We start from the raw sequence: 55,570 nt of genomic DNA, 5'->3' as shown, positions 1-55,570 counted from the left end.
GGGAGGCGGTACGGGAGGCGTCGGGCGCGGCGGGAACAGTGTGGGCCGTGTGGGTGACGGGAGCCGTGTGGGCCGTGTGGGTGGCGGGAGCGCCGGTGGGCGGTGCGGCGTGGCGGCGGTCGCGCACGACGGCGGTCCACGGCAGTACGGCCAGGACGGCGAGGGCCGCCCACACGCCGAGACCGGTGCGCCAGCTGCCGCCCAGCGCCTGGGTCAGCGGAACGGTGACGGCGGCGGCCAGGGACGTGCCGAGCGCCAGGGCCATGGAGTACAGGCCGGTCATCGTGCCGACGCGGTCGGGGAAGTACCGCTTGACGATGACGGGCATCAGGACGTTGCCGACCGCGATGCCCATGAGGGCGAGGGCGCTGGCGGCGAGGAAACCCGCGGTGCCGTCGGCGAAGGGGCGGACGACCATGCCCGCGGCGATGGCGGCCATCCCGGCGCAGACGACGGTGGCGGCGCCGAACCGGCGGGCGAGGCGGGGCGCGGCGAGGCCGAAGACCGCGAAGCACAGGGGCGGCACGGAGGTGAGGACGCCGGCGACACCGCCGCTCATATGGAGGCCGGTGCGGACCTCTTCGAGGAGCGCGCCGAGGCTGGTGATCGCGGGGCGGAGGTTGAGCGCGGCGAGGACGAGTCCGACGACCAGGAGACGGCTGAACCAGACCCCGGTGGGCGCGGCGGTCGTCGTCCGCGCGGGTGGCGCGGGTGGCGCGGCCGGGAACGGACGGGACGCGGGGCGTGCAGGGCTTCGGGTCGGGGTCTCCGGCTCGTCGGACATGGCCTCATCATAGAATCATGGGATGATTGGTTGTCCAATCCTGTACGAGACGATGTACAGCCCCGGACGAGACGGACGAGACGAGGGAGAACCATGGCGCTCAGCTCACCCCGCAGGTCGGCGCTCTCCGACCAGGTGATCGCGGAGCTGCGGAACCAGATCACGTCGGGTGAGTGGCCGGTCGGCTCGCGCATCCCCACCGAGCCGGAGCTGGTGGAGCAGCTGGGCGTGGCCCGCAATACGGTCCGCGAAGCGGTGCGGGCGCTCGCGCACAACGGCCTGCTGGACATCCGGCAGGGCTCCGGCACCTACGTCGTCGCGACCAGCGAGCTGGCCGGGGTGATGCACCGGCGGTTCGCGGACGCCGACCCGCGGCACGTCGCCGAACTGCGCTCGACGCTGGAGTCGTCGGCCGCCCGGCTGGCCGCCGAGCGCCGTACCGAGCGGGACCTGCGGCAGCTGGACGCGCTGCTCGCGCGGCGTGAGGAGGCATGGGAGACGGGCGACGCGGAGCGGTTCGTGGCGGCCGACTCGTCGTTCCACCTCGCCGTGGTCACCGCTTCGCACAACGACGTGCTGACGGAGCTCTACGCCGACCTGGGCCATCTGCTGCGCGCCTGGCTCCGCGACGACGTGGGCCAGGAGCTCCGGCCGGAGCACCATATGGACCACGGGCGGCTGGTGGAGGCGATCCGCGCGGGCGACGCGGGGACGGCGGCGACGGAGGCCGCGAGCTATCCGTTCATGTGCCTCCGGAGCCCGGAACGGTCTGGTGACTGACCCAGGCGGCCCGGACCTCCTTCCAACAGCGCTCGGTCAGCTCGACATGGGCTGCGGGCGCGACCGCGACGGGACTGCTGTCCGCGTCGACGTCCCACCAGCGGGCGCATTCGACGTGCAGCTGGACGCGATCGGTGCGGGGATAGGGGTTGTGGCAGTACGCGGTGACCCGGGAGCCGTCGACCTCGGTACGGCACGAGGCGCCCGCGTTCCCCCGGTCGTCGGCCGCGGCGGCGGACGCCAGCAGGACCGGGGCCAGGACCGACACCGCGGCCAGAGCCGCCGCCCGGTGGCGCCGGGGATACCGGTGGTGTCGATGGTGTCGGTGGTGTCTCGTTCGCACAGTCACACCTCCTTCACGCTGCTCGGCCAGTGTGACGCAGACGCGCCGAGGCCGCGCGCCGATCGGGTGACGGTCGCGCGGCCTCGTATGGAAAGTGCCTGGTCAGGCGCCCATGATGTGCACGCCGCCATCGACGTGGACGATCTCGCCGGTGGTCTTCGGGAAGAAGTCCGACAGCAGGGCGACGACACCGCGGCCGGCCGGCTCCGGGTCGGCCATGTCCCACTCCAGCGGGGACCGCTCGTCCCACACCTTCGCCAGCTCACCGAAGCCCGGGATGGACTTGGCGGCCATCGAGCCGATCGGGCCGGCGGAGATCAGGTTGCAGCGGATGTCCTGCTTGCCGAGATCCCGGGCCAGATAGCGGTTGGTGGCCTCCAGGGCGGCCTTGGCCGGGCCCATCCAGTCGTACTGCGGCCACGCGAACTGCGCGTCGAAGGTCAGACCGACCACCGAGCCGCCGTTCTCCATGACGGGCAGGCAGGCCATGGCCAGGGACTTCAGCGAGAACGCCGAGACGTGCATCGCCGTGGACACCGACTCGAACGGCGTGTTGAGGAAGTTGCCGCCGAGCGCGTCCTGCGGGGCGAACCCGATGGAGTGCACGACGCCGTCCAGGCCGCCGAGCTCCTTGCGTACGACCTCCTCGACACGGCCGAGGTGCTCGTCGTTGGTGACGTCGAGCTCGAACACCGTGGCCGGCTTCGGCAGCTTCTTGGCGATGCGCTCGGTCAGGGTGGGGCGGGGGAACGCGGTCAGGATGACCTCGGCGCCCTGCTCCTGGGCCACCTTGGCGGTGTGGAACGCGATGGACGACTCCATCAGCACACCGGTGACGAGGATGCGCTTGCCCTCGAGAATTCCGCTCATGTGACTCAGTGACCCATGCCCAATCCGCCGTCAACGGGGATGACGGCTCCAGTGATGTACGAGGCGTCGTCCGACGCGAGGAAGCGCACCGCGGCCGCGATCTCGTCCGGCCGCGCGTAGCGGCCCAGCGGCACCTGGGCGACGATGCCCGCGCGCTGCTCCTCGCTGAGCACCTTCGTCATGTCGGTGTCGACGAAGCCGGGTGCGACGACGTTGAAGGTGATGTTGCGGGAGCCGAGTTCCCGGGCGAGCGACCGGGCGAAGCCCACCAGGCCCGCCTTGGAGGCGGCGTAGTTGGCCTGACCGGCCGAGCCGAGCAGCCCGACGACGGACGAGATGAGCACGACGCGGCCCTTCTTGGCGCGCAGCATGCCGCGGTTGGCGCGCTTCACGACGCGGAAGGTGCCGGTGAGGTTGGTGTCAAGGACGGCGGTGAAGTCGTCCTCGGACATCCGCATCAGAAGCTGGTCCTTGGTGACGCCGGCGTTGGCGACCAGGACCTCGACGGGGCCGTGCTTCTCCTCGATCTCCTTGTAGGCGGTCTCCACCTGCTCGGAGTCGGTGATGTCGCAGCGCACGCCCAGGCAGCCCAGCTCCAGAAGCTCCGCGGGCGGCTCGCCGGACCGGTAAGTGAAGGCGACCTTGTCGCCTGCGTCGGCGAAAGCGCGGGCGATGGCGAGGCCGATGCCCCGGTTACCTCCGGTGACGAGAACCGAGCGGCTCATCGGATCACCCTTTCCCTAGCTGTGTCGTTCCTCGAAAACCTATCGGTCCGGCCGGTCGTACGGAGAATCGGCCCCTGACAGTCGCTCGGGGGAGTCCCTGTCGGGTCCCTACAGAAAAGGTGGGCATCGCGCGGCCCGGCACGACATGATGCGGGGCGACCGGTCGCACAGGACAGGAGACATTGGTGCCTCATTCCATCGACGAAGCCTTCACGGCGCTGCCGCTGCGGGCGCTCGCCGACGCGGCGCTCGCGCGGGCCAGGGCGCTCGGCGCGGAGCACGCCGACTTCCGGTTCGAGCGGGTGCGCAGCGCGGCCTGGCGGCTGCGGGACGCGAAGCCCGCCGGGTCGTCGGACACGACGGACCTCGGGTACGCGGTGCGGGTGGTGCACGGCGGGGCGTGGGGGTTCGCGTCCGGGGTCGATCTGTCCATGGACGCGGCGGCGAAGGTCGCGTCGCAGGCGGTGGCCATGGCGAAGCTGTCGGCGCGGGTGATCGCGGCGGCCGGTTCGGAGGAGAAGGTCGAGCTGGCGGACGAGCCGGTGCACTCCGAGCGGACGTGGGTGTCCTCGTACGAGATCGATCCGTTCAGCGTGCCGGACTCCGAGAAGAGCGGGCTGTTGGCGGAGTGGAGCGCGCGGCTGCTGCGCGCTGAGGGCGTGGCCCATGTGGACGCCTCGCTGCTCACCGTCCACGAGAACAAGTTCTACGCGGACACGGCGGGGACCGTGACCACGCAGCAGCGCGTGCGGCTGCACCCGCAGCTCACGGCCGTCGCGGTGGACGGCACGACGGGCGAGTTCGAGTCGATGCGGACGCTGGCGCCGCCGGTCGGGCGCGGCTGGGAGTATCTGACCGGCACCGGCTGGGACTGGGAGGCGGAGCTGGAGCGGATCCCGGGGCTGCTCGCCGAGAAGATGCGCGCGCCGAGCGTGGAGGCGGGGACGTACGACCTCGTCGTCGACCCGTCGAATCTGTGGCTGACCATCCACGAGTCGATCGGGCACGCGACCGAGCTGGACCGGGCGCTGGGGTACGAGGCGGCCTACGCGGGGACGTCGTTCGCGACCTTCGACCAGCTGGGGAAGCTGCGCTACGGCTCCCCCGTGATGAACGTGACCGGCGACCGGACCGCGGAGCACGGTCTGGCGACGGTCGGGTACGACGACGAGGGCGTCGAGGCGCAGTCGTGGGACCTGGTCAAGGACGGGGTGCTGGCCGGCTACCAGCTGGACCGGCGGATCGCTCGGCTGACGGGGCTCGGCCGGTCCAACGGCTGTGCGTTCGCGGACTCGCCGTCGCATGTGCCGGTGCAGCGGATGGCGAACGTGTCACTGCTGCCCGAGCCTGGCGGGCTCTCGACGGAGGACCTGATCGGGGGCGTGGAGCGCGGCATCTACGTGGTCGGTGACCGGTCGTGGTCGATCGACATGCAGCGGTACAACTTCCAGTTCACGGGGCAGCGGTTCTTCCGGATCGAGAACGGGCGGCTGGCCGGCCAGCTGCGGGACGTCGCGTACCAGGCGACGACGACGGACTTCTGGGGCTCGCTGGAGAAGGTCGGCGGGCCGCAGACGTACGTCCTGGGCGGCGCGTTCAACTGCGGCAAGGCCCAGCCGGGCCAGATCGCGGCGGTCTCGCACGGCTGCCCGTCGGCCCTTTTCCGGGGCGTCAACATCTTGAACACCACGCAGGAGGCCGGGCGATGAGCCGCGTCAGCAAGCCGTACGAGATCGTCGAGCGGGCCCTGGAGCTGTCCCGCGCGGACGGGTGCGTGGTCATCGCGGACGAGCACTCCTCCGCCAATCTGCGCTGGGCCGGGAACGCGCTCACCACCAACGGCGTCACCCGCGGCCGCACCCTCACCGTCGTCGCCACCGTCGCCGGCGCGGAGGGCACGGCGTCCGGTGTGGTGTCCCGGTCGGCGGTGACCGCCGAGGAGCTGGAGCCGCTGGTACGGGCGGCCGAGGCGGCGGCGCGGGCCGCGGGCCCGGCCGAGGACGCGCAGCCGCTGGTGGCGGGCGTTCCGGAGGCACCGGACTTCCGGGACGCGCCGGACGAGACCTCTTCGGCGGTGTTCGACGGCTTCGCGCCCGCGCTGGGCGAGGCGTTCGGGCGGGCCCGGGCCGGGGGCAGGGAGCTGTACGGGTTCGCCAGCCACGAGCTGACCTCCACGTATCTGGGTACGTCGACGGGGCTGCGGCTCCGGCACGATCAGCCGAACGGGACCCTGGAGCTCAACGCGAAGTCCCCGGACCGTACGCGTTCGGCGTGGGCGGGCCGGGTCACGCGGGACTTCGCGGACGTGGACCCGCTCGGGCTGGACGAGGAGCTGGCGCGCCGGCTGGGCTGGGCGGAGCGTCGGGTCGAGCTGCCGGCCGGGCGGTACGAGACACTGCTCCCGCCGACCGCGGTGGCCGACCTGCTGATCTACCAGCAGTGGTCGGCGGCCGCCCGGGACGCGGCGGAGGGCCGGACCGTGTTCTCGCGGCCGGGCGGCGGCACCCGGATCGGGGAGCAGCTGGCGGCGCTGCCGCTGACGCTGCGCAGCGACCCGGCCGAGCAGGGCCTGGAGTCGGCGCCGTTCGTGATCGCCCACTCGTCGGGCGACGACGCGTCGGTGTTCGACAACGGGCTGCCGCTGGAGCCGGTGGACTGGATCCGGGAGGGCCGGCTGGAGCACCTGGTCACGACGCGGCACAGCGCCGGGCTCACTCGGTTGCCGGTGGCTCCGGGCGCGGGCAATCTGATCCTGGACGGCGGCGGGGAGCGGTCGCTGGAGGAGATGGTGTCCTCGACCGGGCGCGGGCTGCTGCTGACCTGCCTCTGGTACATCCGGGAGGTCGACCCGGCGACGCTGCTGCTGACCGGGCTGACCAGGGACGGCGTGTATCTCGTCGAGGACGGCGAGGTGGTCGGCGAGGTGAACAACTTCCGGTTCAACGAGTCGCCGGTCGACCTGCTGGGGCGGGCCACGGAGGCGGGGCTCACCGAGCGGACGCTGCCGCGGGAGTGGGGCGACTGGTTCACGCGCGCCGCGATGCCGCCGCTGCGGGTGCCCGATTTCAACATGAGCTCGGTCAGCCAGGGCGTGTGACGCCCATAGACTGACGGGGCCGGCAGACAAGTATCGAGGAGGCACGAGACCCGTGACGGACATCGTCGACGAGCTGAAGTGGCGCGGGCTGTTCGCCCAGTCCACCGACGAGGACGCACTGCGCAAGGCTCTCGCGGACGGTCCCGTCACGTTCTATTGCGGCTTCGACCCGACCGCGCCCAGCCTGCACGTGGGGCATCTGGTGCAGGTGCTCACCGTCCGCCGGCTCCAGCAGGCCGGGCACCGGCCGCTGGCGCTGGTGGGCGGGGCGACGGGCCAGATCGGTGATCCGCGGCCGACGGCGGAGCGCACCCTGAACGATCCGGAGACGGTCGCCCAGTGGGTGGGGCGGCTGCGTTCCCAGATCGAGCCGTTCCTGTCCTTCGAGGGCGAGAACGCGGCGGTCATGGTGAACAACCTGGACTGGACCGCGAGCCTGACCGCGATCGAGTTCCTGCGGGACATCGGCAAGCACTTCCGCGTGAACAAGATGCTCACGAAGGACTCCGTGGCGCGGCGCCTGGAGTCCGAGCAGGGCATCAGCTACACCGAGTTCTCGTACCAGCTGCTGCAGGGCATGGACTTCCTGGAGCTGTACCGACGGTACGGCTGTGTCCTCCAGCAGGGCGGCAGCGACCAGTGGGGCAACCTCACGGCCGGCCTGGACCTGATCCACCGCCTGGAGCCGGACGCGGTCGTGCACGCCATCGCGACGCCGCTGATGACGAAGGCGGACGGCACCAAGTTCGGCAAGACCGAGGGCGGGGCCGTCTGGCTGGACCCGCAGATGACCACGCCGTACGCGTTCTACCAGTTCTGGCTGAACGTCGACGACCGGGATGTCTCGCGCTACCTGCGGATCCTCAGCTTCAAGAGCCGTGCGGAGCTGGAGGAGCTGGAGAAGGTCACCGAGGAGCGGCCGCAGGCCCGGACGGCGCAGCGCGCGCTGGCGGAGGAGCTGACGACGCTGGTGCACGGCGCCGACCAGTGCGCCGCCGTGATCGCCGCGTCGAAGGCGCTGTTCGGCCAGGGCGACCTGGCGGAGCTGGACGAGGCGACGCTCGCGGCGGCGCTCTCGGAGCTGCCGAGCGCGCGGGTCGCGGAGCCGGGCCTGGTCGTGGACCTGTTCACCGAGGTCGGACTGGCGCCGAGCAAGTCGGCGGCGCGGCGAACGGTGAAGGAGGGCGGCGCGTACGTGAACAACGCGAAGGTGACCGCCGAGGACGCCGAGGTGTCCGCCGGTGATCTGCTGCACGGGCGCTGGCTGGTGCTGCGCCGGGGCAAGAGGAACCTTGCGGCGATCGAGGTCAAGGCCGGCTGAGCCCCCGCTCGGATACGGAAACGGCCTGGTAGACGACGCGGCCCGGAAGCATCGTGCTTCCGGGCCGCGTCGTCTAGGTTCGCTGTCGCCTGCCCACCGACACGTACAGCATGTCGCCGAGCGCCACGAGGACGACCGCCGCGACGACCTGCAGGGCGTGCCGGCCCCAGTCGATGCCCGGGGTCGCCTCGATCCCGAACCCGCGGGCCATGGCGTTGCCTGCGATGCCACCGATGATGCCGAAGATGGTGATCAGCCACAGTGGGCTGTGCTGCTTTCCCGGCAGGATGGCCTTCGCCAGGAGACCCAGCACGAATCCCACGACAATCGCCCACAACCAGCCCATGGCTGCCTCCTCGGTCGGATCGACGTGAGCAGTCCCTGACAGTCTGGGCCCATCGGCCATACGGCGCATGTCGGAGTCGCCCGTACGGCATCCGTACTACCGGGCCCGGTGGCCCTGGTACCGGCGGCGGCGCCGCCCGGGCGTACCGTGGAAGAAGGGTCCGGTCCGGGGAGAGGCCGGTACAGAGGTCGGTGGTGGAACGCGATGCGGAAGCGCGGCGGCGATGCCCAGGTCTTCAGGATCACGGGTGCCCGGCAGGGGCTGGCGGACGATGTGCGCGGGCGGCAGCGGCGCTATGTGATCTCGATGTCGGTCCGTACGGTCTCGGTGATCGCGGCGGCGTTCCTGTGGAACGTCGAGCGGCACGTGGCGATCGTCGCGCTGGTCCTCGGTGGGATCCTGCCGTACATCGCGGTGGTGATCGCGAACGCCGGGCGGGAGACGGCGCCGAAGCTTCCGTCGACGTTCGTGTCCGGGCCGCCGGTGGCGCACCCGATGATCGAGGCTCCGAAGCCGCAGGCGGAGCACGCGGCGCAGGACACGGCGGAACGCGCTGCGGAGGACGGGGCGGAAGCCGTGGCGGAAGACGTGGAAGACGTGTCGGCGGGCCGTCGGGAGCAGCGCTCCGAGCAGAGATGATCAGTCGGCCGGGCCGCGGTGGAGGAGTGTCCACGCGGCGCCGACCTGCAAAGCTCAAGAAAAGCTCAGATCAATCGTGAAGTTCCGGTGCACTCCACCGGGGTGCGCGTGACATACTGCGTAGGCGCTCCGCATCCCCCGTCGGAGCGACGGACCGACGCCGGGCAGCTCCCCCCGTGGCTGCCCGGCGTCGCCTTTGTTCGTACAGGTTTCCGGGACGTGCGCTGTGAACGACGAGAGCAACCATCCGATCTGTTCCGCCAAGGGATGTCGCGCCGACGCCGTGTGGGTGCTGGCGTGGAACAACCCGAAGCTGCACACCCCGGACCGCCGCAAGACCTGGCTGGCCTGCGACGAGCACCGGGAGCACCTGTCGCAGTTCCTGGGCGTGCGCGGTTTCCTCAAGGATGTGGTGACGCTCGCGGAGTGGGAGTCGGGCCGCCGGGCCTAGGGAGTGGCAGCGGGCGGGCACGGCCGAGGGCGGGCACGGCCGAGAGCCCCCGGCTCAGCCGCCGATCGCTGACATCGGGCGGTCCGGCTGGAGGAACTCGGGGTCGTCCAGGCCCGAGCCGGCCTTCTTGCCCCACATCGCCTGCCTCCAGATGCGGGCGACCTCCTCGTCCGGCGCATCCGAGCGGAGTGCGCCGCGCAGGTCCGTCTCCTCGCGGGCGAACAGGCAGGTCCGCACCTGGCCGTCGGCGGTGAGCCGGGTACGGTCGCAGGCCCGGCAGAAGGGGCGGGTGACGGAGGCGATGACGCCGACGCGGTGCGGGCCGCCATCGACGAGCCAGCGCTCGGCGGGCGCCGAGCCGCGCTCCTCGTCCGCCTCCGCGGTGAGGGTGAAGCGGGTCCGCAGCGACTCCAGGATGTCCCCGGCGGTGATCATGCCGTCGCGCTTCCAGCCGTGCTGGGCGTCGAGCGGCATCTGCTCGATGAACCGCAGCTCGTAGTCGTTGGCGACGGCCCAGGCCAGCAGGTCGGGGGCCTCGTCGTCGTTCAGCCCGGGCATCAGCACCGAATTGACCTTGACGGGGTTGAGTCCGGCCTCGCGGGCGGCGGCCAGGCCGTCCAGCACGTCATGGTGGCGGTCGCGGCGGGTCAGGGTCTTGAAGACGTCGGGGCGCAGCGTGTCCAGGGAGACGTTGACCCGGTCCAGGCCGGCGGCCTCGAGGGCCGTGGCGGTCCGCTTGAGACCTATGCCGTTGGTGGTCAGCGACATCTTGGGGCGGGGCTCCAGGGCGGCGCACCGCTCCACGATGGAGACGAGGCCCGGGCGCAGGAGCGGCTCTCCGCCGGTGAAGCGGACCTCGGTGACACCGAGCCGGGTGACGGCGATGCGTATGAGCCGGACGATCTCGTCGTCGGTCAGCAGGTCGGGCTTGGCCAGCCACTGCAGGCCCTCCTCGGGCATGCAGTAGGTGCAGCGCAGATTGCACCGGTCGGTGAGCGAGACCCGGAGGTCCGTGGCCACACGGCCGTAGGTGTCGATGAGCACGGTTGGCGCCTCCCCGGTGGAACCGGCCGTCGTCTGCCGTCTTCCCACGAGACTACGCGACCCCACCGACATCACCGGAGGCCGTTTGCCCCAGGAAGCGGCGGGGCCGTGTCGTAGGGTCCTACGACACGGCCCCCGGCGGTTACGTAAGGTGTGCGGGTCAGTGCGCTCCGACACCGGTGAGGGACTTGACCTCCAGCTCCGCGTACTTGCCCTTGTCCGGCTCGTCCTTCGACAGCACGGAGCCGAGCCAGCCGAGCAGGAAGCCCAGCGGGATGGAGATGATGCCGGGGTTGGCCAGCGGGAACCAGGCGAAGTCCATGTCCGGGAACATCGAGGTGGCCTTGCCGGAGACGACCGGCGAGAACACGACGAGGAAGACGGACGCGAACAGACCGCCGTAGATGGACCACAGGGCGCCCTGGGTGGTGAACCGCTTCCAGAACAGGCTGTAGAGGATCGTGGGCAGGTTCGCGGAGGCGGCGACCGCGAAGGCCAGAGCGACGAGACCGGCGACGTTCAGGTCGCGGGCGAGCGCGCCGAGCGCGATGGACACGACGCCGATGAAGACGGTCGCCCAGCGGGCCGCCCGCACCTCCTCCTGCTCGGTGGCCTTCCCCCTGCGGATGACATTGGCATAGATGTCGTGCGCGAAGGACGACGAGGAGGCGAGGGTGAGCCCGGCGACCACCGCGAGGATCGTCGCGAAGGCGACCGCCGAGATGACGGCGAGGAGGATCGCGCCGCCCGTCGAGTCCGCTCCCCCGATATGCAGGGCGAGCAGCGGCGCGGCGGTGTTGCCCGCCGGGTTGGACGCCTTGATCTCCGCCGGTCCGACGATGGCGGCGGCGCCGAAGCCGAGCGCGATGGTCATCAGGTAGAAGCCGCCGATGATGCCGATGGCCCAGTTGACGGATTTACGGGCGGCCTTGGCGGTGGGCACGGTGTAGAAGCGGATGAGGATGTGCGGCAGGCCGGCGGTGCCGAGGACCAGCGCGACGCCGAGCGAGATGAAGTCCAGCTTCGACACGGCGTCCACGCCGTACTTGAGGCCGGGCTCCAGGAACGCGGCGCCCTGGCCGCTGTTCTCGGCGGCCTTGCCGAGCAGGTCGGAGATGTTGAAGTCGAACTTCAGCAGGACGAGGAAGGTGATGAGCAGGGTGCCCGCGATGAGCAGGACGGCCTTGACCATCTGCACCCAGGTGGTGCCCTTCATGCCGCCGATCGTCACATAGACGATCATCAGTACGCCGACCAGCGCGACGATCAGGACCTTTCCGGCGTCGCTGGTGATACCGAGGAGCAGCGAGACGAGGACGCCCGCGCCGGCCATCTGCGCCAGCAGATAGAAGATCGACACGACGATGGTGGACGTGCCGGCGGCGGTGCGCACGGGGCGCTGGCGCATCCGGTACGCGAGGACGTCGCCCATCGTGAAGCGGCCGGAGTTGCGCAGTGGCTCGGCGACCAGCAGCAGGGCCACCAGCCAGGCGACCAGGAAACCGATGGAGTAGAGGAAGCCGTCGTAGCCGAAGAGCGCGATGGCGCCGGCGATGCCGAGGAACGACGCGGCGGACATGTAGTCGCCGGAGATGGCCAGGCCGTTCTGGAAGCCGGTGAACTGGCGGCCGCCGGCGTAGAAGTCGGCGGCGCTCTTGGTCTGGCGGCCGGCCCACACGGTGATGAAGAGCGTGGCCACGACGAAGAGGGCGAACAGAGTGATGATCAGTGGGCGGTGTTCGCTCGCGCCCGCGGCGGCGAGGGTGGTGGTGCTCATGCTTCGGCCTCCGCGCGCCGCGTGTTCTGCGTGCTTGCGATGTTCTCCATGCGGGCCTTGATGGCGTCGGCCTTGGGGTCGAGCTTCTCGGCCGCGTGCCGCGCGTACAGCCAGGCGATGAGGAAGGTGGTCACGAACTGGGCGACGCCCAGCACGAGGGCCACATTGATGTGGCCGACGACCTGGGTGCCCATGAAGCCGCCCGCGTAGTTGGAGAGCAGCACGTAGAGCAGGTACCAGGCGATGAAGGCGATGGTGAGCGGAAAGGCGAAGGAACGGTAGGTCCGGCGGAGTTCGCCGAACTCCGCGCTCTCCTGGGTCTCGACGAAGGACTCCGTCGAGGGCTGGACGGGGCCGGTGTCCGCGCCCTCTCGGGGCGGCGGTGCTTCGGTAGCCACGGGAACTCCTCGCGACGCGGGTGCTGTGGGCATGGGCAGGTTCACCTCGGGGTGTCGGGGAAGCCGTCTGCGCTCCCTCCCCTGACAACGTCACGGAGTGCGTGGCGACGCGGTTCACCTCCCCTGTCCTTTGCGCGCCTTTCTTCGTGAACTCGTTGCTGCGCGGGGATGATCAGCGATAGCTTCACTCGTCATGTACCCGCCCATACAGGTATGTGGGCGGACGTCACGGATGATGTGGAGAACCCATGGCTCATCTGGGAACCAGGCGCGGGCGCGTACTCGCTCTGCCCGTCGGTCTGGCGCTCACGGCCTCGCTCGGCTTTCTGCCGGCGGGTGCCGCATCGGCCGCGCAGGCGGACGATGTTCCGGCCGCCGTCGCCACGGACGGCCCGGACCTCTCTTATGTGGTCAACACGGACGGCGGCCGCTACACCGCCGCGGTCAAGAAGGCGATAGCCGCGGCCGGCGGCACGGTGGTGACGTCCTACGACGCGATCGGCGTCATAGTCGTCCACTCGAAGAACCCGGCCTTCGCGGAGACCGTCCGCGCCGTCAAGGGTGTGCAGTCGGCCGGTGCGACGCGCACCGCCCCGCTGTCGCCGGTCGCGACGACGGACGTCGACGAGGCCGCGGAACCGCTCACCGCGGCGGAGGCCCGCGCGGCCGCCGCGCAGGCGGACGCCGACCAGGACCCGCTGGAGCCGCTGCAGTGGAGCCTGCCCGCCATCAAGGCGGACAAGGCCCATGAGAGCTACCTCGGCAGCAGCAGAGTCACCGTCGCCGTCATCGACACGGGCGTCGACGACACCCACCCCGACCTGGCGCCGAACTTCGACCGGGCCGCGTCCGCCAACTGTGTGACCGGCAAGGCCGACACCAGCGAGGGCGCCTGGCGCCCGGCGCCGGGTGAGAGCGACCACGGCACCCATGTCGCCGGTACGATCGCCGCCGCCAAGAACGGCGTCGGCGTGACCGGTGTCGCCCCGGGTGTGAAGGTCTCGGGCATCAAGGTGTCCAACCCGGACGGCTACTTCTACACCGAGGCCGTCGTCTGCGGCTTCATGTGGGCGGCCGAGCACGGCGTCGAGGTCACCAACAACAGCTACTACGTCGACCCGTGGCTGTACAACTGCAAGAACGACCCGGACCAGGGCGCCCTCGTCGAGGCCCTGCAGCGCGCCACCCGGTACGCGGAGCGCAAGGGCGCGGTGAACGTCGCCGCGGCCGGCAACTCCCGTACGGACCTGGCGTCCGACTCGGTCACGGACCGCACCAGCCCGAACGACTCCGAGACCGTCGACCGGGTCGTCGACCCGAGCGAGTGCCCCGACATCCCGACGATGCTGCCCGGCGTCGTCACCGTCGCGGCGACCGGCGCGAAGGACCTGAAGGCATCGTTCTCCAACTACGGCCTGGGTGTGGTGGACATCGCCGCCCCGGGCGGTGACCGGACCGAGTACCAGACGCCGGAGGGCCCGGCCGTCAACGGTCGCATCCTGTCGACCACCGTGAACGGCGGCTACAACTACAAGGCCGGTACGTCGATGGCGTCCCCGCACGTCGCGGGTGTCGTGGCGCTCATCAAGTCGAAGCACCCCTACGCCACGCCCGGCATGGTGAAGGCGTTGCTGTACGCGCAGGCCGACGACAAGGCGTGCACGAACCCGTACGACATCGACGGCGACGGCACGGTCGACGCCGAGTGCGAGGGCGGGAAGCGCTACAACGGCTTCTACGGCACCGGCATGGTCGACGCGCTGGACGCGGTGCGCTGGTGACGAGCCGGTGACGCACATCTGATTGGGGAGGGAGAGCCCGGGCGTGCGAGGGTGCGCCCGGGCTCTTTCACGCCCGGATCTACACTTCGAGCGACACGCAGTGCCATGATTCAAGTATGAACAGGGCGATATCGCAGGCGTGGGCGGCACTGGGTGCCGATGCGGCGTTGCTGGAGCGGGTGTCGTACGCCCGGGTGCCGGGGGCGCTGCCCGCGCGGCTGCCGGTCATGGAGCTGGCCCGCGCGACGGTCGCGGTGTGCTCGCTGGCGGCCGCCGAGCTCGCCGCGGTACGGGGCGGGGGCCCGGTGCCGTCGGTGCGGATCGAGGACGGCGCGGTGGCCACGGCCTTCCACAGCGAGCGGTTCCTACGGCTGGACGGGCAGGCGTGGGAGGGGTTCGCGCCGCTGTCCCGGTTCTGGCGGGCCGCCGACGGGTGGGTGCGTACACACGCCAACTACCCGCACCACCGGGCCCGGTTGCTGACCGGCCTGGGGCTGCCGGCCGACGCGGACGCCGACGCCGTGGCGGGCGCGCTGGCGGGGCGGCGGGCCGTCGAGGTGGAGGACGCCGTGTACGGGGCGGGGGGCCTGGCCGTCGCCGTGCGGGACACCGGGGCGTGGGCCGCGCGGGAGCAGGGCGCGCTGGTGGCCCGCGAACCGCTCCTGAGGCTGGAGCGGCTGGGCGGTGGGCCGGGACCGGTTCCCGCGGCGGCGGGTGCGGCCGGGTCGCCGTGCGCCGGGGTGCGGGTCCTCGACCTGACGCGGGTGCTGGCAGGGCCGGTCGCCACGCGCACGCTGGCGCTGCTGGGCGCGGACGTCCTGCGGGTCGACACGCCGCACCTCCCGGAGAGCCAGGAGGCGCACAACGACACGGGCCTCGGCAAGCGCTCGACGCTCCTGGATCTGGGGAGGAGCGCGGACCGGCGTACGTTCGACGAACTCCTCGCGCGGGCCGACGTGGTGGTGACCGGCTACCGTCCGGGCGCGCTCGACCGGTTCGGCCTCACCCCCGGGGCGCTGGCGGAACGCCGTCCCGGCCTGGTGGTCGCCCAGCTGTCGGCATGGGGCCGGCACGGGCAGTGGGGCACTCGGCGCGGCTTCGACAGCCTGGTCCAGGCGGCGACGGGCATCGCTCTGCTCGAAGGCACCTCCGACGCTCCGGGCGCCCTCCCGGCGCAGGCCCTCGACCACGGCACCGGCTACCTGGTCGCCGCCGCGGTCCTACGCGCCCTGACGGAACGTCACCGTAGCGGCGGCGGGACATGGCTGGCCGAGGCGGCACTCGCCCGGACGGCGCACTGGCTGACGCACGACCTCGCCACCGAGGAGGTGCCGTCGCACGGGCCCTCGTACGCCCCCGGCCCCTGGCTCCTGGAGCGCGACACCCCGCTGGGCCGCCTCCGCCACGCCCGCACCCCCGTCACGTACGAGGGCGGCCCGACGGACTGGACACGACCGCCGGGCCGCTGGGGAGCGGACGCGCCGCGCTGGCTTTCCTGAGCACGCCGGTGGCCAGGAGGTACTGGGCGGCCGCGTAGGTGAGCATGATCCAGAAGTCGGGGACCGGGGGCTGGGGCCAGTCGGCGACGCCCGTCGCGATGAGGGTGTCCGAGAGCAGGAACAGCGCGCCGCCGGCCCCTGCGGCGAGGCCGAGGCCGCTCGCGCGGTACGCCATGGCGGTGAGCAGCAGGGAGTACCCGGCGACCGGGACGCGCAGCTCGGCGGGGAGGTCCGGCCACAGCAGGGCGACCACGGCGACGAGGGCGGCGCCGTAGCAGACACCGAGCACCGGCGACGTACGGGCGCGGCCGAAGAGTGCCAGATAGCAGACATGTCCGGCGGCGAACGAGCCCATGCCGACGAGGAACGCCCAGTCGGCGTCGGACAGCAGGAACACGTCGCCGCCCCAGCCGAAGAGGAGCGCGACCAGCAGCGGGCGAGGCGCGCCGCGCACGGCCGCGTACGCCGCGAGCAGCGGCATCAGCAGCGGCTTGGCGGCCGCGTGGCCGAACTCCGAGCCGGCGAGCAGTGCCACCAGGTCGGCGGCGACGGCCGTCGCGAAGGCGGCCGACAGGAGCCGGGCGGCGCGGGCCCTGGGGCGGGCGCGCTCGCCCGGGTCCCCCACGCGGCTCACGCGACGCGCTCCGGTGCCGCCGCCGTCTCACCGGGCAGGCCCTTGGGCCGCGGCTGCCAGCCGGGCCCCCGGAAGAGCCGCCCCGCGCGCTCCCGCCACGACCGGGCGGTCCGCAGGTCCCGGGCGATGGCCAGGTACTCGTGGGTGGCGACGCGCAGCGGGTTGTACGTGTCGATGTTCTTGGTCAGCCCGTACACCGGTCGCTCGGTCTCCGGTGTGAACGTGCCGAACAGGCGGTCCCAGACGATGAGGATGCCGCCGAAGTTGCGGTCCAGGTAGCTGCCTTGGGAGGCGTGGTGGACGCGGTGGTGTGAGGGGGTGTTCAGCACGTACTCGAAGGGGCGCGGCAGCTTGCCGATCCGCTCCGTGTGGACCCAGAACTGGTAGACGAGGTTGGCCGACGAGCAGAAGGCCAGCGCGGCCGGGTGCACCCCGCACGCGATGAGCGGCAGGTAGAACGGCCACACGGTCCAGGTGGTCCACGGCTGCCGCAGCGCGGTGGAGAGGTTGAACCTGCGGCTGGAGTGGTGGACGACGTGACAGGCCCACAGGAGGCGGATGACATGGTGGCCGCGGTGGGACCAGTAGTAGAAGAAGTCCTGGGCGAGGAGCATCAGCGGGACGGTCCACCACAGCACGGGGACGCGCGCGGGGGTCAGTTCGTACACCGCCAGGTAGACGGCGACGATCGGGATCTTCCAGAGGAGATCGAAGACGAGGCTGCCGAGCCCCATGCCGATGCTGGTGGCGGCGTCCTTGACCTCGTAGCCGGCGGCGTCCTCGTCGGGATGCAGCCGGTAACTGACGATCTCCAGGACGGTGAGCAGGACGAAGGCGGGTATCGACCACAGCACGACATCGGGCAGGTTCGGCGGCATGCGAGCACCGTAGAGCCGGGTGTCGGGCCAGGGCTAGAGGTGGTTACCGACAAGTATGCGAGACGGATTGTCAGCGACTTTTGGCGACATCCGCCAACGGGCTACACCCCCGCCGCCCCCAGCAACGACCCCGCCGTGTACGTCACGGCCATGGCCACCGCTCCCCCACCGACCACCCGCACCATCGCGGGCCGGGCCGGGGCGGCGCCCAGGCGGGCGCTCCACCAGCCCGTCAGCGTCAGGGCGGCCAGGACCGACAGGACGGTGACCCACAACCGGGCGGACGCGGGCGGGAGCACCATGGCGAGCAGCGGCAGCAGCGCGCCGACCGTGAACGCGAGGAAGCTGGCGGCCGCCGCGTGCCAGGGGTTCGTCAGCTCGTCCGGGTCGATGCCCAGCTCCACGCGCGCGTGGGCCCGGAGCGCGTCCCGCTCCGTCAGCTGCTCCGCCGCCTCGCGGGCGACCTCCGGGCTCAGGCCGCGGGCGGCCAGCAGGCCGGTGAGCTCGTCGAGTTCGGCCTCCGGCTGATCACGGAGCTCGCGCCGTTCCACGGCGAGCGCGGCCTTCTCGGAGTCGCGCTGAGTGGAGACGGAGACGTACTCCCCGACCGCCATCGACATCGACCCGGCCAGCAGCCCCGCGAGCCCTGCGGTCAGCAGCGTGGACCGGTCGGTGGTGGCCCCCGCGACACCCACGACGAGGCCGGCCGTCGAGACGATGCCGTCGTTCGCGCCGAGCACGGCGGCCCGAAGCCAGTTGAGCCGGACCCCGAGCGGCCCCTCGTGCGGCTCGTGCGGTGTCGGTTCCATCACGCAGCCGAGCGTCTCACCCCCGAGCCGGACCACCGCGAAACGGCGCGCTGCTCGATCGGCGCAGGCACGCCACCGCACGACCCCGCCGGACGGCCTGCCCGCCGGGGCGCCGTTGGAGGGCGGGCCGCGGCGCCGGTCGCGTGGAAGCGCGCCGGGGCGGCCCTTCACCCGTTCGGGGGCACGCCCGCCGCTCCCGGGCAGTCCGGATCCCCAGCGCCCCGGCGAACGGGTCCGCCGCCCGGGCCGGTTGCCGCGCGTGTGCGGATGGAGGGCATGACCGCGGCTGCGGGTGCGTCATCCTCCGGGTGAGCGGCGGGTGTTCCTCCCGCGCGGGCGGGCGAGCCACCCGTACACGGTCGACGACACGCGTCCGCCACCGGACCGCCGCGCTCGCCGTCCCGGCCCCGGAGCAGCGGCCAGGGCGCCGGCGTGCGGCCGGCGGCCGGGGACCTCGTCGCGTCGCCCGGCCGACGCGTCAACACGGCGCCCGGTGGGGACGCCCGGCTCCGGGGCTGTCGGTGGCGGCCTCTATTCTCAATGACCATGCTCGACGACCGTACGACAGCAGCAGCGTGGCCGACCGCCTACCCGCAGGGGTACGCGGTCGTCGACGTCGAGACCACCGGGCTCTCCGCGCACGACCGGATAGTGTCGGCCGCCGTCTACCGGCTGGACGCGCAGGGCGAGGTGGAGGACCACTGGTACACGCTGGTCAACCCTGAGCGTGACCCGGGGCCGGTGTGGATCCATGGACTGACGAGTGACGTGCTGGAGGGCGCGCCCCTCTTCCCCGACGTGGCCGCGGAGTTCTCTGCGCGGCTCGACGGCCGCGTGCTCGTCGCGCACAACGCGTTCTTCGACTGGTCGATGATCTCCCGCGAGTACGCCCGCGCGGAGCGCACCGCACCGGTGCGGCAGCGGCTGTGCACCATCGCGCTGGCCAAGGAGCTGGGCCTGCCGCTGCCCAATATGAAGCTGGAGTCGCTGGCCGCTCACTTCGGCGTGGAACAGCGCCGCGCGCACCACGCGCTGGACGACGCGCGCGTACTGGCCGAGGCGTTCCGGCCGAGCCTCCGCACGGCCGCCGAGCGGGGGGTGCGGCTGCCGCTCCTGGAATGCCGTCCGCTCACCGAGTGGTCGGCACCCCCGGCGGCGGGTACGCCCCGGATCGGCCGTCAGGCGTCGTACCGGCCGGGCGGCTGGCGCCCGTCGAGGAAGCGGCCGGCGTGCCCGTACCCGAACCCCGGGCGGTACGAGTCGGACAAACCGCTCAAGCAGGGCATGCGCGTGGCGTTCTCCGGCGACACGTCCATCGAGCGGGAGCTGTTGGAGGACCGCGCCGTCGAGGCGGGCCTGCACATCGCGACCAGCGTCTCGCGGCTGACGAGCCTCCTCGTCACCAACGATCCGCACGCGGGCACGTCGAAGCTGGTCAAGGCCAAGGCGTTCGGCACACCCGTCGTCGACGAGGCCGCGTTCACCCAGCTGCTCCGTGATGTCGCCCCGGCCGACGAGTGAGCCCGCGGTCCCGGTCGAACGGGTGACGGCCGGGCGTGCCGCCGCCGCTTCCGGGGGCCGCGCCCCGCACCCTGTGGCGCATGGCACGTTGTGAGGTCTGCGGAAACGACTACGGGATGTCCTTCGAGGTGCACGCGCAGGGCGCCGTGCACGTCTTCGACTGCTTCTCCTGCGCCATCCACCGCATGGCGCCCATCTGTGAGCACTGCCGGGTCCAGATCATCGGCCAGGGCGTCGAGGCCGACGGCCACTGGTACTGCGGTGCGCACTGTGCCCGTTCGGAGGGCATGGTGGGGATCGTCGACAGGGTGTGAGCCGCCGGGGCCGAAGGCCGGCCGCGCGCGAAGGCGCGCCCCGGGGGCGTCGTCCGACGGGGCCGGAGGTACCGTCGTGGGGTGTACCGCTTCCTGTTGTCCCGGCAGTGGGTGATCCTCACCCTCGTCGCCCTCGTCCTCATCCCCGTGATGGTCGAGCTGGGCTTCTGGCAGTTCCACCGGCATGAGCGCCGTGTCACCCAGAACGCCCTGATCGCGGACAACCTGAGGGCCGAGCCCGTCCCCGTGACGGAGCTCACCTCCCCCGGGCACACCGTCCCGCGCTCCGACTTCTGGCGGCATGCCACCGCGACCGGCACGTTCGACACCGCCAACGAGGTCGTCGTACGCCGCCGCACCAACGCCGACGACCGGGTCGGCATGCATGTGCTGACCCCGCTGGTCCTCGCCGACGGGCGGGCCGTGCTCGTCAACCGCGGCTGGGTCCCGGCCGCGGCGGACCAGAGGTCGTACCCGGACGTGCCGCCCGCGCCCGAAGGACAGGTGACGGTCGTCGGCCGGCTCATGGCCGACCAGACCACCGAGGGCAGCGGTATCAAGGACCTGCGGGGCCTGCCGCCGCGCCAGGTCATGCTGATCAACAGTGAGCAGCAGGCCGAGCGGCTGGGCCGCCCGGTGCTCGGCGGCTACCTGGACCAGACGGCGCCCGAGCCGGCCGGGGACACCCCCGAGCTGATCCCGGACCCCGACCACGACTCGATCGGCGCGCACATGGCGTACGCGGTCCAGTGGTGGCTGTTCGCGGCGGGCGTGCCGGTCGGCTGGGTCGTACTGGTCCGCCGCGAGCGGCGCGACCGGGCCGCGGCCGCCGCCGAGGCCGTCGGCCGGAAGGACACGGTGGCCGCGCCGGAACCGGCGACCAACGCCATCGACTGATTGACGATTCTCCGGTGCGGGAACACGCCAAGGCGTGACCCAACGTATCGAGGACTATGCCCTCATCGGCGATCTGCAGACCGCCGCTCTCGTGGGCAGGGACGGTTCGATCGACTGGCTCTGTCTGCCGCGGTTCGACTCCGGGGCCTGTTTCGCGGCGCTGCTGGGCGACGAGAACAACGGCCACTGGCGGATCGCGCCCGCGGGTGCGCGTACGTGCACCCGGCGAAGCTATGTGGGTGAGTCCCTGGTCCTGGAGTCCGTGTGGGAGACCCGCACCGGCACGGTGCGGGTCGTCGACTTCATGCCGCAGCGCGACCGCGCCCCCGATGTGATGCGGATCGTGGAGGGTGTGAGCGGCCGGGTGGAGATGTCCGCCGTGCTGCGGCTCCGCTTCGACTACGGGTCGATCGTGCCGTGGATACGGCGGACGGACGGCCACCGGGTGGCGATCGCGGGCCCCGACTCCGTATGGCTGCGCAGCGAACCGCAGGTCAAGACGTGGGGTCAGCAGTACAGCACCTGCTCGTCATTCACCGTGAGCGCCGGCGAGAAGGTGGCCTTCTGTCTCACCTGGCACCCCTCCCACGAGCCGCGCCCGCCGCTCGTCGAACCGCACGAGGCGCTGGAGCACACGCTGGAGGACTGGAAGTCCTGGTCGGCGCTGTGCACCTACGAGGGGCCCTACCGGGAGGCGGTGATGCGGTCCCTCATCACGCTGAAGGCCCTGACGTACGCGCCGACGGGCGGGATCGTCGCCGCCGCGACCACGTCGCTGCCGGAGGAGATCGGCGGCGTACGGAACTGGGACTACCGCTTCTGCTGGCTGCGCGACTCGACGATGACCCTGCGGGCGCTGCTGTCCGCCGGCTACGTGGAGGAGGCCGCGCGGTGGCGGGACTGGCTGCTGCGGGCGGTGGCGGGCGACCCGGCGGACCTTCAGGTCATGTACGGCCTCGCGGGCGAGCGGCGGCTGCCGGAGACGGAGTTGCCGTGGCTGCGCGGCTACGGGGGCGCACGGCCCGTGCGGATCGGCAACGCCGCCGTGCAGCAGCTGCAGCTCGACGTGTACGGCGAGGTCATGGACTCGCTGTGCCTGGCGCGGGAGGCGGGGATGCCGCCGCAGCGGCAGGCGTGGGCGCTGCAGCTGAGCCTGCTGGGGTTCCTGGAGTCGACATGGCGTCAGCCGGACGAGGGCCTGTGGGAGGTCCGGGGGCCGCGCCGCCACTTCGTGCACTCCAAGGTCATGGCGTGGGTGGCGGCCGACCGTGCCGTGCGGACGCTGGAGCGGGACCCGACGCTGCCGGGCGACGTGGCGCGGTGGCGGGCCATGCGGGACGAGGTGCACCGGGAGGTGTGCGAGCGGGGCTACGACCCGGTGCGGAACACGTTCACGCAGTCGTACGGCTCGGCGGAGCTGGACGCGGCGACGCTGCTGATCCCGCGGACCGGCTTCCTGCCGGTGGACGATCCGCGGGTGGTGGGCACGGTGGACGCGGTGCTCTCGGAACTGAGCCACCAGGGGTTCATCCGCCGGTACGGCACAGACGGGATCGCGGTCGACGGGCTTCCCGGCGGGGAAGGAACGTTTCTCGCCTGCTCCTTCTGGATGGTGGACGTGCTGCGCATGATGGGCCGTACGGACGAGGCGCGGGAGCTGTTCGCGCGGCTCCTGGCGGTGCGCAACGACGTCGGCCTGCTGGCGGAGGAGTACGACCCGGTGGCGCGGAGGCAGCTGGGCAACTTCCCGCAGGCGTTCAGCCATGTCGGACTGGTGGCGACCGCCCTCGCGCTGGCGCCGGGGGAGGCGGCAGGATAGGCCCATGGATCTTGGACTTGAGGACCGTGTGTACGTCGTGACGGGCGCGTCCCGTGGCCTGGGGCACGCCGCCGCGAAGGCGCTGGTGGCGGAGGGCGCGAAGGTCGTCGTGTCCGCGCGCGACGAGAAGGCGGTCGTGGACGCCGCCACCGAGCTCGGCCCGAACGCGGTCGCGGTGGCCGCGGACAACTCCGACCCGGCCGCCGCCGACCGGCTCGTCGCCGCCGCGCGGTCGCACTTCGGCGGGTTCGACGGCGTCCTCGTCAGCGTCGGCGGGCCGGCGCCCGGCTGGGCGGCGGACAACACCGACGAGCAGTGGCAGGCGGCGTTCGACACGGTGTACATGGGCGCGGTACGCATGGCCCGCGCCGCGGCGGCCGCGCTGACGGAGGGCGGGGTCATCGGCTTCGTCCTGTCCGGCTCCGTGCACGAGCCGATCCCGGGCCTGACCATCTCCAACGGCCTCCGCCCGGGCCTCGCGGGCTTCGCCAAGTCCCTGGCGGACGAGCTGGGCCCGCGTGGCATCCGTGTGGTGGGCCTGCTGCCGTCCCGCATCGACACGGACCGGGTACGGGAACTGGACGCCCTGTCCGGCGACGCGGCCGCCGCGCGCGCGGCCAACGAGGCGCGGATTCCCCTGCGGCGCTACGGCACGCCGGACGAGTTCGGCACGACGGCGGCTTTCCTGCTGTCCCCCGCCGCGTCGTATCTGACCGGGGTGATGCTCCCCGTCGACGGGGGCGCCCGCCACGGCTTCTGACCCACCGCCCGCGGCGGGGTGGGGCGGGCTTCCGCCCGGACGTACCCCAGGGGCACCCGCGTCGCCCCGCGGAACGCCGCCCGCAGACGAACCGGCGTCAGCGCCCTCCCATGTGCGCGATGCCCGCCCAAGCCGCCGGAGCGGTCCCGTGGTGGGTGGGCGACTGCGGGCCGTCCGCGCTCGGGGCGACCCGCCCTCCCGCTGGTGGGGGCGCCTCAGCCGGGGCGGGGGCCGGTCCGTCGGCGTCGTGGGGAGGCGTTCCGCAGCTCGCGGGAGGGTGGGCACAAAGGGACGGCGCCCCGACCAGAGGGGTGCGCACCGGTGCGGTGCGGGTCAGAGCACGCGGCGAGGCCGGTGGTGGGCCGCTCTGATGCGGAGTTCGGCGGGGAGGCGGCCCAGACCGGCGGAGTCGCGTGCGTGGGCCAGGATCTCGTGGGTCAGGGCGTCCAGCGTCATTTCCGGGGACGCGTCCGGCTCCACTAGGACGGACAGGTGCGCCCTCGGCTCCGCCGCGTTGCCGGTGAGCCGGACGTGCGCGTGCGCCACGCCCCGTACCGCCTCCGCCTCGGCCTCCATGGCAGCCTCCAGGGCACGCCCGCGCAGCGACGCGTCGTCCCCGTCGGCGGTGTCGACCAGCACCTCGAGGGTGCGGGACCGGCGCAGCTGGGCCAGCAGCCAGCCGAGGGCCGACAGCACCAGCACCACGAGGCCGCCGAGTACCGCGGGCCACCACCAGCCCCGGTCCCGCCACCGTGCCCGCGCGGCGTCGCTGAGCAGTACGGCGTCCGGGTCGGTCCACAGCCCGGACGCCAGCACGGCGAGGCCCGCGCCGAGCAGGAGGCCCCCGGCCAGGCCGATCAGCACCCGGTTGACGCCGCGCAGCACCGCCCTCACCCCTTCCGGCCCGGACGGGTGACCTGTACGGACACGTCGGGCGGCCGGGCCAGCCCCAGCTCGTCGACGCCGGCCCGCAGCGCGCCCTCCAGGTCGGCCCGTACGTCGGCGAGGTCCCGGAAGTGGGACACGGCCCGCACCACGACGCCGGACCGACGGGCCCGGACCCGTACGGCTCTCACGCCCGGCACGTCCATGGCCCTGTCCCGCAGAACCAGCGCCACCGCGTCCCGGTCCAGCCCGGCCCGTACGGACGCCGTGCCGCGCCGCATCGGCAGGACCGCCCGCATCCCGGGCGTGACGGCCAGCACCAGCAGCCAGACGCCGAGCACCGCAGCCGCGCCGGCGCCCGAGAGCATCCAGGGGTCGTCCAGCGGGCGGGTGGCCAGTTCGTCGGCAAGGGCGCGGCGCCAGCGCATGCCGGGCCGGTCCACCCGTACGGCCGCGAGGTCGTACAGGAGCAGCCCGGCGCCGGCGACGACCACGGCCGCGACCAGCGCGGCGGGCACGCGGCGCGCCGACCAGAAGCGGTGCTCGGCCGACGGGTGCCGCTCGGGCGGCGGGCCCTGCTCGGTCACCGGATCCTCCCGCCCTGCCCGTCGCGCTCGTAAGCGGTGTGGAGCCGCTCCACGTGGACCGCGACCTCTGGTACGTCCATGCCCGCCAGGTCCTTGACCCGGTGGGTGACCTGGCGGCGGACGGCGCTGCACTGGCCGCCGATGTCGGAGGGGTACGCGAGTTCCACGACGACCCGGACACGGGCGCTGTCCCGGTGGACGACGACCGTGGCGTGCGGCGCGCCGGCATCCGGGGGGAACACGGCGGCGAGGGCCTCACGGGCCGCCTGGGCGGCGATCTTCGCGATGACGCGGTCGGCGATCGCGGTCGCCCCGCGCTCGCCCGGTTCGACCCTGCCCACGGCCGCCACCGCCGTCACCGAAGCCGGTCGCCGCGGTCACGGCCGCGCAGCAGGTCGCCGGGTTCCAGGTCACCGTCGAGATAGCGACCGACCACGAAGCCGATCGCGCCCAACGCCGCGACGAGCAGAAACGCCCCGAACCCGCCGAAGTATCCGGCGAAGCCGAGGGCCATGCCGGCCAGCAGGCCGATCGGCGCCATACTCATGATGCGCTCCTCTTCCGCGGGCTACTGAAGCCGTGGCTCCAGTTCTTCCTCTTCGTCCTCGGGCAGCTTCACGTCCATGACGGCGATGTTGACCTCGACGACCTCCAGGCTCGTCATGCGTTCCACGGCGGAGATGACGTTCTCGCGGACGGCGCGCGCCACCTCGGCGATGGAGAAGCCGTAGTCGACGACGATCTCCAGGTCGATGGCCGTCTGCACCTCGCCGACCTCGGCCTTCACCCCGCGGCTGAAGGCGGACCGGCCGCCGGGCACCCGGTCGCGTACGGCCCCGAAGGTGCGGGAGGCTCCGCTGCCGAGGGCGTGGACACCGACGACCTCGCGGGCGGCGAGTCCGGCGATCTTCTCCACGACCCCGTCGGAGATGGTCGTACGGCCCCGGGACGCCGGGTCACCGCCGTCGGCGGGCGCCGGTTCTACGGGTTCGGTCACGGCGACGCCATCCCTTCCGTACGGATGTGCACTCCGTTGACCACACTAAGTGCGCCACGCGAGTCCCGCGCAGGGGAGGACCGCCGAGTGCCAGGCACCTGAAGGCCGCGGCGCGGCCCGGCGCCCCGGGGGCCGGGCCGCGCCGCGGGCCCCCGGGCCGCCGGTGATCAGTCGGCGAGGCCCGCGAGGTCCCGGAGTCGGCGCGCCTGGGCGGCGCGTTCGGCGACGCGCTGGTCCTCGTAGGTACGCCCGGCCGCGCCGCGCAGCAGGGCCTTGGTCTCCACGACCGCGTCGCGCGGGGCGGCCAGCAGGGCGGCGGCCAGGTCACGGACGGCGCCGTCGAGGTCGTCGGCGGGCACGACGAGGTTGGCCAGGCCGGTGCGCTCTGCCTCGTCGGCGTGGACGAACCGGCCCGTGGCGCAGATCTCCAGCGCACGGGCGTAACCGACGGCCCCGACGAGCGGGTGTGTACCGGTCAGGTCGGGGACGAGCCCGAGGCTGGTCTCGCGCATGGCGAACTGCACGTCCTGCGCGACGACCCGCAGGTCGCAGGCGAGGGCGAGCTGAAATCCGGCGCCGATCGCATGGCCCTGGACGGCCGCGATCGACACGATGTCGTTCCGGCGCCACCAGGTGAAAGCCTCCTGGTACTCGGCGATGACAGCGTCCAGCTCCGCGTCGGAGCCGCGCGCCAGGTCGAGGAACGACGGCTCGCCGTCGAAGCCCTCGGGCGTGAACGCCTGCCGGTCGAGGCCCGCGGAGAAGGACCTGCCCTCACCGCGCAGCACCACGACCCGCACGCTGCCGGGCAGCGCTCGCCCGGCCTCGGCCAGGGCCCGCCACAGGGCGGGCGACTGGGCGTTGCGCTTCGCCGGGTTGGTGAGGGTCACCGTGGCGACGGCGTCCTCGACGGCGAGTCGTACACCGTCCTTGTCGAGCACTACGAGGGCAGGGTCGAACGAGGTCATGGCGCGCCTCCGGGTCCGGTGCAGCTGTCAACGACAAATTACTGCACGGTAACCACCCGGTCGACCGTCGGATCGGATCGACCGTCGGGATCGGATCGAGCACGACGGGTCGATGTCGAACCGTCGGACCGACCGGGTGGTCCCGCCGGAACCAGTGGGACGCCTTGACGCCTTACGAAGCGCGCTCGGAGATCAGGCCGTGGGGGCCTTCTTGCCTCGCGTCGCTCCACCGCGTCCACGCAGCACGACTCCGGATTCGGTGAGCATCCGGTGGACGAATCCGTAGGACCGGCCGGTCTCCTCGGCCAGGGCCCGGATGCTCACGCCGGCGTCGTACTTCTTCTTCAGGTCTGCCGCGAGCTTTTCGCGCGCGGCGCCGGTCACCCGGCTGCCCTTCTTCAGAGTCTCGGCCACCCGTGCCTCCTCATGGGAAGTGCGCTCTGGACTTCTCATGATCACCCCTCCGGGGCCACATGGCCAGCCATTCGACAAGGTCTATGGGTCCCGGTTTCGCCGCACGGCCGCCGCCGGCCGGGCCGAAATCCCGGACACGGCGCGCGCCCGGCGGCGAAGTGCCAGGTCAGCGGGGCGCCGGAAAGAAGCACACGGTGTGGCGCCGTCGGAGGAAAATCTGCTGGACGCCACGCCGCGATATGAGATCCGCTCACTCAGATGAAGGATCACGACTAAGCCGAATGATCCATACGGAGATGATCAGGCGAGGGCGACCAGGTCCGCGTAGTCCGCTCCCCACAGGTCCTCGACACCGTCCGGGAGGAGGATGATCCGCTCCGGCTGGAGGGCGTCGACGGCGCCCTCGTCGTGCGTGACCAGCACGACCGCGCCCTTGTAGGTGCGCAGCGCGCCGAGGATCTCCTCGCGGCTGGCCGGGTCGAGGTTGTTCGTCGGCTCGTCCAGAAGCAGTACGTTCGCCGAGGAGACGACCAGCGTGGCCAGCGCGAGCCGGGTCTTCTCGCCGCCGGAGAGGACCCCGGCCGGCTTGTCGACGTCGTCACCCGAGAAAAGGAACGAGCCGAGCACCTTGCGGACCTCGACGAGGTCCAGGTCGGGCGCCGCGGACCGCATGTTCTCCAGGACCGTGCGGTCCGGGTCGAGGGTCTCGTGCTCCTGCGCGTAGTAGCCGAGCTTGAGGCCGTGGCCGGGGACGACCTGGCCGGTGTCGGGCTTCTCCACCCCGGCCAGCAGCCGCAGCAGCGTCGTCTTGCCGGCGCCGTTGAGACCCAGGATGACGACCCTGGAGCCCTTGTCGATGGCCAGGTTGACGTCGGTGAAGATCTCCAGCGACCCGTACGACTTGGACAGGCCGTCCGCAGTGAGCGGTGTCTTGCCGCACGGGGCGGGCTCGGGGAAGCGGAGCTTGGCGACCTTGTCGGACTGCCGCACCTCGTCGAGACCGGAGAGGAGCTTCTCGGCACGGCGGGCCATGTTCTGCGCGGCGACCGTCTTGGTGGCCTTGGCACGCATCTTGTCGGCCTGGGCGTTGAGCGCGGCGGCCTTCTTCTCGGCGTTCTGCCGCTCGCGGCGGCGGCGCTTCTCGTCGTCCTCGCGCTGGCGCTGGTAGAGCTTCCAGCCCATGTTGTAGACGTCGATCATGGACCGGTTGGCGTCCAGGTAGAAGACCTTGTTGACGACGGTCTCCACGAGGTCGACGTCGTGGGAGATGACCACGAAGCCGCCCCGGTAGGTCTTGAGGTAGTCGCGCAGCCAGGTGATGGAGTCGGCGTCGAGGTGGTTGGTCGGCTCGTCGAGAAGGAGCGTGTCGGCGTCCGAGAAGAGGATCCGGGCCAGCTCGATCCGGCGGCGCTGGCCGCCGGAGAGCGTGTGCAGCGGCTGGCCGAGCACCCGGTCGGGCAGGCCGAGCGCGGCGGCGATCGTGGACGCCTCGGCCTCGGCGGAGTACCCGCCCTTGGTGAGGAACTCGGTCTCCTGGCGCTCGTACTGCTTGAGGGCCTTCTCGCGGGTGGATCCCTTGCCGGTGGCGATGCGCTCCTCGTTCTGCCGCATCTTGCGGATCAGTACGTCGAGGCCGCGGGCGGAGAGGATGCGGTCGCGGGCGAGAACGTCGAGGTCGCCGGTGCGCGGGTCCTGCGGGAGGTAGCCGACCTGGCCGGAACGGGTGATGCTGCCGGCGGCGGGGATGCCTTCACCCGCGAGGCACTTGGTGAGGGTGGTCTTGCCGGCGCCGTTGCGGCCGACGAGGCCGATGCGGTCGCCCTTGGCGATTCGGAAGGAAGCGGACTCGATGAGGACGCGGGCGCCGGCGCGCAGCTCGATGCCGGTGGCGGTGATCACGGACAGACTCCAGGGCGGGGTGGACGGCGGAAGAACAGCGGCTGCGGTGACTTCGACACCGTCTAATGCACGGGGAGAATGGCCATACGGGTCAGTCTAACGGGCGCGTGCAACAGCTTTTCCGGTGCGCGGACATCCGCCGGACGCGCACGAGGGGCGGGCGTTGTCAGTGGCCGGTGCCAGACTGAGGAACGTGTGAGACCCACGTCACACCGCACGTGGGAGACATGACCCGTGAACGAGGTGATCGGCATGGCCGCTGGACCGAGCATCTGCCCGACGATCCTGTACGAGGACGCGAAGGCCGCCGTCAGAACGCTGACGGAGGCGTTCGGATTCCGGCAGCAGAGCCTGTACGAGAACGAGGACGGCTATGTCGTGCACGCGGAGCTGTCGTACGGCAACGGCGTGGTGATGCTGGGCACCAAGGGCGGAGAGGGCGTGTTCGCCAAGGCGATGGCGGGTGCCGGTCCGGTGGGGGTGTACATCGTGGTGGAGGACGTGGACGCGCACCACGCCAGGGCGGTGGAGCACGGCGTGGAGGTGCTGATGCCGCCGACGGACCAGGACTACGGCTCGCGGGACTACATGGCGCGGGACGCCGAGGGCAACGTCTGGAGCTTCGGGACGTACGCCCCCGGCGCACCGGGGTAGCCGCGCCGGGCGGGGCCGCTCGGGCTCCGCCGGTCAGGCTCCGCCGGTGTGGACCTGGAAGGCCGCGCGGCGCACCGCTTTCGCCAGGGCCGGGTCCGGATGGGCGGCCGCCAGGGCGACCAGGACCTGCACGGTGCGGGGGTGGCCGACCTCCCGGACCTCGTCGAGCAGGGCAGGCACGGTGCCCTGCACCGCGGACTCCAGGTGGCGTACGAGCAGGTCGCTCTCGCCGTGGTCGACGACCGCCGCGGCGGTGTCCACCCAGAGCCAGGTGGTCTCCTCGCGGGTCAGCACGTCGGGCGCCTCGTCGGGGTCGGCGCCCTCGTGCTCGGCGAGCCAGAGGACTGCGTACGGGCGCAGGGACGGCTCGTCGGCGGCGGCGCGCACCTCGGCCTCGGCGGCGGCGCCCACGACGCGGAGGGCCTCGAAGGCCAGGCCGCGCAGCAGGGCGTCGTCGCCGCGGGCGACGGTGAGCAGTTCGGTGACGGCGCTGCCGACGGGCCGGGCGGCGAGCCAGGCCCGGTACTCGGCGCGGGCCGGGCCGGGGGTCAGCCGCACGCATCCGCGCAGCATGTCCTCGGCGGACTGCTCGATGTGTCCGGCGGGGCTCTGCGCGGCGACGCAGATCTGCTCCAGCTTCACCCACACCGCCCAGTTGCCGAGCGGGGTGAGCGTCGCCTGGCCGTCCCCGAGGGTCAGGGCGCCGACAGTGGCCAGACCCTCGAGCGCCCAGTCCAGGAGGTGGGGCAGATCTGCGTCGCCGCGCTGCGGCTCCCGCGCCTGCGCCGCGGCCTGGGGGTTCGGTGCCGGGACGTGAGGCTGGGCGTGTGGCTGTGCCTCGGTGGCGAACGGGACCTCGCAGCGCTGCTCCCGGAGCTCGGCGACCCGCTGCTGGAGCAGATCCAGCAGGGCCGGTACGAGGACCGGCCCGGCGGACAGCTGGAGCAGGGAGAGCACCTGCGGGACGGCTTCCACGACCTCGGCGACCGCGGCCGGTTCGGCGTCCTGTGGGGCCGGGTGGGCGAGCGACCAGGCGTCGAGAAGGGCGACCCAGCCGCGGAGCGCCGCGGAGTCGTCGCGGTCCCAGGCGCGCAGCCGCCAGCCGGGACGGACGGTGTCGCCGTGGAGTTCGACAAGCCCCGCGAGCCGCGCCCGGTCCCAGGCGGTGCGCACCTGGTCCGGTGTCAGGCCCAGTGCGGCGGCCGCCCGTTGCTGCGCGGAGGCGGGCGCCGGCGCGGTGACGGGGCCGCGGTCGACGGCGGCCCAGCGGGCGACTCGTACGGCGTCCGCCAGGACATGCCGGGCCTGACGTGCCAGCTCCGCCCGGGGTGGCGTGCCCTCCGGCGGCCGCGGCGCCGGCCGCGTCCGCCGGTTGGCCACCGCCCGTCGGGCGGTCGTCGCCAGCGACCGGGGACGGACGAGTCGGAGTCTGGAGTTGCGCGCCAGTTGCTCATCGGGCTTTCGAGACGTCACGGGGGCAGTCTTCCCGCTGACGGCCCGAAAGCCCAAACGGAATGCGATGGTCGGGCTCAGACGAGCGGGGTGAGGAAGCGGCGCAGGCTCTCCTCGTAGCGGTCCGGGTCCGCGTTCCACATGGCGGCGTGCGGGGCGCGCCGGACGGTGCGGAGGGTGACGAGGCCGGGGCGGCGCTCGGCGAGTGCGCGGGACGCCGTCCAGTCGGCGAGGTGGTCGTCGGGGCCGTGGAAGACCAGTGCGGGGACGCGCAGGGCGTCGGGGTCCGCGGCCTCGCGGAGGGCACTGCCGTGCAGCCCGGTCCTGCCCTGCGCGGCCCGGACGGCGAGCGGCAGCAGGGGGAGGGGGACGCGGCGGGCGGTGGCGAGGGCCCGGAGGGTGGCCTCCCACTCCAGGACCGGCGAGTCGAGGACGAGACCGGCGATCCGGTCGCGCAGACCGCTGCGGGCGGCGGCGTGCAGGGCCATGGCGGCACCGGTGGACCAGCCGTACAGGACCACGCGCCGGGCGCCGCGGCGTACGGCGTGGTGGATCGCCGCGTCGAGGTCGCGCCACTCGGAGTCGCCGAGATGGCCGAGGCCGTCGGCGGGCCGGGGGGCGCCGGGGTCGCCGCGGTAGGCGATGTCGAGGACCGGGAGCTGCCGGGTGGCGAGGAAGCCCAGCACGTTCAGTGGGTGCTCGCGGGTCGTGCCGAGGCCGTGCACGGTGATCACCCAGGTGGTGCGCCCGCCCGGGACGTACCAGGCGGGCAGGGTGCCGAGCTCGCCCGGGATCTCCACGTCCTGGTGGGCGACGCCCAGCGCGGAGGAGGGGGTGCCGCTGTGGAGCTGCGGGGTGAGGCGGACGCGCATGCCGGCGTCGAGGGTGCCGTGGTGGACCCGCTCCAGGCGGCGTACGACGGCGTCCGGCTCGTGCGGCACCTCGTCGAGGACGCGGCCCACGATCGCGTGGACGCCGGGGCCCTCCAGGCCGTACACCCCCGGCCGCAGGGACGCCAGGTCACGCGTGAGCGTGACCCGGCCGGGCCCGGTGGCGTGCACGGTGAGCCGCGGCTCCCCCGGCAGCGGGCGGCCCGGGCGCGGCCGGAGCGCCACACCGCTGGCGTACCGCCCGGCCACGACGGCCGCGGCCCCGACACCGATCACGCTGCTCGCGGCTACGGCCGCCCCAGTACCCGAACGCATCGTTCAAGTCTCGGCAACCGGGCCCGCCCCTGCCAGCGGAGGGCCCACCACGAGTGACGGAACACCCGCCGTGCCCGTGCACGGACCGGCGGCTCCGCCTGTCGGCCCGGCCGCCTGCCGACCCCGGCCGCCTGCCGACCCCGGCCGCCGGTCAGCCCGGCCGCCGGTCAGCCCGGCCGGCCGTAGCCGCGGAGCTTCCCCGCGGCCGCCTCCAGCTCCTCCGGGCTCAGCAGGGTGGGCGTCCGGCCCGGGAGGGTGCTGGCTGTCAGCCACAGCCCGCACATCCATTCCAGTTGTGCCGTGCGGTCGTACGCCTGCTCCAGGGTCGCGCCGTAGGTGACCGTGCCGTGGTTGCGGAGGAGGCAGGCGGTGCGGTCGGTCAGGGCGTGGAGCACATGGTCGGCGAGCTGCCGGGTGCCGTACAGGGCGTAGGGGGCCACGCGGACGGGGCCGCCCAGGGCGGCGGTCATGTAGTGGACGGGCGGCAGTTCGTCGACGAGGGTCGACACGGCCGTGGCGTGGACGGCGTGGGTGTGCACGACGGCGCCGGCGTCGGTGGCGCGGTAGACCGCCAGATGCATGGGCAGCTCGCTGGTGGGGGGCAGTGCGCCGCGCACCTGGTGGCCGGCGAGGTCGACCGCCACCACGTCCGCCGCGGTCAGCCGGTCGTACGGCACGCCGCTCGGGGTGGCGAGGACGGTGTCCCCGACCCGTACGGAGACGTTCCCGGACGTGCCCACGACCAGCCCGTCGGTCACCGTTCTGCGCGCGGTGGCGACCAGTGCGCCCCACGCCCGTTCGATCGCTTCGTCGATCGCGTCGTCGTCCTTCGTCATGCGGTGATCCTCGCAGCGAGCGAACCGGGCGGAAAGTGACGAGTGTCTCGGTCTCACCGCCTGTGGGGCCGAAAAGCCGGTAAATCCATGGCGCAGGCGTAACCGGAACCCCGGTCCACAGGTTGAGACACCATGTCGCCGGGTTCAGTTCATCTTCCGTTCACCCAGGTTGCCTACGTTCAGCGAGCTACTGACGTCGAACGATTGCCTGGGTAAATGGAACACATCACGCTGCTGCTCGCCATTGTGGTCGTGACAGCTCTCGTGTTCGATTTCACAAACGGTTTCCACGACACCGCCAACGCGATGGCCACGACCATCTCGACCGGCGCGATGAGGCCCAAGGCGGCGGTGGCCATGTCGGCCGTCCTCAACCTGGTGGGCGCGTTCCTCTCCGTGGAGGTCGCCAAGACGATCTCCAAAGGGCTCGTCGACGAGACAGGGATCCAGCCGGAGGTCATCCTCGCCGCACTCGTCGGCGCCATCCTCTGGAACCTTGTGACCTGGCTCGTCGGACTCCCGTCCAGCTCGTCCCACGCCCTCATGGGCGGTCTGATCGGTGCGACCGTCGCGTCCATCGGCTTCAGCGGCGTCAACGGCGGCGTGGTCCTCACCAAGGTCCTGATCCCGGCCGTCGCGGCCCCGGTGGTCGCCGGTGTCGCCTCCATGGTCGCGGCCCGGTCGACGTACCGGATCGGCGCGAACATCGACGAGAAGACCGGCCGCAAGGGTTACAGGGCCGGCCAGATCGCCTCCGCGGGCCTCGTCTCCCTCGCCCACGGCACCAACGACGCGCAGAAGACCATGGGCATCATCACCCTCGCCCTGGTCGCCGGCGGCGCCATCGCCCCCGGCTCGAACCCGCCGGTCTGGGTCATCGTCTCCGCTGGTCTGGCCATCGCGCTCGGCACGTACCTGGGCGGCTGGCGCATCATCCGCACCATGGGCAAGGGCCTCACCGACCTCCAGCCGCAGCAGGGCTTCGCCGCCCAGACCGGCGCGGCGACCGTGATCCTGGCCTCCTCCCACCTGGGCTTCTCGCTCTCCACCACGCACGTCTGCTCCGGCGCCGTGATGGGCGCGGGCCTCGGCCGCAAGGGCGGCGTGGTCCGCTGGTCCACGGCCACCCGGATGTTCGTCGCCTGGGGCCTGACCCTGCCGGCCGCCGGCCTGGTGGCCGCACTCGCCGAGTACGTGGCGCGCCAGGGCGACTGGGGCATCGCCGCCGTCGCGACGTTCCTCGTCGCCTCGTCGACCGCGATCTGGTTCATCTCCCGCCGCCAGGTCGTCGACCACAACAACGTCAACGACGTCGAGGACGAGAACGCGACCACGGGCGAGTCCGAGCCCGCCGGGGTCGTCACCACCGCCATCGCGGCCGTCACCCCGCCGCCCGCCGGCACCGTGGCCGCCGCCCCGGAGGACGACGACGCCCTCAAGTCCACCATCCCGGCCCCGGCCACCGCGACCGGCGCGGCGCCCTCGGCCACGGTGTAAGGAAAGAACGGCATCGGTATGAAAATCGACTGGGTAGCTCTCGTCTCCGTCTTCGGCGTGGGTCTCGTCGCCACCGTCGCTCTCGTCGGACTGTTCACCCTCGGCATGGTCGGCCTCTCCAAGCAGGAGCAGGCCACGCAGCAGGGCGGTTCCGCCGCCCTGGCGCGCACCGGCGCGTACGCCTGCTTCGCCTTCTGCGCGGCGGCCATCGCGTACGGGATCCATCTGATCGTGGCCTGACCACGCACATAGGCTCGTCGCCGGGCCGGCCGTACCTCCTCGGTACGGCCGGCCCGGTCGTCGTTGTGGGGCTCGGCACACTGTTCCACCGCAGGTCAAGGGTGAGTTGACGGGCGTTCGCGGGCCGTGGTGGACTGCCCGGGCCATATACGGCGGCAGAAGAGGAAGCCGGTGCGAATCCGGCGCGGTCCCGCCACTGTCACCGGCCCCGCGTACGACACGCGGGTCCGGGAGCCAGGAACTCTCACCGCCGGTCGAGTCGAGCCAGGGCGCGGACCCTGAGTGAGGACATCGCGCATGCCCGGCAGCGTCTCCAGCACGCCAAGAACCTTGCGTTCCCCTCAGTACAAGAGCGGTCGACCAGGCGTATCGGTCTGCTGAGTCGATGCGAACCGATCGCGTATTCGCGTACGGCGCCACCGCCGGGGTCCTCGGCGACCTGCTGCTCGGCGACCCCCGCCGGGGCCATCCGGTCGCCGTTTTCGGGCGCGCCGCGAGCGCCGTCGAGCGGGTGCTGTGGCGCGACCACCGGGGCTGGGGCGCCCTCCATACCGCCGTGTGCGCCGGAGGCGCCGCCACCGGGGCCGCACTCGCCACACGGGCCGTACGGGGACGCGGCGCCGTGTCCGTCACACTGACCGCGGCCTCGGTGTGGGCCGTCGTCGGCGGTACGACGCTGGGGCGCGAGGCCCGTGCCATCGGCGGCGCGCTGGCCGCCGGGGACGTGGAGACCGCCCGGCAGCGGCTCCCGCACCTGTGCGGGCGCGACCCCCAGGCCCTGGACGGCCCGGGCATCGCGCGGGCCGTCGTGGAGTCCGTCGCCGAGAACACGTCCGACGCCGTCGTCGGCGCCCTCGTGTGGGGCGCGCTCGGGGGTGTACCGGGGCTGGTGGCGTTCCGGGCCGTGAACACCCTGGACGCGATGGTCGGCCACAAGTCGCCGCGGCACCGCCGGTTCGGCTGGGCGTCGGCGCGGCTCGACGACGTGGCCGGCTGGCCGGGCGCCCGGCTCACGGCCGCGCTCACCGTGGCGGCGGGCGGCGACCGGCGCGGTGCGGTACGTGCGTGGCGCGCGGACGCCGGAGAACACCCCAGTCCGAACGCGGGCCCGGTCGAGGCGTCGTTCGCCGGTGCCTTGGGTGTCCGGCTGGGGGGCAGCCTCTCGTACGGGGGGCGGGTCGAGCACCGGCCGGTCCTGAACGGAGAGGGGCGGGCCGTCGAGGTGGCGGACATCGAACGGGCGGTGCGGCTGTCGCGCCGGGTGAGCGGGCTGGCGCTGGCCGTCTGCGTGGGCGGGCGGCTGGCGTACGGCGCATGGAAGCGGAGGCGTTCGTGAGTGGTGGGGGGCTGCTCGTCGCGGGGACCACCTCCGACGCGGGCAAGAGTGTCGTGACGGCCGGGATCTGCCGCTGGCTGGTCCGGCAGGGCGTGAAGGTCGCGCCGTTCAAGGGACAGAACATGTCCCTCAATTCGTATGTGACGCGCGAAGGCGCGGAGATCGGCCGGGCCCAGGCCATGCAGGCGCAGGCCGCCCGGGTCGAGCCGACCGCGCTCATGAACCCCGTGCTGCTGAAGCCCGGCAGCGACCGCTCCAGCCAGGTCGTCCTCATGGGCAGGCCGGTCGGTGAGCTGAGCGCCCGCGGCTACCACGGCGGCCGGCAGCAGGCGCTGCTCGGCACGGTCGTGGAGTGCCTGGAGGAGCTGCGGGCCACGTACGACGCGGTGATCTGCGAGGGCGCCGGCAGCCCCGCCGAGATCAACCTGCGGCGCAACGACATCGTCAACATGGGCATCGCGCGGGCCGCCCGCTTTCCCGTCGTCGTGGTCGGCGACATCGACCGGGGCGGGGTCTTCGCACAGTTCTTCGGCACGACGGCGCTGCTCGCGCCGGAGGACCAGGCGCTGGTGGCGGGCTACCTGGTGAACAAGTTCCGGGGTGATGTGACGCTCCTCGAACCCGGCCTGGACATGCTGTACGACCTGACCGGACGGCGGACGTTCGGCGTCCTGCCGTACACGCACGGGCTCGGCATCGACGAGGAGGACGGGATGGGGGTCCCCCCTGCCCGAGCGACGTCGAGCGCTCGGGGGAGGGTCTCGCTCCGGGGCACCGTCCGCGAGTCGGTGGTCGCGCCGCCGGTCGGTGAGGACGTGCTGCGGGTCGCGGTGTGCTCCGTACCGCTGATGTCGAACTTCACGGACGTGGACGCGCTGGCGGCCGAGCCCGGGGTCGTCGTGCGGTTCGTGGACCGACCGGAGGAACTGGCCGACGCCGACCTGGTCGTCGTACCCGGCACGCGCGGCACGGTGCGGGCGCTGGCGTGGCTGCGGGAGCGGGGCCTGGCCGACGCGCTTGCGCGGCGCGCCGCCGAAGGCCGCCCGGTGCTGGGCGTCTGCGGCGGCTTCCAGGCACTGGGCGAGCGCATCGAGGACGACGTCGAGTCCCGGGCGGGTGAGGTGGCCGGCCTGGGGCTCCTGCCCGTGCGGGTGAGGTTCGCGCCCGAGAAGACTCTGGCGAGGCCGGTCGGTGAGGCCCTGGGCGAGCGGGTCGAGGGCTACGAGATCCACCACGGCGTCGCGGATGTACGGGGCGGGGAGCCGTTCCTGGACGGCTGCCGGGTCGGGGCCGTGTGGGGCACCCACTGGCACGGGTCGCTGGAGAGCGACGGCTTCCGGCGGGCGTTCCTGCGGCAGGTGGCGGAGGCGGCCGGGCGCCGCTTCGTCCCGGCGCCCGACACGTCCTTCGGTGCACTCCGGGAGGAGCAGCTGGACCGGCTGGGCGACCTGATCGAGCAGCACGCGGACACGGACGCGCTGCTCAAGCTCATCGAGTCCGGCCCGCCGGGCGGGTTGCCGTTCATCGCGCCGGGGGCGCCATGAACGCCCCCGGCGCGGCCACCCCCGCATGCGCGGGGAACATCGCACCACGGTGGCCCGACACGGCTGCACAGACACTTCCGATCGCAGCAGTTCCCTCGAAAGGGGTATCGGCCAATGGCCTCGGTTTCCTACCCGTTCACCGCCGTCGTCGGAATGGACGACATGCGGCTGAGCCTGCTGCTCAACGCCGTCGCACCGGGCATCGGCGGTGTGCTGGTCCGAGGTGAGAAAGGCACCGCGAAGTCCACGATCGTGCGGGGCCTGACGGCCCTGTTGCCCGCCATGGACGTCCTCCCGGGCTGCCGCTTCTCGTGCGCGCCGGAGGCTCCGGACCCGGGGTGCCCGGACGGTCCGCACGAGCCCGGGGCGGGCGTCTCGCGCCCGACGCGGTTGGTCGAACTGCCCGTCGGCGCCTCCGAGGACCGGCTCGTCGGGGCGCTGGACATCGAGAGGGCGCTGTCCGAGGGCGTGAAGGCCTTCGAACCCGGCCTGCTCGCCCAGGCCCACCGGGGCATCCTGTATGTCGACGAGGTCAATCTGTTGCACGACCACCTCGTCGACCACTTGTTGGACGCCGCCGCGATGGGCGCCTCCCATGTCGAGCGTGAGGGTGTCTCCGTACGGCATGCCGCGCGGTTCCTGCTGGTCGGGACGATGAACCCGGAGGAGGGCGAGCTACGGCCGCAGCTCCTCGACCGGTTCGGGCTCACCGTGGAGGTGGCCGCGTCGCGGGACCCCGAGCAGCGGGTCGAGGTGGTGCGGCGGCGCCTGGCGTTCGACGACGACCCGGCCGGCTTCGCGGCGCGCTGGGCGGAGGAGGAGGCCGCGCTGCGGGAGCGCATCGTGGCCGCGCGGGGACTGCTGCCGCAGGTACGGCTGGGGGACGACGCGCTGCGTCAGATCGCCGCCACCTGCGCGGCGTTCGAGGTGGACGGCATGCGCGCGGACATCGTGATGGCGCGTACGGCGACGGCGCTGGCCGCGTGGGCGGGGCGTACGGACGTCACCGTCGACGACGTACGGCAGGCGGCGCTGCTGGCGCTGCCGCACCGGCGCAGGCGGAATCCGTTCGACGCGCCGGGACTGGACCAGGACAAACTGGACGAGACGCTGGAGGAGTTCGGCGGGGACGACGAGCCCGAGCCGGACCCTCAGGGCCCTGACGACGGGCCCGGCCCCGGTGGTGGCGGTGGTGGAGGCGGGGTTCCGCCGCAGTCTCAGGGGCCCGACGCGGAAACCGGCCAGGGGTCCGACGCGGAAACCGACCATGGGCCCGACCAGGGGACCGACCAGGGAGCCGGTACGGAGCCGGCCGCGGAGCAGCCCGAGGCGGCCCCCTCCCCCGGCGCTGGTCCCGCGCCCGAGCAGGCGCCCGTCAAGGCCGCCGAGCCGTTCCGTACGAAGGCGCTGACCGTCCCCGGTCTGGGCGACGGCGCCGCCGGGCGCCGCTCCCGGGCGCGTACCGAACACGGCCGGACCGCCGGGGCGCACCGCCCCCGGGGCGCTCTGACGAAGCTGCACCTGGCGGCGACCGTCCAGGCCGCGGCACCGCACCAGCGGGTGCGCGGCCGGTCCGGCCCCGGGCTCGTCGTACGCCGTGACGACCTGCGCCAGGCGGTGCGGGAGGGGCGCGAGGGCAATCTGGTGCTGTTCGTGGTGGACGCGTCCGGTTCGATGGCGGCCCGGAAGCGCATGGGCGCGGTCAAGGGCGCCGTACTGTCGCTGCTCCTGGACGCGTACCAGCGGCGGGACAAGGTGGGCCTGGTGACGTTCCGGGGCCGGGGCGCCGAGCTGGTGCTGCCGCCCACGTCGTCCGTCGACGCCGCCGCGGCGCGCCTGGAGCAGCTGCCGACCGGGGGCCGTACGCCCCTGTCGGCGGGCCTGTTGAAGGCACACGACGTGTTGCGCGTGGAGCGGCTCCGCGATCCGGCGCGGCGGCCGCTGCTGGTCGTCGTCACGGACGGCCGGGCGACGGGCGGGCCGGAGCCGCTCAGGACGGCCGCGCGGGCCGCCCGGCTGCACGCGGCCGAGGGCACGGCGTCGGTCGTCGTGGACTGCGAGACGGGCCCGGTACGGCTGGGGCTGGCCGGCGAGCTGGCCCGTGACCTCGGTGGTACGGCCGTCACGCTGGACGAGCTGCGCGCGGACGCCATCGCAGGTCTGGTCAAGGATGTTCGTACTACGAGGAGGGCCGCATAGTGCCGCAGGGACAGCCGACCGTCGTACCGCAGGACGGGCTCACCACGCGCCAGCGCCGCAACCGCCCGCTGGTGATGGTCCACACGGGCATCGGCAAGGGCAAGTCGACGGCCGCGTTCGGGATGGCGCTGCGCGCCTGGAACCAGGGGTGGCCCGTCGGAGTGTTCCAGTTCGTCAAGTCCGCGAAGTGGAAGGTCGGCGAGGAGAACGCGCTGAAGGCCCTCGGCGAGACCGGCAAGGGCGGTACCGTCGACTGGCACAAGATGGGCGAGGGCTGGTCGTGGATCCAGCGTGACCCCAAGGACGGCGAACAGTCCAACGAGGAGAAGGCCCGCGAGGGCTGGGAGCAGGTCAAGCGCGACCTGGCCGAGGAGAAGTACCGGTTCTACGTCCTCGACGAGTTCGCGTACCCGCTGCACTGGGGGTGGGTGGACACTGCCGAGGTGATCGAGGTGCTGCGCGACCGCCCGGGGCAGCAGCACGTCGTCATCACCGGCCGCAACGCTCCGCGGGAGCTGCTGGACTTCGCCGACCTCGTCACCGACATGTCCAAGGTCAAGCACCCGATGGACGCCGGTCAGAAGGGCCAGCGGGGTATCGAGTGGTAGCACGTCTCGTCATCGCCGCGCCGTCGTCGGGCGCGGGCAAGACCACGGTCGCGACAGGGCTGATGGCCGCGTTCGCCGACCGGGGTCTCGCGGTGTCGCCGCACAAGGTCGGCCCGGACTACATCGACCCGGGCTACCACGCCCTGGCGACCGGCCGCCCGGGCCGGAACCTCGATGCCTTCATGTGCGGTACGGGGCTGGTCGCGCCGCTCTTCGCGCACGGGGCACGCGGCTGCGACCTGGCCGTCGTCGAGGGCGTGATGGGTCTGTACGACGGCGCCGCCGACCAGGGCGAGCTGGCGTCGACGGCGCAGGTGGCGAAGTTGCTGAAGGCGCCGGTGGTGCTGGTCGTGGACGCCTCGTCGCAGTCGCGGTCGGTCGCGGCGCTGGTGCACGGGTTCGCGTCGTGGGACCCGGAGGTGCGGATCGGCGGGGTGATCCTCAACAAGGTCGCCACCGACCGCCACGAGCACCTGTTGCGGGAGGCGCTCGGCGAGTCCGGTGTGCCGGTGCTGGGCGTCCTGCGCCGCGCGCCGGCCGTGGCGACTCCGTCGCGGCACCTGGGGCTCGTGCCGGTGGCCGAGCGGCAGGCGCAGGCGGTGGACGCGGTGCGGGCGCAGGCGGAGCAGGTACGGGCGGGGTGTGACCTGGAGGAGCTGCTGGCGCTGGCGCGGTCGGCGCCGGGGCTGGACGTGGAGGCGTGGGACGCGGAGGCCGCGTTGCGGCTGTCCGCCGGGGCCGGGCCGGTCGTCCCCGCGCTGCCCGAGGGCCTCGACCCGGCTCGTCCCGGGCCCACCGTCACCGCCGGGGACGCCCTCGCCCGGACGGCCGGCGGCGAGCGGCCCGTGGTCGCCGTCGCCGGCGGGGCCGCGTTCACGTTCTCGTACGCCGAGCACGCGGAGTTGCTGACGGCGGCGGGGGCCGAGGTGGTGGCGTTCGACCCGTTGCGGGACGAGAAGCTGCCGGACGGGACGCGAGGGCTGGTGATCGGGGGCGGGTTCCCCGAGGTGTACGCGCCCGAGTTGTCCGCGAACGAGGCACTGCGGGACGCGGTGGCGGAGCTGGCGCGGTCGGGGGCGCCGGTGGCGGCGGAGTGCGCCGGCCTGCTGTACCTGGCGCGGTCGCTGGACGGGAAGCCGATGTGCGGCGTGCTGGACGCCGACGCGCGTATGTCGGAGCGGCTGACGCTCGGGTACCGGGACGCGGTCGCGGTGAGCGACAGCCCGGTGGCGGCGGCCGGGACGCGGCTGCGGGGCCACGAGTTCCACCGCACGGTCCTGGAGCCCGGCGCGGGCGCCACGCCCGCGTGGGGGCTGCGGCAGCCGGACCGGCGCGTGGAGGGCTTCGTCCAGGGCGGCGTGCACGCCAGTTACGTACACACTCACTGGGCCGCGGTGCCGGAGACGGCGCGGCGGTTCGTACAGCACTGCCGGCCATGACCCTGGTGGTGGGCGTCGGCGCCCGGCGCGGGGTGACCGCCGACGAGGTGTGCGGACTGGTGGAGGCCGTACTGGCGGCGGCCGGGCTGCGCCTCGACGAGGTCGCGGCGCTGGCGACCGTCGACACCAAGGCAGCAGAGCCGGGCCTCCTCGCAGCCGCGGCCCGGCTCGGCGTACCGCTGCGGGCGCACCCGGCACGGGACTTGGCCCGGGTCGCCGTACCGCACCCGTCGGACGCGGCCCTGAGGGCCACCGGGACGCCGTCGGTGGCCGAGGCGGCGGCACTGCTGGAGGCGGCACTGCTGGAGGCGGCGGGGCCGGAGGAACGCGCCGGGCTCGCGGAACGGGCTGAGCCGGCGGTCGGGACCGGGCTCGCGGGGGCCGCCGCGCGGGCGGAGGGCGACGCGCTCGCGGAGGATTCCGAGCCCGCGGACCTGGACGGGCACGCGGAGGCCGTCCGGCTCGTCGAGGGCGGTGCCGGGGTCGCGGGCAAGGTCCGACTGCTCGTGCCGAAGCGGAAGTCGGGGGCCGGGGCGGCCGCGCGCGTGACGTGCGCGGTGGCCGTGGCGCACGGGCCCCGGCGGTTGCCCGCCGGGGGGCCGGGGTACACCCGTGGGGACGCGGCGTTCGAGTTACGGGCGCGGCGTCCGCACCGCTGATCCCCAGATGTCCTGATCTCAGATCCCCCAACCCCGGACCCCGATCGACAGATCCGAGGTCCAGGGTCCAGGGTCCCCGGATCGGAGGATCCCGGATCGCCGGATCGCCGGATCGCCGGATCGAAGCCGGATTCCCCGTCCGGACATGGAACGCTCACGGCGGGCCGCCGACGCTGTCGGCCCGCCGTCAACACCCCCCACTGTCTCCCACCCCAGCTGGCGGCCATGTATACCCACACAGACAGCGACAGACATTTCCCCGGCCCGCGCGACGCGGACGCGTACGACCTGCGGCACCACGGTGACGCCGAGGTCCGGGACGAGAAACTGACCGATCTCGCGGTCAACGTCCGTACGAACACCCCACCCCGGTGGCTGCGTGAGCGCCTCATGGACTCACTGTCCGGGCTGGCCGCCTACCCCGACGGGCGGGCGGCGCGGGCGGCGGTCGCCGAGCGGCACGGGCTGCCCGCCCGCCGGGTGCTGCTGACGGCGGGCGCGGCCGAGGCGTTCGTACTGCTGGCGCGGGCTCTGCCGGTACGGCGGCCGGTCGTCGTGCACCCGCAGTTCACCGAGCCGGAGGCGGCCCTGCGGGACGCGGGGCACCGGGTGCGGCGGGTCGTGCTGCGCGAGGCGGACGGCTTCCGGCTGGACCCGGCGCTGGTCCCGGAGGACGCGGACCTGGTGGTGATCGGCAACCCGACGAACCCGACATCGGTGCTGCACCCGGCGGGGACGATCGCGGCGCTGGCCCGGCCGGGGCGGACCCTGGTGGTCGACGAGGCGTTCATGGACGCCGTGCCGGGTGAGCGGGAGGCGTTGGCCGGGCGGACGGACGTGCCGGGTCTGGTGGTGCTGCGGAGCCTCACGAAGACGTGGGGGCTCGCGGGGCTGCGGATCGGCTATGTGCTGGCCGCGCCGGACACGGTGGCAGCGCTCGAGCGGGTCCAGCCGCTGTGGCCCGTGTCGACCCCGGCGCTGGTGGCGGCCGAGGCGTGCATGTCCCGGGAGGCGCTGGCCGAGGCGGAGGACGCGGCGCGGCGGGTGGCGGTGGAGCGGGCCCATCTGCTGGCGGGCCTCGCGGAGTTCGACGAGGTGCGGGCGGTGGAGGCGGCGGAAGGGCCGTTCGTCCTGCTCCGTGTCGAAGGCGCGGACGTCGTACGGGAACGGCTCCGTGACCTGGGCTTCGCGGCGCGGCGCGGCGACACGTTCCCCGGGCTCGGGCCGCAGTGGCTGCGGCTCGCGGTCCGCGACCGGGCCACGACGAACCGCTTCCTCCAGGCTCTGGACCAGGCGCTGGTCATGGCGGGGTGCGCGAGTGAGGGGTGCGAGGACTGAGCGCTGCGGCTCCGCGCGCCGCGCTGATCCTGTGCGGCGCGCGGAGCCGCCCCACGCCCCACCCACCGGTGCGGCGGCCGCCCACGGCCGGGAAGGCCCGCAGGGCCGGCGGCGCCGCGCCGGCCGACCCCGGCCGGCGCGGCAGGCCCGGCCGGCGCGAGGGCGGCGCGCCGCACCGGTCCGTCTGCGGGCAGCCGTTCCGCACGGCGGTGGGGGAAGGGCGGGCACGAACGGACCGGGATGCAGCGCCCCGCGGTGACCGGCGGCTCGGCCGGAGCGTCGCGCACCCGGGCGGGGAGCAGCCTGCCCCCGGGCACCGGCCGGGGCGGCCCGGTCCGTGGGGCTCGTCAGGTGCGCTTGCGGCGGGCGAGCAGCAAGGACGCGGCGCCCGCCGCGAGGAGTGCTGTGGCGCCGGCCGCGACGTACGGGGTGCGTGAGTCGGTGCCGGTTTCGGCGAGGGCCTCCTTCGGCGGGGTAGCGCCGCCCGACTGGGCCTTCAGGCCCGTCGCGGCGGGCTGTTCGGACTTGGGCGCCGTGCAGTTCGCCTCGGCCAGGGTGACGGTGCCCTGGACGTCCGCGACGTTCAGGGCGAGCGGGTTGACGGCGACCTTCAGCTCCAGGGCCGTGGCGGCGGCCGTCGTCGTCGTGGTGGTCCGCCTGGACAGGTCCAGCGTGACCTCGCCGACGCCCGGCACCCGTACGCCGCTCCGGCCACCGGGTTTCACCGTGACTCGCTTGCCGAGCACCGTGACCGGCCCCAGCAGATTCGATTCGGCGACCGGCCGCGCCCCGCCTGCCTCGCATACCGCCTCCGCGGTGACCTGCTCGACCTGGATCAGCGACAGCAGGGGCAGGCCGGGCACATGGACCTTCGCCCGGGCGAGCTTCACCCGCGCCTCGGCGCGCCGGGCGTCCGCCGTGGCCTCGGCCGTGGCCGCATCGGCGCGCAGCACGGTCACCGGCCTGCCCTGGTCGACGCCGTCCAATTCGACGGTGAGCGCGGTCTTCTCGGCCGCCGCCGGGGCGTGGACCTCGTTGAGTACGGCTTTCAGCGGTACCCGTACGCCGCCGTCGAGAAGCGAGACGTCGAGCCCGGTTCTCAGCACCGCGGCGCTCGCACGCCCCTCGTCACCGGTCGTGGCGTGGGCGGCCGGTGCCCCGGCGGCGAGCGCGGCGACGGCCGCGGAGACGGCGGACAGGCGGAACCGGAAGGTGTTGCTGTTCAAGGTGGTGGAACCCCCACAGAAGGCATGAGTCGCCGGACATCCGCCCACAGGGACATGTGTGCGGCGGCGACTCGGGACACCGGAATCCTGGTCGCAGGAAGACTGAACCGGCGGGCTCCTGAGGCGAGTTCACCCCAAAGGGGGGTTTCCGGTCCTCCATTCGAATTTCATGGACGGCTCCGTGGAATGCGCTTCCGGGCGAGGACGACGCCGGTCACTCGATGACCTGCCCGTTGAGGATCACCCGGCGGGGCGCCGCCAGGACGCGGACGTCCGCGCGCGGGTCCCCGTCGTAGACGACCAGGTCCGCCGGGGCGCCCTCCTCCAGCGCGGGCCGGCCCAGCCAGGTGCGGGCGCCCCAGGTGGTGGCCGACAGGGCCGCCACGGGCGGGATGCCCGCCTTCACCAGCTCGGCGACCTCGGCGGCCACCAGGCCGTGCGCGAGCGAGCCGCCCGCGTCGGTGCCGACGAAGACCGGGATGCCCGCGTCGTACGCGGCGCGGACCGTGTCGTAGCGGCGCTCGTGCAGCCTGCGCATGTGGTCGGCCCAGCGCGGGAACTTCGACTCTCCGCCGTCGGCGAGGCGCGGGAAGGTGGCGATGTTGACCAGCGTCGGGACGATCGCGACGCCGCGCTCGGCGAACAGCGGGATGGTGTCCTCGGTGAGGCCCGTGGCGTGCTCGACGCAGTCGATGCCCGCCTCGACCAGGTCGCGGAGGGAGTCCTCGGCGAAGCAGTGGGCGGTGACGCGGGCGCCGAGCCGGTGCGCCTCGGCGATGGCCGCCTCGACCTCGGCGCGGGGCCAGCAGGCGGTGAGGTCGCCCGCGTCGCGGTCGATCCAGTCGCCCACGAGCTTCACCCACCCGTCGCCGCGGCGGGCCTCGTGGCCGACGTACGCCACGAGGTCGGCGGGCTCGATCTCGTGGGCGTAGTTCCGGATGTAGCGACGGGTGCGGGCGATGTGGCGGCCCGCGCGGATGATCTTCGGGAGATCGTCGCGGTCGTCGATCCACCGGGTGTCGGCGGCGGAACCTGCGTCCCGGATCAGGAGCGTGCCCGCCTCGCGGTCGGTGAGGGCCTGCTTCTCGCTGGTCGCCGCGTCGACGGCGCCGTGCGCGTCGAGGCCGACGTGGCAGTGCGCGTCCACCAGGCCGGGGAGTGCCCAGCCGGTGACCGTCCGTATGTCGCCCGCGAGGGGCCCGGTAGGCCGGGTGTGGCTGACCCGGCCGTCGACGACCCACAGCTCGTCCCGCACGTCCTCCGGCCCGACGAGCACCCGCCCCTTGATGTGCAGCACCACACGATCGCTCATGCCCTGCACTGTACGAGGAGGACCGCCCCTTGAGGCAGGGGCCCGCCCCCGCGGCCCGAGGCCGCCCCTGGCCCGATGACCTCCGGCGGCACAGGAGGGCGCCGCCGGGGGCTGTCAGCGGGACTGTGCCGATGCCTGGCGTGGGGACGGGAGGGGGGTGGCGGTCAGGGCCTCCAGGAGAGCCTGGACCGGGGGCGGGAGCGGGCCTGGGGGGACTGCCAGCGAGATGGGCACCCTGTGCGCGGGGAGCGTGCGGAAGGTGATGCGGGGTGTCTGGGGCAGCGCCCCCACCGGGTAGAACACCGTCCAGGACGGCTCCGGCGCGGCCGCCAGGTCGGCCAGGGTGTCCTGGAGGGTGGTGAAGGGCGGCCCGGGTGTCCAGCCGGGCACCGCCGCGGTGACCAGGTCGTGGAACGCCGGATTGGCCTCGCGCGGGGCGAGCCGCAGCGGCAGTCCTGCCAGTTGCTCCGCACGCGGCTCGGGATGCGCGGCGAGCGGGTGCCCCGCCGGCAGGGCGACGATCAGCGGGTCGGTCCACACCGGGTGCAGCACCATCCCGTCGGCCCGCCGCACGGTCCGTACGAGCGCCGCGTCGAACGTCCCGGAGCGCACCGCCGCGAGCCGCGCGTCCTGCGGGGCCCGCTCAAGGCGCACCCGGAGCCGTGGGCGGCGTTCGGCCAGGGCCCCGAGGGCCCGGTACACGCGGTCCGCGAAGGCCCGGCTCGTACCGAGGCGCACCAGCCCCTCGGTCCCGCCGACGATCCCGGAGGCCGTCTCCCGCACCCGCCCCGCCGCCGCCAGCGCCGCCCGCGCCTCGGGCAGCAGCCGTTCACCGGCGGCGGTGAGCCGTACGTGCGGGGGCGCGGTCCGGTCGAAGAGCCGGAGGCCCAATTCCCGTTCGAGCCCGTCGATCTGACGGCCCACGGCGTCGCGGCCGGCGTTCAGCCGCTCGGCTGCGCGTCCGAGGCCGAGTTCCTCGGCGACGGCGACGAAGTACTCCAGTTGACGCAGTTCCACAGCCGCGTCCACCCGCCCCTCACTGATCGCTGCTGTCCGTCCGGTCCGGTCAACCAGCTGCCGGGGACGGCCTCTTTCCCATATGTACGGGCGGCGGGCGGCGAATCGCGAACACGACGCGCTCCGGGGGTGGAAAACCGGACGCGGGGAGGCAGGAGCCACGGTGGGCCCGCGCGGGGCCGGCGGGAGCCGGTGCGGGGACACGGGGCACAGGACATGAGGCGCGGGACACGGGGGGCAGGAGAGGTGTCGGCACACGCGCCCCCCTCGCGCTAATGTGCCATTCCCCGGTACATTCACCGGCATTCCCGTGGCGCATTCCCGGCGCTTTCAAGTGGGCAGCTGCCCATTTTCTTCTGCCCCGTTTCCGGGATCTTAAACGCAAAGATTCCAACACGATTCGGCACGCAATCCGATTACATGTCAAGTACGTTACGACAGTGTGACAGACCCCACACCAGGACCGATTTGACCGGAAATATACGGGCAAACCACCGCGTTCGGCTCCCCTTTCACCCGCGTCCCGCGCACGCGCGATAACACAAGACCACTGTTCACCCAATACCTTCCGACCATGCAATCCGAGAAATTGCTCGGTAAGTTCAATTCGCATGACCGCCGCACAAGCAGACCTTGCACGTGCCCGAAACGAATTCACTCCGGACACTCCCCCACCCGCCGTCGTCATCGACACCCCCCAGGTGGAGGACGGAGCCGCGATCTGGCGCATCGCCCGCGACTCCGAGGTGCTGGACCTGAACTCTTCGTACAGCTACCTCCTCTGGTGCCGCGACTTCGCGGCCACCTCGCTCGTCGCGCGCGGCGCGGGCGGAGAGCCGGTCGCGTTCGTCACGGGCTACATCCGGCCGGAGCGGCCGGGGACCCTGGTCGTCTGGCAGATCGCCGTCGACCACGGCCACCGGGGCCGCGGACTCGCCGCGACGCTGCTGGACGCGCTGACCACACGCCTGGCGGGCCAGGGCGTCCACACCGTCGAGACGACGGTCACCCCGGACAACACCGCATCCGACCGGCTCTTCACCTCGTTCGCAGAGCGCCGGGGCGCGTCCCTGGACCGGGAGGTCCTCTTCGACGGAGGGCTGTTCCCGGAGGGCACCCACCAGCCGGAGGTGCTCTACCGCATCCAGCCCATCGGTCCCCGCGCCCACGTCGGCGCCGGAGACGGTGACGGTACGGCGGGCTGACCACCAGCCGTACCCCCTGCTCCGTACCACCTGAACCCCGTTCTTCTCTCTTCTTCTCCCACCCCACTCCTGGAGTGACCCGCTGTGACCATCACCCCGCCCGCCCTGAGCGTCTTCGAGACCCTGGAGTCGGAGGTGCGCAGCTACTGCCGCGGCTGGCCCGCCGTGTTCGACCGTGCGCAGGGCGCCCGCCTCACCGACGAGGACGGCCACACGTACCTCGACTTCTTCGCCGGGGCCGGATCCCTCAACTACGGCCACAACAACCCCGTACTGAAGCGCGCGCTCATCGACTATCTGGAGCGCGACGGCATCACCCACGGCCTGGACATGGCGACGACCGCCAAACGCGCCTTCCTGGAGACCTTCCAGAACGTGCTGCTGCGGCCGCGTGACCTGCCGTACAAGGTGATGTTCCCCGGCCCGACCGGCACCAACGCGGTGGAGGCGGCGCTGAAGCTGGCCCGGAAGGTGAAGGGCCGCGAGTCGATCGTGTCGTTCACCAATGCCTTCCACGGGATGTCCCTCGGCTCCCTCGCCGTCACCGGCAACGCCTTCAAGCGCGCCGGCGCCGGTGTCCCGCTCGTCCACGGCACACCGATGCCGTTCGACAACTACCTCGACGGCCGCGTCCCGGACTTCCTCTGGTTCGAGCGGCTCCTGGAGGACAGCGGCTCCGGCCTCAACCACCCCGCCGCCGTCATCGTCGAGACGGTGCAGGGAGAGGGCGGCATCAACGTGGCGCGCCCCGAGTGGCTGCGCGCGCTCGCGGACCTGTGCCACCGCCGCGACATGCTGCTGATCGTCGACGACATCCAGATGGGCTGCGGCCGTACCGGTGCCTTCTTCTCCTTCGAGGAGGCCGGCATCACCCCGGACATCGTCACCCTGTCGAAGTCGATCAGCGGCTACGGACTTCCCATGTCGCTCTGCCTGTTCAAGCCGGAGCTGGACGTGTGGGGTCCGGGCGAGCACAACGGCACGTTCCGCGGCAACAACCCGGCCTTCGTCACCGCGACGGCCGCGCTCGGCACGTACTGGGCCGACGGCGGCATGGAGAAGCAGACCCTCGCCCGGGGCGAGCAGGTCGAGCAGGCACTGCTGACGATCTGCGACGAGAACTCCGCGTACGGCGCCCACTACCGGGGCCGCGGTCTCGTCTGGGGCCTTGAGTTCGCCGACAAGGAGCGGGCGACCCGGATCTGCCGGCGCGCGTTCGAGCTGGGGCTGCTGCTGGAGACGTCCGGCCCGGAGAGCGAGGTCGTGAAGCTGCTGCCGCCGCTGACGGTCACGCCGGAGGAGCTGGACGAGGGGCTGCGCACTCTGGCCCGCGCGGTCCGCGAGACGGCCTGAGCCCTAGCGGCGCAGGCCCGTGGCCCACGGGCGCACAGCCCGTGGGCCACCAGGGAGTGTCCGGCGGATCATGCCGGCATCCGAGCCGGGTGCCCTTGTTCCTGCCGGTGAGCGGCGTCCGGCGCGTACGGCCCCGCCCGACACGACCTGGGCCCGTACACACCACCCATCACGAAACGAAAGGTCAGTTGCCTTGATCGTCCGATCGTTGCAGGACATCGAGAACACCGAGCGTCACGTCAAATCGGCGTCCGGCACCTGGGAGAGCAAGCGCATCGTGCTCGCCCGCGAGAAGGTCGGCTTCTCGCTGCACGAGACCGTGCTGTACGCGGGCACGGAGACGTCCATGTGGTACGCGAACCACATCGAGGCGGTGCTGTGCGTCGAGGGCGAGGCCGAGCTGACCAACGACGAGACGGGCGAGGTCCACTGGATCCGGCCGGGCACGATGTACCTGCTCGACGGCCATGAGAAGCACACGCTGCGCCCCAAGACCGACTTCCGTGTCGTGTGCGTCTTCAACCCGCCGGTGACGGGGCGCGAGGACCACGACGAGAACGGTGTGTACCCCCTGCTGACGGAGGAGGACTGAGTATGGAGGACCTGTACCCCACGCGTGGCAAGACCGAAGTGGCGACGCCCCGCCGTGACCCGGTGGTCTGGGGGCCGCTCGACGCGGACCTGGAGTCGTTCGAGCGGGACGGCTTCCTCGCGATCGAGGACCTGCTGAGCGACGGAGAGGTCGCCGTCTACAAGGCGGAGCTGGACCGGCTGATCGCCGACCCGGCCGTACGGGCGGACGAGCGGTCGATCATCGAGCCGAAGTCGCAGTCGGTGCGGTCGGTGTTCGAGGTGCACCAGATCAGCGACGTCTTCTCGAAGCTGGTGCGCGACGAGCGGGTCGTGGGCATGGCGCGGAAGATCCTCGGCTCGGACGTGTACGTCCATCAGTCGCGGATCAACGTGAAGCCCGGCTTCGGCGCGTCCGGGTTCTACTGGCACTCGGACTTCGAGACCTGGCACGCCGAGGACGGTCTACCGCGGATGCGAACCGTGTCGGTCTCGATCGCGCTGACCCGGAACCACGACACCAACGGCGGCCTGATGATCATGCCGGGGTCGCACCGTACGTTCCTGGGCTGCGCCGGTGAGACGCCGAAGGACAACTACAAGAAGTCGCTGCAGATGCAGGACGCCGGCACCCCGTCGGACGAGGCGCTGACGCGGATGGCGGACGCGCACGGCATCCGGCTGTTCACGGGCCGGGCCGGGTCGGCGACATGGTTCGACTGCAACGCGATGCACGGCTCGGGCGACAACATCACGCCGTACCCGCGGAGCAACGTCTTCATCGTGTTCAACAGCGTGGAGAACACGGCGGTGGAGCCCTTCGCGGCGCCGGTCCGGCGACCGGAGTTCATCGGAGCCCGGGACTTCACCCCGGTGCGATGACGTGAGCCTTACGGCTCCGCCGAGGTAGGCACCGAGGGCCCGCCACCGCCGAGTGCGGTGGCGGGCCCTCTTCGTGCCCCGGCGCCCGGTGGCCTTGTGTCGCGGTCGCCCCGGTGTCCAAGGCTCCGGGTGTCGCTGCACCCCGCGGTCAGAGCGTCGGGTAGTCCGTGTACCCGCGGTGGTCGCCGCCGTAGAAGGTGGCCGGGTCCGGGGTGTTGTACGGGCCGCCCGCGGCGAGGCGGGCCGGCAGGTCCGGATTGGCGATGAAGAGCACGCCGAAGGCGACGAGGTCGGCGGTGCCGTCCTCGATCAGAGTGAGGGCTCCCTGGCCGGTCGGGCCCTCGGTGGCCGGGTTGAGCACGAAGGTGCCGGAGAACTGCTTGCGCAGCTGCACCGTGATGTCACGGATCTCCGGGGAGACCTCCAGGACGTGCAGATAGGCGAGGCCGAGCGGCTCCAGCTCCGCGACGAGCGCCGTGTACGCGGGGAGCGGCTCGGGCTCGTCGATGTCGTTGAACGGGTTGCCGGGCGAGATGCGCAGCCCGGTCCGCTCGGGCCCGATCGCGGCGACGACGGCCTTGACGGTCTCGACGGCGAAGCGGATCCGGCCCTCGACGGAACCGCCCCACGCGTCGGTGCGCCGGTTGGAGCCCGGGGCGAGGAACTGGTGGATGAGGTAGCCGTTGGCGCCGTGCAGTTCGACGCCGTCGAACCCGGCGGCGACGGCGTTGCGCGCGGCGGTCGCGAAGTCCTCGACGGCCTGGCGCACCTCGGCGTCGGACAGCTCGCGCGGGGCGACGAAGTCCTGGGGTCCCTCGGCCGTGAAGACCTGACCCCGCGGGGCGACGGCGGAGGGACCGACCGGGTGGAGGTCACCGGGGTGGTCGGCGAGCAGCGAGGGGTGGCTGATGCGGCCGGCGTGCATGAGCTGGGCGAAGATCCGGCCGCCCTTGGCGTGGACGGCGTCCGTGACCGTGCGCCAGGCGGCGATCTGCTCGTCGCTGTGCAGGCCCGGGGTGTTCGGATAACCCTGACCGCCGGGGGTGGGCTGGATGCCTTCGGTGATGATCAGTCCGGCGGAGGCGCGCTGCGCGTAGTACTCGGCGGTGAGTTCCGTCGGTACGCGGCCGGGGGCCCGGTTGCGGGTCATGGGGGCCATGGCGACGCGGTTCGGCAGGGCGGTGCCGGCGACGTCGATCGGGTCGAAGGCGGTGGTCATGGAGGACCTCCAGAAAGATATGTGGTCGGCCAAGTAAAGGAACCGGGATCAGCGTAGCAGCATTCCTTGGCCGACCAAGGAAGAAGCCCGGGACGGATAGACTGGAGGCATCCGACCCGAGGAGCCCCGATGTCCGCCGACCGCCTGGCCACCGACCGCCACCAGGCAGTCGCGGCGCCCGACTGCTCCGACGCGCTGCCCTCGGCGGCGCGCGGCGCACCGGTCAGCCTGGCGCTGTCGCGGGTCGCGCGGCTGCACCGGATCGCGGCGGGCAGGTTCCTGAAGGCGGCCGGGCTCTACCCGGGCCAGGAGTTCGTGATGATGTACCTGTGGGACCACGGCCCGGCACGCCAGTCGGAGTTGATCAAGGCGCTCGAGCTGGACCCGTCGACGGTGACCAAGATGCTCCAGCGGCTGGAGCACGGCGGGTACGTCCACCGCTCCCCCGATCCGGCCGACCGCCGCGCGGTTCTCGTGGAGGCCACTGCCACCAGCTGCGACCTGCTCAACGCGGTGGCGTCCGCCTGGGCGGACCTGGAGGAGCACACCCTGGCCGGGCTCGGCCCGGACGAGCGGACCGAGCTGGCCCGGCTGCTGGGCAAGGTGGAGAGCAGCCTGTGCGGGCTCGCCCAGGACTGCCCGGCGGAGGCGACGGAGTGCCTCCCTCAGCCCCCGGCGGGGGCGGCGGCGGCCGCGGGGGCGGCGGACAGCCCGGAGAGCACGTCCAGCGCGCGGTCGACGTCCGCGGCCGAGTTGTAGAGGTGGAAGGACACCCGCAGATTCCCGGCGCGGTCGGAGACGAGCACTCCGGCGCGGGCGAGTTCGGGCTGCCGGTGCCCGAGCCCGGGAACGGCGACGGTCGCGGACACGCCGGGCACAGGCTCGTACCCCAGCGCGCGGACGCCGTCCCGGAAACGCGCGGCGAGCCCGGTCACATGCGGGTGCACGGCCTCGATTCCGATCTCGCGGAGCAGCGCCAGTGACCGCTCGGCGCCGTGGTACGCGAGGAAGGCCGGGGCCTCGTCGAAGCGGCGCGCGGAGGCGGCGAACCGCTCGACGGGCCCGTAGCAGCTCCCGTACCGGTCGTCGCCCGCGAACCAGCCGCCGTGGACCGGGACCAGCGACTCCTGCGCCTCCTCGGTGACGGTGAGGAAGGACGTGCCGCGCGGGCAGAGCAGGAACTTGTAGCCGCCTGCCACGGTGTAGTCGCACGCCCCGGCGTCCAGCGGCAGCCAGCCCGCGGACTGGGTGGCGTCCAGCAGCGTCCGCGCCCCGTGGGCGGCGGCGGCCTCGCGGATGGCGGGAAGATCCGCGGACCGGCCGTCGGCGGACTGAACGCACGAGAAGGCGACGAGGCCGGTGCCGGGGCGCACGGCGTCGGCCAGCTCCTCCAGGGGCGCGGACCGCGTCTTCAGGTCTCCGCGTACGGCGAAGGGGGTGATGAGCGAGCTGAAGTCGCCCCCCGGGTAGAGGACTTCGGCGCCGACGGGCAGGGACGCGGCGACGATCGCGACATGGGCGGAGACGGTGGCGCCGATCGCGACGCGGTCCGGGTCCACCCCGGCGATCCGGGCGTAGCCGGCGCGGGCGGCGGCCACCGCCTCGAAGCTGCCCGCCCCGTCCGGACCTCCCGCGGCGTTCTCCTCGGCGAGGAGCTTCACCGCCTCGACGGTCCGGCGGGGCAGCAGCCCGCAGGTGGCGGTGTTCAGGTAGGTCTGCGCGGGCGCGAACTCGGCGCCTCCCAAGGTGTCCATGGGTCCACCCTGGAACACCCCAATCTCCAAGTCAATCAAGAGGTTTAAGGAGGAAAACCAAAGCTTCGCTTATGTATCGCAGCTTCCGTCCGCGTCACACGCAGCGACGGCGGAGCCGCCCGCCATCTGGCGGACCCGGCCTTCCCACGCCTGCTCCAGCGCCTGCGTGAAGACCTCGGCAGGCCGGCCGCCGGAGACGCCGTAGCGCCGGTCGAGCACGAAGAACGGCACGCCGGTCGCACCGAGTTCGGCGGCCTCCCCCTCGTCTGCGCGCACGTCGTCGGCGTACGCGTCCGGGTCGGCCGGCACGCCCCGCACCTCGTCCTCCGCAGGCCCGGCCTCGACGCCGAGCCGGACGAGCACTCGGGATCGCGGACGGACCGCTCCTCGGCGAAGTCGGCGCGGTAGAACACCGTTGGCCAGGGCGGGAAGTCCCCGGGGCCGGGCAGCTGCCGTCAGAAGCAGTCGGTCCGCCAGACGATGTCGCTCCAGATCTCGACGCGCATGTGTTCCCTCTCCAGCTCGCACGGCGCGGGTTGCGCGGGTGCGCGGGGTGCGATGCGGAGGTCACCTCCGCACCACAGACCTGCAACGCCACAGACCCCCGGCTCGTTCCCGGCCGCGGCGGCGCCGCTGAGGCTCAGCCGCGGCGCGGCCGGAACACGCCCCGGAGACGTTCGCATACGAGTGCGTGGAACAGGCCGAGGGCGAACGGCTGAACCAGGGCGAGGAGCACGACCCGCGCCCGGGTCGGCGCGGTGCGGCGCGGGGCGCCGGCCGCGGCGTAC

The 55,570-nt window shown here is 72.8% G+C and carries 56 protein-coding genes and 1 riboswitch (1 of these 57 cut by a window edge); of the genes, 28 read left to right on the top strand and 28 right to left on the bottom strand.

Translation table 11 applies throughout. The features are described 5' to 3' along the window. Positions 1–784 carry the 5' portion of an MFS transporter gene (locus tag FVS66_RS06860; RefSeq protein WP_149180096.1) on the bottom strand. Its footprint begins 596 nt before the window's first position, so only the first 784 of its 1,380 coding nucleotides appear in the window; it begins with the start codon at positions 782–784; its stop codon lies beyond the left edge, outside the window. Between the two features lie 93 nt (positions 785–877). Here FVS66_RS06860 and FVS66_RS06855 point away from each other — a divergent pair, with 93 nt between their 5' ends. Further along, entirely contained in the window at positions 878–1,564 is a 687-nt protein-coding gene (locus tag FVS66_RS06855; protein ID WP_149180095.1) for a FadR/GntR family transcriptional regulator, read from the top strand. Here the strand turns inward: FVS66_RS06855 and FVS66_RS06850 are convergent. The 3 genes from FVS66_RS06850 to fabG form a co-directional block, all read right to left on the bottom strand. Next, positions 1,527–1,907 (bottom strand): hypothetical protein, encoded by a 381-nt coding sequence (locus FVS66_RS06850; protein WP_149180094.1) that lies wholly within the window; start codon positions 1,905–1,907, stop codon positions 1,527–1,529. The two genes, FVS66_RS06855 and FVS66_RS06850, sit on opposite strands and share 38 nt — an antisense overlap. 102 nt (positions 1,908–2,009) lie before the next feature. Next, on the bottom strand, positions 2,010–2,777 hold the full coding sequence (gene fabI, locus FVS66_RS06845; RefSeq protein ID WP_149180093.1) for an enoyl-ACP reductase FabI: 768 nt from the start codon (positions 2,775–2,777) through the stop codon (positions 2,010–2,012). 5 nt (positions 2,778–2,782) lie between these two features. Then, complete coding sequence (gene fabG / locus FVS66_RS06840; protein WP_149180092.1) at positions 2,783–3,502, bottom strand: 3-oxoacyl-[acyl-carrier-protein] reductase; 720 nt, start codon at positions 3,500–3,502, stop codon at positions 2,783–2,785. Between the two features lie 185 nt (positions 3,503–3,687). On the opposite strand from fabG, the gene FVS66_RS06835 reads away from it, so the two are divergent. Genes FVS66_RS06835 through tyrS form a run of 3 tightly spaced genes read left to right on the top strand, consistent with a single transcriptional unit; the run spans position 3,688 to position 7,920 of the window. Continuing rightward, positions 3,688–5,211, top strand: coding sequence for a TldD/PmbA family protein (locus FVS66_RS06835; RefSeq protein ID WP_149180091.1), 1,524 nt, complete (start codon positions 3,688–3,690; stop codon positions 5,209–5,211). Beyond that, positions 5,208–6,599, top strand: a complete 1,392-nt coding sequence (locus FVS66_RS06830) for a metallopeptidase TldD-related protein (RefSeq protein ID WP_149180090.1) — start codon at positions 5,208–5,210, stop codon at positions 6,597–6,599. The genes FVS66_RS06835 and FVS66_RS06830 overlap by 4 nt, the downstream gene beginning before the upstream one ends. A gap of 52 nt (positions 6,600–6,651) precedes the next feature. Then, positions 6,652–7,920, top strand: a complete 1,269-nt coding sequence (gene tyrS, locus FVS66_RS06825; protein WP_149180089.1) for a tyrosine--tRNA ligase — start codon at positions 6,652–6,654, stop codon at positions 7,918–7,920. Between the two features lie 73 nt (positions 7,921–7,993). Here tyrS and FVS66_RS06820 read toward each other — a convergent pair whose 3' ends face one another. Beyond that, a complete protein-coding gene (locus tag FVS66_RS06820) occupies positions 7,994–8,266 on the bottom strand; it encodes a GlsB/YeaQ/YmgE family stress response membrane protein (protein ID WP_149180088.1) in 273 nt (90 codons plus the stop codon). Between the two features lie 204 nt (positions 8,267–8,470). On the opposite strand from FVS66_RS06820, the gene FVS66_RS06815 reads away from it, so the two are divergent. Beyond that, positions 8,471–8,905, top strand: a complete 435-nt coding sequence (locus FVS66_RS06815; RefSeq protein ID WP_149180087.1) for a DUF3099 domain-containing protein — start codon at positions 8,471–8,473, stop codon at positions 8,903–8,905. 226 nt (positions 8,906–9,131) lie between these two features. Further along, complete coding sequence (locus FVS66_RS06810; RefSeq protein WP_149180086.1) at positions 9,132–9,356, top strand: hypothetical protein; 225 nt, start codon at positions 9,132–9,134, stop codon at positions 9,354–9,356. A gap of 54 nt (positions 9,357–9,410) precedes the next feature. Here the strand turns inward: FVS66_RS06810 and moaA are convergent, their stop codons facing one another. From moaA to FVS66_RS06795, 3 genes are all read right to left on the bottom strand, one after another. Continuing rightward, positions 9,411–10,400, bottom strand: a complete 990-nt coding sequence (gene moaA, locus FVS66_RS06805; protein WP_222946902.1) for a GTP 3',8-cyclase MoaA — start codon at positions 10,398–10,400, stop codon at positions 9,411–9,413. Positions 10,401–10,560: 160 nt separating this feature from the next. Then, the gene (locus FVS66_RS06800) at positions 10,561–12,177 is read right to left on the bottom strand and encodes a cation acetate symporter (RefSeq protein WP_149180084.1); all 1,617 of its coding nucleotides are present in this window, start codon (positions 12,175–12,177) and stop codon (positions 10,561–10,563) included. Beyond that, the gene (locus FVS66_RS06795; protein WP_149180083.1) at positions 12,174–12,575 is read right to left on the bottom strand and encodes a DUF485 domain-containing protein; all 402 of its coding nucleotides are present in this window, start codon (positions 12,573–12,575) and stop codon (positions 12,174–12,176) included. Before FVS66_RS06795 ends, FVS66_RS06800 begins: the two co-directional genes overlap by 4 nt. Before the next feature lie 248 nt (positions 12,576–12,823). On the opposite strand from FVS66_RS06795, the gene FVS66_RS06790 reads away from it, so the two are divergent. Then, entirely contained in the window at positions 12,824–14,356 is a 1,533-nt protein-coding gene (locus tag FVS66_RS06790) for a S8 family serine peptidase (protein WP_149180082.1), read from the top strand. A 116-nt stretch (positions 14,357–14,472) separates the two neighbouring features. Then, entirely contained in the window at positions 14,473–15,855 is a 1,383-nt protein-coding gene (locus tag FVS66_RS06785; RefSeq protein WP_149180081.1) for a CoA transferase, read from the top strand. On the opposite strand, the gene FVS66_RS06780 is transcribed toward FVS66_RS06785, so the two are convergent. The 3 genes from FVS66_RS06780 to FVS66_RS06770 form a co-directional block, all read right to left on the bottom strand. Next, on the bottom strand, positions 15,776–16,489 hold the full coding sequence (locus FVS66_RS06780; RefSeq protein WP_149180080.1) for a lysoplasmalogenase: 714 nt from the start codon (positions 16,487–16,489) through the stop codon (positions 15,776–15,778). The two genes, FVS66_RS06785 and FVS66_RS06780, sit on opposite strands and share 80 nt — an antisense overlap. Next, a complete protein-coding gene (locus tag FVS66_RS06775) occupies positions 16,486–17,367 on the bottom strand; it encodes a sterol desaturase family protein (RefSeq protein ID WP_149180079.1) in 882 nt (293 codons plus the stop codon). The genes FVS66_RS06780 and FVS66_RS06775 overlap by 4 nt, the downstream gene beginning before the upstream one ends. 101 nt (positions 17,368–17,468) lie before the next feature. Next, a complete protein-coding gene (locus tag FVS66_RS06770) occupies positions 17,469–18,176 on the bottom strand; it encodes a VIT family protein (protein WP_149180118.1) in 708 nt (235 codons plus the stop codon). Positions 18,177–18,716: 540 nt separating this feature from the next. Here FVS66_RS06770 and FVS66_RS06765 point away from each other — a divergent pair. The 5 genes from FVS66_RS06765 to FVS66_RS06745 all read left to right on the top strand — a co-directional run bounded on the left by FVS66_RS06765 (position 18,717) and on the right by FVS66_RS06745 (position 23,487). After that, the gene (locus FVS66_RS06765; protein ID WP_149180078.1) at positions 18,717–19,697 is read left to right on the top strand and encodes a DEDDh family exonuclease; all 981 of its coding nucleotides are present in this window, start codon (positions 18,717–18,719) and stop codon (positions 19,695–19,697) included. Between the two features lie 80 nt (positions 19,698–19,777). Then, the gene (locus FVS66_RS06760; protein WP_149180077.1) at positions 19,778–20,011 is read left to right on the top strand and encodes a hypothetical protein; all 234 of its coding nucleotides are present in this window, start codon (positions 19,778–19,780) and stop codon (positions 20,009–20,011) included. Between the two features lie 81 nt (positions 20,012–20,092). Then, positions 20,093–20,908 carry an SURF1 family protein gene (locus FVS66_RS06755; protein WP_149180076.1) on the top strand — a complete coding sequence of 272 codons (816 nt, stop codon included), beginning with the start codon at positions 20,093–20,095 and terminating at the stop codon, positions 20,906–20,908. A 34-nt stretch (positions 20,909–20,942) separates the two neighbouring features. Then, positions 20,943–22,727: a glycoside hydrolase family 15 protein gene (locus FVS66_RS06750; RefSeq protein WP_149180075.1), complete on the top strand. Its 1,785-nt coding sequence runs from the start codon at positions 20,943–20,945 to the stop codon at positions 22,725–22,727. 4 nt (positions 22,728–22,731) lie between these two features. Then, a complete protein-coding gene (locus tag FVS66_RS06745) occupies positions 22,732–23,487 on the top strand; it encodes an SDR family oxidoreductase (RefSeq protein ID WP_149180074.1) in 756 nt (251 codons plus the stop codon). A gap of 333 nt (positions 23,488–23,820) precedes the next feature. Here FVS66_RS06745 and amaP read toward each other — a convergent pair whose 3' ends face one another. From amaP to FVS66_RS06705, 8 genes are all read right to left on the bottom strand, one after another. Continuing rightward, entirely contained in the window at positions 23,821–24,381 is a 561-nt protein-coding gene (gene amaP / locus FVS66_RS06740; protein WP_187645414.1) for an alkaline shock response membrane anchor protein AmaP, read from the bottom strand. Further along, on the bottom strand, positions 24,378–24,959 hold the full coding sequence (locus FVS66_RS06735; protein WP_187645413.1) for a DUF6286 domain-containing protein: 582 nt from the start codon (positions 24,957–24,959) through the stop codon (positions 24,378–24,380). Before FVS66_RS06735 ends, amaP begins: the two co-directional genes overlap by 4 nt. Beyond that, the gene (locus tag FVS66_RS06730; protein WP_149180072.1) at positions 24,956–25,318 is read right to left on the bottom strand and encodes a hypothetical protein; all 363 of its coding nucleotides are present in this window, start codon (positions 25,316–25,318) and stop codon (positions 24,956–24,958) included. Before FVS66_RS06730 ends, FVS66_RS06735 begins: the two co-directional genes overlap by 4 nt. Further along, positions 25,315–25,506: a hypothetical protein gene (locus tag FVS66_RS06725; protein WP_149180071.1), complete on the bottom strand. Its 192-nt coding sequence runs from the start codon at positions 25,504–25,506 to the stop codon at positions 25,315–25,317. The genes FVS66_RS06730 and FVS66_RS06725 overlap by 4 nt, the downstream gene beginning before the upstream one ends. A 21-nt stretch (positions 25,507–25,527) precedes the next feature. Further along, entirely contained in the window at positions 25,528–25,956 is a 429-nt protein-coding gene (locus FVS66_RS06720) for an Asp23/Gls24 family envelope stress response protein (RefSeq protein ID WP_262386841.1), read from the bottom strand. Between the two features lie 167 nt (positions 25,957–26,123). Next, complete coding sequence (locus tag FVS66_RS06715; RefSeq protein ID WP_149180070.1) at positions 26,124–26,924, bottom strand: enoyl-CoA hydratase/isomerase family protein; 801 nt, start codon at positions 26,922–26,924, stop codon at positions 26,124–26,126. A 192-nt stretch (positions 26,925–27,116) separates the two neighbouring features. After that, a complete protein-coding gene (locus tag FVS66_RS06710; protein ID WP_262386840.1) occupies positions 27,117–27,338 on the bottom strand; it encodes a helix-turn-helix domain-containing protein in 222 nt (73 codons plus the stop codon). A 300-nt stretch (positions 27,339–27,638) separates the two neighbouring features. After that, on the bottom strand, positions 27,639–29,237 hold the full coding sequence (locus FVS66_RS06705) for an ABC-F family ATP-binding cassette domain-containing protein (protein WP_149180068.1): 1,599 nt from the start codon (positions 29,235–29,237) through the stop codon (positions 27,639–27,641). 243 nt (positions 29,238–29,480) lie between these two features. Between FVS66_RS06705 and FVS66_RS06700 the strand changes: the two genes are divergently transcribed. Continuing rightward, positions 29,481–29,891, top strand: a complete 411-nt coding sequence (locus tag FVS66_RS06700) for a VOC family protein (protein ID WP_399225026.1) — start codon at positions 29,481–29,483, stop codon at positions 29,889–29,891. Positions 29,892–29,924: 33 nt separating this feature from the next. On the opposite strand, the gene FVS66_RS06695 is transcribed toward FVS66_RS06700, so the two are convergent. From FVS66_RS06695 to FVS66_RS06685, 3 genes are all read right to left on the bottom strand, one after another. Continuing rightward, entirely contained in the window at positions 29,925–31,364 is a 1,440-nt protein-coding gene (locus tag FVS66_RS06695; RefSeq protein WP_399225004.1) for a hypothetical protein, read from the bottom strand. 56 nt (positions 31,365–31,420) lie between these two features. Then, the gene (locus FVS66_RS06690; protein WP_149180066.1) at positions 31,421–32,548 is read right to left on the bottom strand and encodes a serine aminopeptidase domain-containing protein; all 1,128 of its coding nucleotides are present in this window, start codon (positions 32,546–32,548) and stop codon (positions 31,421–31,423) included. Between the two features lie 167 nt (positions 32,549–32,715). Further along, the gene (locus FVS66_RS06685) at positions 32,716–33,384 is read right to left on the bottom strand and encodes a class II aldolase/adducin family protein (RefSeq protein ID WP_149180065.1); all 669 of its coding nucleotides are present in this window, start codon (positions 33,382–33,384) and stop codon (positions 32,716–32,718) included. 216 nt (positions 33,385–33,600) lie between these two features. Between FVS66_RS06685 and FVS66_RS06680 the strand changes: the two genes are divergently transcribed. The 9 genes from FVS66_RS06680 (at position 33,601) to cobC (ending at position 44,244) form a co-directional block, all read left to right on the top strand. Continuing rightward, positions 33,601–34,881 (top strand): inorganic phosphate transporter, encoded by a 1,281-nt coding sequence (locus tag FVS66_RS06680; RefSeq protein WP_149180064.1) that lies wholly within the window; start codon positions 33,601–33,603, stop codon positions 34,879–34,881. 18 nt (positions 34,882–34,899) lie between these two features. Continuing rightward, positions 34,900–35,121, top strand: coding sequence for a hypothetical protein (locus tag FVS66_RS06675; RefSeq protein ID WP_149180063.1), 222 nt, complete (start codon positions 34,900–34,902; stop codon positions 35,119–35,121). A 159-nt stretch (positions 35,122–35,280) separates the two neighbouring features. Continuing rightward, positions 35,281–35,365: riboswitch (cobalamin riboswitch) on the top strand. 141 nt (positions 35,366–35,506) lie between these two features. Further along, entirely contained in the window at positions 35,507–36,457 is a 951-nt protein-coding gene (locus FVS66_RS06670) for a cobalamin biosynthesis protein (RefSeq protein WP_149180062.1), read from the top strand. Continuing rightward, complete coding sequence (locus FVS66_RS06665; protein ID WP_149180061.1) at positions 36,436–38,001, top strand: cobyric acid synthase; 1,566 nt, start codon at positions 36,436–36,438, stop codon at positions 37,999–38,001. Before FVS66_RS06670 ends, FVS66_RS06665 begins: the two co-directional genes overlap by 22 nt. A 114-nt stretch (positions 38,002–38,115) precedes the next feature. Beyond that, positions 38,116–40,200 carry a putative cobaltochelatase gene (locus FVS66_RS06660; RefSeq protein ID WP_149180060.1) on the top strand — a complete coding sequence of 695 codons (2,085 nt, stop codon included), beginning with the start codon at positions 38,116–38,118 and terminating at the stop codon, positions 40,198–40,200. Further along, positions 40,200–40,808 (top strand): cob(I)yrinic acid a,c-diamide adenosyltransferase, encoded by a 609-nt coding sequence (gene cobO / locus FVS66_RS06655; protein WP_149180059.1) that lies wholly within the window; start codon positions 40,200–40,202, stop codon positions 40,806–40,808. Before FVS66_RS06660 ends, cobO begins: the two co-directional genes overlap by 1 nt. After that, positions 40,802–42,247, top strand: a complete 1,446-nt coding sequence (locus FVS66_RS06650) for a cobyrinate a,c-diamide synthase (RefSeq protein ID WP_149180058.1) — start codon at positions 40,802–40,804, stop codon at positions 42,245–42,247. The genes cobO and FVS66_RS06650 overlap by 7 nt, the downstream gene beginning before the upstream one ends. Next, positions 42,244–42,906: a cobalamin biosynthesis protein gene (locus FVS66_RS35750; RefSeq protein ID WP_399225000.1), complete on the top strand. Its 663-nt coding sequence runs from the start codon at positions 42,244–42,246 to the stop codon at positions 42,904–42,906. The genes FVS66_RS06650 and FVS66_RS35750 overlap by 4 nt, the downstream gene beginning before the upstream one ends. Positions 42,907–43,131: 225 nt before the next feature. Then, positions 43,132–44,244, top strand: a complete 1,113-nt coding sequence (gene cobC, locus FVS66_RS35745) for an Rv2231c family pyridoxal phosphate-dependent protein CobC (RefSeq protein ID WP_262386839.1) — start codon at positions 43,132–43,134, stop codon at positions 44,242–44,244. Positions 44,245–44,591: 347 nt separating this feature from the next. Here the strand turns inward: cobC and FVS66_RS06640 are convergent, their stop codons facing one another. From FVS66_RS06640 to FVS66_RS06630, 3 genes are all read right to left on the bottom strand, one after another. Next, positions 44,592–45,470, bottom strand: coding sequence for an SCO1860 family LAETG-anchored protein (locus FVS66_RS06640; RefSeq protein WP_149180057.1), 879 nt, complete (start codon positions 45,468–45,470; stop codon positions 44,592–44,594). Positions 45,471–45,684: 214 nt separating this feature from the next. Then, on the bottom strand, positions 45,685–46,782 hold the full coding sequence (locus FVS66_RS06635) for an amidohydrolase family protein (protein ID WP_149180056.1): 1,098 nt from the start codon (positions 46,780–46,782) through the stop codon (positions 45,685–45,687). Between the two features lie 114 nt (positions 46,783–46,896). Next, positions 46,897–47,811: a LysR family transcriptional regulator gene (locus tag FVS66_RS06630; protein WP_262386838.1), complete on the bottom strand. Its 915-nt coding sequence runs from the start codon at positions 47,809–47,811 to the stop codon at positions 46,897–46,899. Between the two features lie 599 nt (positions 47,812–48,410). Here FVS66_RS06630 and ectA point away from each other — a divergent pair. The 4 genes from ectA to thpD all read left to right on the top strand — a co-directional run bounded on the left by ectA (position 48,411) and on the right by thpD (position 51,809). After that, the gene (gene ectA, locus FVS66_RS06625) at positions 48,411–49,004 is read left to right on the top strand and encodes a diaminobutyrate acetyltransferase (protein ID WP_149180055.1); all 594 of its coding nucleotides are present in this window, start codon (positions 48,411–48,413) and stop codon (positions 49,002–49,004) included. Positions 49,005–49,088: 84 nt separating this feature from the next. After that, positions 49,089–50,357 (top strand): diaminobutyrate--2-oxoglutarate transaminase, encoded by a 1,269-nt coding sequence (ectB, locus tag FVS66_RS06620; RefSeq protein ID WP_149180054.1) that lies wholly within the window; start codon positions 49,089–49,091, stop codon positions 50,355–50,357. A 193-nt stretch (positions 50,358–50,550) separates the two neighbouring features. Beyond that, the gene (locus tag FVS66_RS06615) at positions 50,551–50,949 is read left to right on the top strand and encodes an ectoine synthase (protein ID WP_149180053.1); all 399 of its coding nucleotides are present in this window, start codon (positions 50,551–50,553) and stop codon (positions 50,947–50,949) included. Between the two features lie 2 nt (positions 50,950–50,951). Then, entirely contained in the window at positions 50,952–51,809 is an 858-nt protein-coding gene (gene thpD / locus FVS66_RS06610; RefSeq protein ID WP_149180052.1) for an ectoine hydroxylase, read from the top strand. 148 nt (positions 51,810–51,957) lie between these two features. Here thpD and FVS66_RS06605 read toward each other — a convergent pair whose 3' ends face one another. Beyond that, a complete protein-coding gene (locus tag FVS66_RS06605) occupies positions 51,958–53,028 on the bottom strand; it encodes an alkene reductase (protein ID WP_149180051.1) in 1,071 nt (356 codons plus the stop codon). A 129-nt stretch (positions 53,029–53,157) separates the two neighbouring features. On the opposite strand from FVS66_RS06605, the gene FVS66_RS06600 reads away from it, so the two are divergent. After that, the gene (locus FVS66_RS06600) at positions 53,158–53,787 is read left to right on the top strand and encodes a MarR family winged helix-turn-helix transcriptional regulator (RefSeq protein WP_149180050.1); all 630 of its coding nucleotides are present in this window, start codon (positions 53,158–53,160) and stop codon (positions 53,785–53,787) included. Here FVS66_RS06600 and FVS66_RS06595 read toward each other — a convergent pair. Then, positions 53,694–54,782: an aminotransferase class V-fold PLP-dependent enzyme gene (locus FVS66_RS06595; RefSeq protein WP_149180049.1), complete on the bottom strand. Its 1,089-nt coding sequence runs from the start codon at positions 54,780–54,782 to the stop codon at positions 53,694–53,696. The genes FVS66_RS06600 and FVS66_RS06595 overlap by 94 nt on opposite strands. 69 nt (positions 54,783–54,851) lie before the next feature. Beyond that, complete coding sequence (locus FVS66_RS06590; RefSeq protein WP_149180048.1) at positions 54,852–55,310, bottom strand: DsbA family protein; 459 nt, start codon at positions 55,308–55,310, stop codon at positions 54,852–54,854. Positions 55,311–55,570: the final 260 nt, after the last annotated feature.

This window comes from Streptomyces sp. TRM49041 (genome assembly GCF_008271805.1).
In the GTDB taxonomy this organism is placed as follows: Bacteria; Actinomycetota; Actinomycetes; order Streptomycetales; family Streptomycetaceae; genus Streptomyces.
This window is presented reverse-complemented; position numbering and strand designations above follow the sequence as displayed.

Excerpts from the sequence above, each read along its gene's own strand:
- FVS66_RS06820 (WP_149180088.1), bottom strand. The coding sequence starts at position 8,266 with ATGGGCTGGTTGTGGGCGATTGTCGTGGGATTCGTGCTGGGTCTCCTG.
- FVS66_RS06745 (WP_149180074.1), top strand. The coding sequence starts at position 22,732 with ATGGATCTTGGACTTGAGGACCGTGTGTACGTCGTGACGGGCGCGTCC.
- FVS66_RS06815 (WP_149180087.1), top strand. The coding sequence starts at position 8,471 with ATGCGGAAGCGCGGCGGCGATGCCCAGGTCTTCAGGATCACGGGTGCC.
- FVS66_RS06765 (WP_149180078.1), top strand. The coding sequence starts at position 18,717 with ATGACCATGCTCGACGACCGTACGACAGCAGCAGCGTGGCCGACCGCC.
- FVS66_RS06690 (WP_149180066.1), bottom strand. The coding sequence starts at position 32,548 with ATGCGTTCGGGTACTGGGGCGGCCGTAGCCGCGAGCAGCGTGATCGGT.
- FVS66_RS06770 (WP_149180118.1), bottom strand. The coding sequence starts at position 18,176 with ATGGAACCGACACCGCACGAGCCGCACGAGGGGCCGCTCGGGGTCCGG.
- FVS66_RS06790 (WP_149180082.1), top strand. The coding sequence starts at position 12,824 with ATGGCTCATCTGGGAACCAGGCGCGGGCGCGTACTCGCTCTGCCCGTC.
- FVS66_RS06785 (WP_149180081.1), top strand. The coding sequence starts at position 14,473 with ATGAACAGGGCGATATCGCAGGCGTGGGCGGCACTGGGTGCCGATGCG.
- FVS66_RS06670 (WP_149180062.1), top strand. The coding sequence starts at position 35,507 with ATGCGAACCGATCGCGTATTCGCGTACGGCGCCACCGCCGGGGTCCTC.
- FVS66_RS06660 (WP_149180060.1), top strand. The coding sequence starts at position 38,116 with ATGGCCTCGGTTTCCTACCCGTTCACCGCCGTCGTCGGAATGGACGAC.
- FVS66_RS06775 (WP_149180079.1), bottom strand. The coding sequence starts at position 17,367 with ATGCCGCCGAACCTGCCCGATGTCGTGCTGTGGTCGATACCCGCCTTC.
- FVS66_RS06680 (WP_149180064.1), top strand. The coding sequence starts at position 33,601 with ATGGAACACATCACGCTGCTGCTCGCCATTGTGGTCGTGACAGCTCTC.
- FVS66_RS35750 (WP_399225000.1), top strand. The coding sequence starts at position 42,244 with ATGACCCTGGTGGTGGGCGTCGGCGCCCGGCGCGGGGTGACCGCCGAC.
- FVS66_RS06595 (WP_149180049.1), bottom strand. The coding sequence starts at position 54,782 with ATGGACACCTTGGGAGGCGCCGAGTTCGCGCCCGCGCAGACCTACCTG.
- cobC (WP_262386839.1), top strand. The coding sequence starts at position 43,132 with ATGTATACCCACACAGACAGCGACAGACATTTCCCCGGCCCGCGCGAC.
- FVS66_RS06830 (WP_149180090.1), top strand. The coding sequence starts at position 5,208 with ATGAGCCGCGTCAGCAAGCCGTACGAGATCGTCGAGCGGGCCCTGGAG.
- ectA (WP_149180055.1), top strand. The coding sequence starts at position 48,411 with ATGACCGCCGCACAAGCAGACCTTGCACGTGCCCGAAACGAATTCACT.
- FVS66_RS06685 (WP_149180065.1), bottom strand. The coding sequence starts at position 33,384 with ATGACGAAGGACGACGACGCGATCGACGAAGCGATCGAACGGGCGTGG.
- FVS66_RS06725 (WP_149180071.1), bottom strand. The coding sequence starts at position 25,506 with ATGAGTATGGCGCCGATCGGCCTGCTGGCCGGCATGGCCCTCGGCTTC.
- fabI (WP_149180093.1), bottom strand. The coding sequence starts at position 2,777 with ATGAGCGGAATTCTCGAGGGCAAGCGCATCCTCGTCACCGGTGTGCTG.
- FVS66_RS06800 (WP_149180084.1), bottom strand. The coding sequence starts at position 12,177 with ATGAGCACCACCACCCTCGCCGCCGCGGGCGCGAGCGAACACCGCCCA.
- FVS66_RS06600 (WP_149180050.1), top strand. The coding sequence starts at position 53,158 with ATGTCCGCCGACCGCCTGGCCACCGACCGCCACCAGGCAGTCGCGGCG.
- FVS66_RS06675 (WP_149180063.1), top strand. The coding sequence starts at position 34,900 with ATGAAAATCGACTGGGTAGCTCTCGTCTCCGTCTTCGGCGTGGGTCTC.
- fabG (WP_149180092.1), bottom strand. The coding sequence starts at position 3,502 with ATGAGCCGCTCGGTTCTCGTCACCGGAGGTAACCGGGGCATCGGCCTC.
- FVS66_RS06855 (WP_149180095.1), top strand. The coding sequence starts at position 878 with ATGGCGCTCAGCTCACCCCGCAGGTCGGCGCTCTCCGACCAGGTGATC.
- FVS66_RS06715 (WP_149180070.1), bottom strand. The coding sequence starts at position 26,924 with ATGACCTCGTTCGACCCTGCCCTCGTAGTGCTCGACAAGGACGGTGTA.
- FVS66_RS06605 (WP_149180051.1), bottom strand. The coding sequence starts at position 53,028 with ATGACCACCGCCTTCGACCCGATCGACGTCGCCGGCACCGCCCTGCCG.
- FVS66_RS06760 (WP_149180077.1), top strand. The coding sequence starts at position 19,778 with ATGGCACGTTGTGAGGTCTGCGGAAACGACTACGGGATGTCCTTCGAG.
- FVS66_RS06665 (WP_149180061.1), top strand. The coding sequence starts at position 36,436 with ATGGAAGCGGAGGCGTTCGTGAGTGGTGGGGGGCTGCTCGTCGCGGGG.
- FVS66_RS06635 (WP_149180056.1), bottom strand. The coding sequence starts at position 46,782 with ATGAGCGATCGTGTGGTGCTGCACATCAAGGGGCGGGTGCTCGTCGGG.
- thpD (WP_149180052.1), top strand. The coding sequence starts at position 50,952 with ATGGAGGACCTGTACCCCACGCGTGGCAAGACCGAAGTGGCGACGCCC.